Raw genomic sequence first — 56810 nt, 5'->3', positions numbered from 1 at the left:
CACCGGACGAGGTGCGCGCCGAGGGCGTGGCCGAGGAACTGGTCCCGCACAAGACGTTCAAGGGCAACCACCCGACGACGACGATTCTCGCGAGGGAGTTGTCGCCGTCGGTGCTCGGCCAGTTGGTCGCCCTCTACGAGCACAAGGTGTTCGTCCAGGGCGCGGTCTGGAACATCGACTCCTTCGACCAGTGGGGTGTCGAGCTCGGCAAGGTCCTCGCCAAGCGGGTCGAACCCGCGCTGACCGAGGGTGCGCAAGTGCCGGGCCTGGACGAGTCGACGAAGGCGCTCGTCGCGAAGTACCGGGAGCTGCGCGGCCGGTAGGCGCGGACGCGCGTGGGTCACGGGAAGCGGGCGGCGGGAGTCCGCCCGCTTCCCGTAGACTCCCGGGCGATCATGCAGATGAAGGCTCGGGGGAGCGGAAGTTGACTGGTTCGCATGGGAGTTGGACGGGCGGCACGCTGACGGCGAGGTCGTTTCTGAAGCCGAAGCGGGTAGCGGAGGCGGTCTTCCATCCGGCGTGGATCCCGGAGGCGGTCGATCCGGGGGTGGAGCGGCTCAAGCGGGTACGGGTCATCGCCGGGGCGGTCGCGGCGGTCGGTGTCTACACCTTCGTGCAAGGCGGGTTCGCCTTCACGGAAATGCTGCAGAACATGCTGACGGCGTCCGCCGTGCTGCTGTTCATCACGCCGTTGACCGTCGGGGCGATGCTCTTGGTCTGGCGGCGCACCGGGACGGTCCGGCAGCTGCGGGTGCCGCTCGGCAACTCGTTCAAGCTGCTGCTGGCCTTCGTCGGGTCCATCGTCCTGACGGTGCTGATGTGGTGGCTTGCCGCCGGGGTCGGAGGGTTCGCCCTGGTGCTGGGGCTGGTGGCGATCTGGCTGACGGGGTTCGTCGGCTCGGGCGCGGTGAAGGTGTCCGGCAACTTCTTCGGTACGGCCGCGGTGCATCGCTGTCTGCCGCCGTTGCTCGCCACCGTGACGACGTGGCTGATGGCCATTCCGGACCTCGCCACGGGGGATCTGCACGGGCTGAGTCTCGGGATGGGGGTTGTCTTCATCCTGGGGGCGCCGGTGACGGTCACGGGGATCGCCGCGCTGGAGATGTACCGGTTGCGGAGTCGGCACGGGATACGGCTGGGGGCGCATCCGGCGTCGTTGCCGCCGCCGCGGCCCGCGTACACGCCGGGGGCCGGGTACGTGCCGCCGCCGCGGGGCAACCCGTACGGGCCGGGTCCGGCGTACACGTACAACCAGGGCAACCCCTATACGCCGGGGCCGCAGAACCCGTACTACCAAGGGCCACAGAACCCGTACAACCAAGGGCCGCAGAACCCGTACAACCCGCACGGGTTCTGACGGCGCTCGGGTCCCGGGCTCAGGCCACCGCGCTCAGGCCACCGCGCTCAGGGTGTCCGCGAGCCGTCGTCGGGCGGCGCGGCCCGCGGGGAACGCGGCGAGGGCGGCGGCACCCAGGACCGCGGCCAGACCGAACAGTGACAGCAGGAGGGGGGACGGCCCCCGGGCGATACCGGCGCCGATCCCGCTCGACTTCCCCTGGGCGTCGATCAGCCAGTGCGCCAGAGGCAGCCCCAGCGCCGTACCCGCGAGGACCGCTGCCAGCGCGGTGCAGGCGGTGCCCGTGACGGTGACCGCCGTGATCTGCCGCGGGGACAGCCCGATGGCCTTGAGCGCCAGCAGATCCCGCTCGCCCTCGCGCACGGTGCCGCCGATCGCGGTCAGCAGCTCGATGAGCCCGATGAGGGCCAGCACGGCGATCAGCCCGACGACGACGCCGCGCAGTGGCGAGAGGCCGTCGGCCGGGTTGGTCACGGCGTGCACGTCCAGGTGCCCGTGCCCGGCCGCGGTCAGCTCGGCGGCGACCTTGCCCGGGTCGGCGCCGGGGCGCAACTGGAGCTGGTAGAGGGTCGGGCGGAGCTCCGGGTCGTTCTCGCGCAGGGTGTCGAGCGAGGTGGAGATGACGCGGCCGCCGTTCTCCGGCTCGATGCTGCGGCCGACGATGTGCAGGATCTGCGGGCGCGCGCCGACGGTCATCCGCACCCAGTCCCCGACGCGCACGTCCAGCAGGTCGAGCAGCCCCTGACCGGCCACCGCCTCGTCGGGCCCGTGGGCCGGGCGGCCCTCGGCCAGCGTGAACGGGTACGGGTCCTGGTGCGTACCGAGCCCGCGCAGTGCGATCGTCGCCGTCTGGCCCGGAACCAGAGCGGCCACCTCGGCGCCCGGGTGTACGGCGGTGACCTGTGCGTTCCGGGCGAGCAGGGCGCGGGCTGCCGGATCGCCGAGGCTCTCGTCCGGGTGCGCCGTGAGCGCGGCCGCGAGGCCGATCCGCTCGGGTTCGCTGTGGAAGCGGTCGATGGTGGTCCAGGCGCTCAGCGCGACCACGATCAGCAGCAGTGGCAGGGCGAGCCGGGCGACCGTGGCCAGCGAGCGCGGCCGCCGCGGGAACGCCTGGTGCCAGCCCAGCACGAGCGCGGGGGGCAGCCGCAGCCCGAGCGCCCGGCGGGCCACGCCCGACAGGCGGCCGGCCGGCGGTGCCGCGGCCCGCAGCACCGGCACGGGGGGCACCCGGCCCGCCCGCCACGCCGCGATCCCGGTCGTCGCGCCGATGAAGAGCACCGCGGCCACCGGTACCGCCAACAGCGCCGCGGTGTGCCCGGGCAGTCCCTGCCAGACGCCCAAGGCGTCGCCGAGACGGCCGGGGATCCTGCTCCCCAGCGCCTGGGTGAGCGTGGCGGCGGCCAGGGCGCCCAGCGACGCGTACACCACGTGCTGGATCAGGAAGATGCGCACCACCTGGGCGGGCGTGAACCCGATCGCCTTCAGTACCGAGATGTCCCGCAGGTGGCCGCGGATACGGGTGCCGATCGCGCCGTACACGGCGAGCGCGGCGGCGAGGAGCGCGCCGAGGCCGAACAGGCCCAGCACCTGTCCCAGCAGCCGGTTGTCGCCCTGGGCCTCGGCGCGGGCCTGCTGCCAGTTCGACACCTGGGTGACCGCGCCGGAGCCGAGCGCCGTCACCGCGCGCTGCACGGCGTAGTCCGTGTCGCCGGGATCGGTCAGACGCAGACCGATGACCTGGCCCGTACGTCCGTCCGCGCCCCACACCGCGGAGGGCAGCGCCCAGACGACCCCCGACCGCTCACCGGGGCGGTAGCGGGACTCGGCGCTGTCGGCCACGCCCAGGACGGTCAGGGTGCGTGCGGTGCCGGGCACGGTGAGGGTGTCCCCGGGCTCGGCCCACAGCGCACGGGCGAGGCTGTCCTCCAGGACGACTCCGTCGGGCCGGGCGCGGTCGAGCCAGTGACCGGAGACGAGCAGCGGCCGACCGGTGGCGGGCGGCTCTACGGCGCCGCGCAGCTCGACAGAGGCACGGGTGCCGCGTGACTCGACGGTGGCGGACGCGGTGCGGTAAGGGCCCGCCACGGACTCGACGCCGTCCAGCCGCGCGAGCCGCCCGGCGTCGGCGGACGCGCCGGTGTGGATCCACACATGGGCGCCGTGCGACTGAGTGAAGACGCGCTGCCAGGGGTTCGTCGCGTATCCGAAGAGCGCCGCGGCGAGCAGCAGCGAGGCGACGATTCCCGCGGTGGCGAGCACGATGAACAGTGCCTCGCCCCGATGCGTGCGCAGATCGGCATGCGCCCAGCGCAGAGTGGCCCGCACGCCGCTCAGTCCCTCAGTTCCAGCACGCCGGATATCCCGGCGCCGCGTGACGGCGTGCCGTCGAGTTCCGCGTCGTCGGCGATGCGGCCGTCGAAGAAGCTGATCACGCGGTCCGCGGCGCTGGCGAGCCGGGCGTCGTGGGTGACGAGCACGATGGTCTGACCGCGCTGGTGGAAGCGGGACAGCAGCCGCATCACCTCGCGGGTGCCCTTGCTGTCCAGGCTGCCCGCGGGTTCGTCGGCCAGCAGCAGGGAGGGATGGTTGACCAGCGCCCGGGCCAGGGCGACGCGCTGCTGTTCGCCGCCGGACAGCTCACCCGGCATGCTGCGTCCCTTGCCCTCAAGGCCCAGCTCGGACAGCAGCCGCTCGCGCTCGGTGCGCGCCCGCTTGGGGGAGACGCCGGCGAGCAGGGCGGGCAGCTCCACGTTGTCGGCGACCGACAGATTGGAGACCAGGTTGAAGAACTGGAAGACGATGCCGATGCGCCGTCGCCGTTCCACCGCCCAGCGCGCCTCGCTGTACGCGTCCGTGCATTCGGCGTCCAGCCAGACGCTGCCGGAGTCGGGCCGCTGGAGGCCGCCGAGGAGGTGCAGCAGCGTCGACTTGCCGGCGCCGGACGGGCCGGTGACGGCCACGAACTCGCCCTGGCGCACGGCAAGATCCACTCCGCGTACGGCATACGCCGGGGCGCCCTCGCCGTAGTGGGTCTTGACCAGGCCCTCGGCGCGCAGCAAAGGACCGGTGTGGCTCATTCCAGACCCTCCAGTTCCTCCTGGCAGCGCTCCAGCCAGTCAAGATCGGCCTGCAGGTGCAGCATGGCGCCCTCGATCAGCAGCTGGGAGATGCGGTTGTCCCGGTCCTCGGCCGCGGCGAGCTTCGACAGGTTGCGCATGGTGTTCAGATACTGCCGCCGCTGCCGGTTGATCAGGGCGATCTGGTCGGCCAGGCCGGTCGTCGGGGCGAGCGCGAGTTTCATGAAGAACTCGTCCCGTACCCGAGGCTCGTCCGCCGTCTCCTGGTACCAGGCATGCAGCGCTTCGCGCCCGGTGTCGGTGAGGTGGTAGATCTTCTTGTTGGGCCGGCTCGACTGTTCGACTTCCTCGCCCTCGATCAGTCCCGTCTTCTCGAGGCGGCCGAGCGTGACGTAGATCTGGCCGACGTTGGGCTGAGGGTACGCGGAGCCCAGCAGTTGCTCAAGGTCCTGCTTGAGCTCGTACCCGTGGGCCGGGCCTCGCGCCAGCAGGGCCAGGAGGGGCAGCCGCACCCGTGCTCTCCTCCCCGCATCCGTGTCATGTGCCGCGCACCGATGTCAGGCCGTCGCCCGGTCGATGCGGCCGCAGGCCAATGTGTCGCAGGCCCTAGTATCGCCCATACCTAACAGGTATACATGGCCACTGACGCCGGGCGAAGGTGCCCGACGCCGGTGTACAGGGAGGAACCTATGCGGTGGATACGTGCCGCCGGTAGGGGCCTCCTGGTCGCGGCGGTGGTCCTGACCGGTTACGTCGCCTCCGACACCCCGGCCGACGGGGCGCACGGCGCCGGTCGCGGCCCGCTCACCCTGGCGACCGCGGGCGACCTCACCGGCTATCTGGGGCCACTGCTCGAAGGGTGGAACCGTACCCACCCCGGCGAGAAGGTGACCCTCGTCGAGCTCCCGGACTCCGCCGACGAGACGCACGCGCAGATGACGACCGACCTGCGCGGCGGTGGCAGAAGCCGCTTCGACGTCCTCAACATCGACGTCGCCTGGACCTCGGAGTTCGCCGCCGCGGGCTGGATCTCTCCGCTGGACCGCGGCCGCTTCCCGCTCCACAGCTTCCTGCCGCCGGTCGTGGACACGGCGACGTACGACGGAAGGCTGTACGCGGTCCCGTACGTCACCAACGCGGGACTCCTCCTGTACCGCAAGGACGTCCTCGCCAAGGAGGGCGTCGCGCCGCCGCGGACCTGGGCCGAGCTGGAGCGGCAGGCGAGGACCATCGCCCCGAAGTACGGACTCGACGGTTACGCCGGCCAGTTCCTGCCCTACGAGGGTCTCACCGTGAACGCGGCGGAGGCGGTCTACTCGGCGGGCGGCACGATCCTCGGCGACGAGGGCGAGCGCGTCACCGTGAACTCCGAGGCGGCCCGCGAGGGCATCGGGTTCCTCGCCGACGGCGTGCGCGACGGCTGGATTCCGAAGAAGGCGCTGACGTACAAGGAAGAGGAGTCGAAACAGGCCTTCCAGGACGGCCACCTCCTCTTTCTGCGCAACTGGCCCTACGCCTACGTCGGTGCTTCCGGCAAGGGATCGGCGGTCGCCGGGAAGGTCGGCGCGGTCCCCCTGCCCGGACCCGACGGACCGGGCACGAGCGTGCTGGGCGGCTCCAACCTGGCCGTCAACACGCATGCGCGGCACCCCGATTCGGCCGCGCGCCTGATCGCGTACCTCACGACCGAGCGGGCGCAGCGCCAGGTCCTCACCAAGGGTGCGCTGCCGCCCGTACGGGCGGCGCTGTACCAGGACCCGGAGCTGATCCGGGAGTTCCCCTATCTGCCCACGCTGCGCGCCAGCGTCCTCGCGGCCGCCCCACGCCCCAAAAGCCCGCGTTACGACCAGGTCAGCCTGGTCGTGCAGGCCGTGGTCCACGACGCGATGACGGGGCAAGAGACGCCTTCCGTGGCGGTACGGCGGCTGGCGCGCGAGCTGGCGGCCATTTCACCCCGGTAGCACCCCGATAGCACCCCGGCGGTGCCCTGTCGGCATTCTGCTAGTTACTTGTTATGTAACGGGAGCATCCCATCTCCGGGTTTCGTGCCCGAAAAGTCTGCATATAACTTCCCAACTTCCCGGTTGTTGCTGCCTACTCGTTGACACCCGCGCGACACCCCTACTTAACATGCATGCATAACCACAGGCACGCACAGACAGGTCCAACGGGTGACCCTCAACACGCACCGCTGGTGGCGCGACGCAGTGATCTACCAGGTGTACGTCCGCAGCTTCCTGGACAGCACCGGTGACGGCATCGGCGATCTCGCCGGGGTTCGCGCGGGCATGCCGTACCTCAAGAAGCTCGGTGTCGACGGCATCTGGCTGAGCCCCTTCTACCCCTCGCCGCAGCACGACCACGGCTACGACGTCGCCGACTACTGCGACGTGGACCCGCTCTTCGGCGACCTCGCCGAGTTCGACCTGCTGATGACCGACGCCCGCCGCCTCGGCGTCAAGGTGCTCCTGGACATCGTCCCCAACCACTGCTCCAGTGATCACCCGTGGTTCCGGGCCGCGCTCGCGGCGGAGCCGGGCAGCCCGGCCCGCGCCCGCTTCCACTTCGCCGACGGACGCGGCCCGGAGGGCGCCGAGCCGCCCAACAACTGGCACGCCATGTTCGGCGGACCCGCCTGGTCCCGCGTCACCGAGGCGGACGGCAACCCCGGCCAGTGGTACCTGCACATGTTCACGTCCGAGCAGCCCGACCTGAACTGGCGCAACCCCGAGGTCGGCGCGCACTTCGACCACGTGCTGCGGTTCTGGCTCGACCGGGGCGTCGACGGCTTCCGCATCGACGTCGCCGCCGGCCTCTTCAAGCACCCCGACCTGCCGGACTCGCCCGACCCGGAGGCCGACGCCCGCACCCGCGACTCGGTCAACCCGCTCGCCTGGAACCGGCCCGAGGTGCACGACGTGTGGCGCCACTGGCGGTCCGTCTGCGAGGAGTACACCGGGCGCGACGGCCGCGACCGGCTGCTGGTCGGCGAGGTCTCGGTACCGACGGCCCGCGAACACGCCCAGTACGTACGCCCGGACGAGCTCCACCAGGCCTTCTTCTTCGACCTGCTCAGCGCGCCCTGGAACGCCGACGCCTTCCGCAAGGTCATCTCCGAGGCCATGCAGGACATAGCCGGCACCGGATCGACGGTCACCTGGGTCCTCAACAACCACGACCAGGTGCGCACCGTCACCCGCTACGGCGAGCTCGGCACCGAGGGCAGCGGCCTCGGTACGGCCCGTGCCCGCGCCGCCGCACTGCTGATGCTGGCGCTGCCCGGAGCCGCGTACATCTACCAGGGCGAGGAGCTCGGGCTGCCCGAGGTCGTCGACCTGCCCGACGACGTGCTGACGGACCCGATCTTCCGCCGCACGGGAAGCCGCGCCCGCATCCGCGACGGCTGCCGGGTGCCGCTGCCCTGGTCCGGGCACACCTCGCCGTTCGGCTTCACCTCGGGCGCGGAGAGCGCCAAGCCGTGGCTGCCGCAGCCCGCCTACTTCGCCGAGTACGCCACCGACCGCGCGCTCGCCGACACCCGCTCCTTCTGGCACCTCTACCGCGACGGGCTCCAGCTGCGCGCCGGACTCCCGCAGTTGGGCGAGGGCGCGCTGCGCTGGCTTCCGGCGCCGCCCGGCGTCCTCGCCTTCGTCCGCGGCGACGGCCTGGTGTGTGCGGTCAACTTCGACGCGGCCCCGACGCCCGCGCCGGTCTCCGGCACCCCGTTGCTGTCCAGCGGCCCCTGTCCGGCCGGCGTGCTGCCCGGCTCGACGGCCGCCTGGTGGATCAGCGACTGCACGAATCCCTGACCGTCCCCTCCTCTGCTTTCCGTTCCTCGGGTTTCCGTTCCTCTGGTTTCCGTCAATTCCCCTGCCCTGAAAGGGACATCAACGATGATGCGACGACGTACGACCCTGCTCGCGAGCTGCACCGCCCTCGCCCTGGCCCTCGGCGCCACCGCCTGCGGAGGCGGGCCCGTAGCCGCCGGAGGCGGCGGTAAGTCGCTCAGCGGCCAGACGATCACCGTGGCCGGTGTCTGGTCCGGCAGCGAGCAGAAGAACTTCCAGAAGGTCCTGGACGCCTTCACCGCGAAGACGGGCGCCAAGACCCAGTTCGTCTCCACCGGCGACAACGTCTCCACGGTCGTCGGCAGCAAGATCGAGGGCGGCAACGCCCCCGACGTGGTGATGGTCCCGCAGGTCGGCGTCCTCCAGCAGTTCGCGAAGGAGGGCTGGCTCAAGCCGCTCTCCAAGACCACCGAACAGTCCGTCGACACCAACTACGCGAGCGTCTGGAAGAAGTACGGCAGCGTCGGCGACACCTTCTACGGCCTGTACTTCAAGGCCGCCCACAAGTCGACCGTCTGGTACAGCCCCGACGCGTTCGACCAGGCCGGTGTCAAGCCGCCGACCACGTACGACGCCATGCTGAAGGCCGGACACACCGTCTCCGACTCAGGCCTCGCCGCCTTCTCCGTCGCCGGACAGGACGGCTGGACGCTCACCGACTGGTTCGAGAACATCTACCTCTCCCAGGCGGGCCCCGAGAAGTACGACGCCCTGGCCGCCCACCGGCTGAAGTGGACCGACCCGACCGTGGTCAAGGCGCTCACCACCCTCGGCAAGCTCTTCAAGGACAAGCAACTGATGGCCGGCGGCCAGAAGGGGGCCCTGAACACGGACTTCCCCGGCTCCGTCGAGAAGGTCTTCGGACCCAAGCCCGAGGCGGGCATGGTCTACGAGGGCGACTTCGTCGCCGGGGTCGCCAAGGACCAGTTCGGCAAGAAGATCGGCAAGGACGCGAACTTCTTCCCCTTCCCCGCGGTCGACGGCGGCAAGGCGCCGGTGGTCAGCGGCGGCGACGCGGCCGTGGTCCTCAAGGACGGCAAGAACCAGAAGGCCGCCATGACGTTCCTGGAGTACCTGGCGACCCCCGAAGCCGCCGCCGTCTGGGCCGGGGCGGGCGGCTTCCTCTCCCCGAACAAGAAGCTCGACCTCGCCTCCTACAGCGACGACATCACCCGCGAGACCGCCAAGTCCCTGGTCGCCGCCGGGGATTCGGTCCGCTTCGACATGTCCGACCAGGCTCCCGCCGCGTTCGGCGGCACCAAGGGCGCCGGCGAGTGGAAGCTCCTCCAGGACTTCCTCCGTGACCCCTCGGACCCGAAGGCGACCGCGGCCGAACTGGAGAAGGCCGCGGCCAAGGCGTACCAGGGCTGATCACCATGACCGCCACCCTCGTGAAAGAGGCGAGCCCTCCGGCCGTCGGCACGGCCGACCACAGACGGCGCGCCAGGCGCCGCGGCCGGATCATCGCCCTCGTCTTCGTCCTGCCCGCCCTGCTCCTGCTCGGCGCGCTCGTCGTCTACCCCGTGGTCTTCTCCGTGGGGCGCAGCTTCTTCGACGCCTCCGGCAACCGGTTCGTGGGCGGCGACAACTACACCGAGATGTTCCGCGACCCGGCCACGCTCAAGGCCGTACGCAACAGCGCCATCTGGGTCGTCGTCGCGCCGACGCTGCTCACCGGGCTCGGCCTGGTGCTCGCCGTCCTGGTCGAGAAGATCCGCTGGGCCACCGCGTTCAAGCTGCTGCTGTTCATGCCCATGGCGGTCTCCTTCCTGGCCGCCGGCATCATCTTCAGGCTCGCGTACGACGAGGACCCCGACAAGGGTGTCCTGAACGCCGCCGTGGTCGGCGTCCACGACGCGTTCGAGGGAACCTCGTCCTATCCGACCGCCCGCGCCCGCGACGGCCGAGGCCTCACCAAGGGCGCCGACGGTTCGTACCGTACGACCGCCTCCGCCTCGCCCGGCCACACGGTCGGCCTCGGCCTCGTCGGCGTCCTCCCCAAGGACCTGCCGAAGGATGCGAAGCCCGCCTACGCGGCCGCAGGGCAGAAGGCGGCCCGGGACGAGCTGCGCGGTGTCGTCTACCTGGACTTCACACCCGGCGGGGGAGGGAAACAGGGCCAGGTCGACCGCGGGGAGAGCGGACTGCCCGAGATGAAGGTCGAGGCGGCGCGCGACGGAAAGACGGTCGCGAGCACGACCACCGCGGCCGACGGCTCCTTCCGCTTCTTGGGGCTGGACTCCGGCTCGTACACCGTGCGGCTGCCCGCGTCGAACTTCAGCCCGCCGTACGAGGGTGTGTCCTGGCTCGGTCCTGCGCTGGTCACCCCCGCCATCATCGGCGCGTACCTGTGGATCTGGACCGGCTTCGCCATGGTGCTGATCGGCGCCGGACTCGCCGCCCTGCCGCGCGACGCGCTGGAGGCGGCCCGGATGGACGGCGCCAACGAGTGGCAGATCTTCCGCCGGATCACCGTGCCGCTGCTGGCACCCGTGCTCACCGTGGTCTTCGTCACGCTCGTGATCAACGTGATGAAGGTCTTCGACCTCGTCTACATCATCGCGCCCGGACCGGTGCAGGAGGACGCCACCGTGCTCGCCACCCAGATGTGGCTGGTGTCCTTCGGCGGCGGCAACAACCAGGGCCTGGGCAGCGCACTCGGTGTGCTCCTCCTGCTCCTGGTCGTCCCCGCCATGGTCTTCAACGTCCGCCGCTTTAGAAGGAGTCAACGATGAACGCGCTCAGGCGGGGGCTCGGCAACGGCCTGGTGCAGGCGTTCCTGGTGATCGTCGGCCTGGTCTGGGTCACCCCGCTCGCAGGGCTCTTCCTCTCCTCGATGCGCTCGGCGCAGGACACCGCCAAGGGAGGCTGGTGGACGGCGCTGACCAGCCCCGGTCAGCTCTCCTTCGACAACTACTCCGCCCTTCTGGGCAATGCGGGGATGACGCGGGCGTTCTGGAACACCGTGCTGATCTCCGTGCCGGCCACCGTCCTCGTCGTGGTGATCGCGGCGCTCGCCGGATACGCCTTCGCCTGGCTGGAGTTCCCCTTCCGGGACACGATCTTCCTTGTCGTGGTGGCGTTGTTGGTGGTGCCGGTTCAGATCGGGCTGCTGCCGGTCGCCAAACTCTTCGGCGCGCTGGGGCTGTTCGGCACGATTCCCGGTGTCGTGCTCTTCCACGTCTCCTACGGGCTGCCGTTCGCCATCTTCCTGCTGCGCAACTACTTCGCGGAGATGCCGAAGGAGATGCTGGAAGCCGCCCGGATGGACGGTGGCAGCGAGTGGCGCATCTTCACCCGGCTGGTGCTGCCGGTCGGACGTCCGGCCATCGCGAGCCTGGCCATCTTCCAGTTCCTGTGGGTGTGGAACGACATGCTGGTCGCCCTGCTGTTCGCCGACAGTTCCTCGCAGCCGTTGACAGTCGAACTCCAGTCCCAGATACGGCAGTTCGGCAGCAACATCGATGTGCTGGCACCGGGAGCGTTTCTGTCGCTGATCGTCCCGGTGATGGTGTTCTTCGCGTTCCAGCGGCACTTTGTGCAGGGGGTGATGGCCGGGTCGGTGAAGTGACGTGCTTTCTCGCCCCCGCCAAAAGACTCGCGCGGTTCCCCGCGCCCCTCTTCAGGGGCGCGGGGAACCGCGCGAACGGGGTCTGGGGCCAAGCCCCGGGTACGGCTCTCAGGCCGAAGCCGGCGGGTACAGCGAGCGTGGCAGCTGGGAGGCCGCTGCCGCGTCCAGGAGCCACAGGGTGCGGGAGCGGCCGTGGGCGCCGGCCGCCGGGGCCTGCACCTCGCCCGCGCCCGAGAGGGCGATCGCCGCGGCCTGCGCCTTGTCCTCGCCGGCCGCCAGCAACCAGACCTCACGGGCGGAGCGGATCGCGGGCAGGGTGAGCGTGACCCGGGTCGGCGGGGGCTTGGGGGCGCCGTGCACGCCCACCACCGTCCGCTCCGTCTCGCGGACCGCCGGCAGCTCCGGGAAGAGCGAGGCCACGTGGGTGTCCGGGCCCACGCCCAGCATCAGGACGTCGAACGAGGGCACGGAACCGTGGTTCTCGGGGCCCGCCGCCTTCGCGAGCTCGGCCGCGTACGCCTCCGCCGCCGCGTCCACGTCGGCACCGTAGGGACCGTCGGACGCGGGCATCGGATGCACCCGTGCGGGGTCCACCGGCACCGAGTCCAGCAGCGCCGCACGGGCCTGGGTGTCGTTGCGGTCCGGATCGCCCTCGGGCAGGAACCGCTCGTCACCCCACCACAGGTCGATACGGCTCCAGTCGACGGCGTCCCGGGCGGGCGCGTCCGCGAGCGCCGCGAGGAGCCCGTTGCCGTTGCGCCCGCCGGTGAGGACCACCGAGGCGTAGCCGCGCGAGGCCTGCGCGTCCACGACCTTGGTGATCAGCCGGGCCGCGGCGGCCTGGGCCATCAGCTCCTTGTCGCGGTGCACGACGAGCTGCGGAGTGTTCACTTGGCGGCCGCCTTCTTCGCAGGAGCCTTCGCCGGGGCCTTCTTCGCGGGTGCCTTGGCGGCGGGTGCCTTGGCGGCCGCCTTCGCCGTGGCCGGCTCCTCCTCGACGGCGTCGGCCGCCGCCCCGTTCAGCCGGTCCACCCCGTAGCGCAGCGCCGACGCGTAGGTGTCGTCCGGGTCGAGCCGGCGCAGCTCCTCCGCGATCAGCTCCGAGGTGTCGCGGCGCTTGAGCGCCACCGCACGGTCGGGCTGGCCCTCGATGGAGAGGGTCGCCAGGGTGCCGTCGGCGCGGTCCAGCGCGATCGGGCCGCAGCTCGTTTCCATACGGACGGCGGTGAGGCCGGGGCCGGAGGACTTGGACCGCTTGACGGGGACGTCCAGCCGGTCCGCGAGCCACATGGCGAGCAGTTCCACGCTCGGGTTGAACTCCTCGCCCTCCACCTCGACCGCGTTCACGTCACAGATGACCTGGTCGAGGGCGGCGGCCAGCATCGAGCGCCAGGGCGTGATGCGGGTCCAGGAGAGGTCGGTGTCCCCGGGGGTGTAGGCGTCGGCACGCGCGTTGAGCTCGCGTACGGGCGCCTCGGCGGCGTAGGTGTCGGTGACGCGGCGCTGGGCCAGCTTTCCGAGCGGGTCGTTGGCCGGGTCGAGCGGCGCGCTCACCGGCCACCAGACGACGACCGGCGCGTCCGGCAGCAGCAGCGGCAGGACGACCGAGTCGGCGTGGTCGGCGACCTCGCCGTACAGCCGCAGCACGACCGTCTCGCCGGTGCCCGCGTCCGCGCCGACCCGCACCTCGGCGTCGATGCGGGACTTCGTGCGGTCGCGGGGCGAGCGGGAGACGCGCTTGATGACCACGAGGGTGCGCGAGGGGTGCTCGCGGGACGCCTCGTTGGCGGCCTTCAGGGCGTCGTAGGCGTTCTCCTCGTCGGTGACGATGACGAGGGTGAGCACCATGCCCACGGCGGGGGTGCCGATGGCGCGGCGGCCCTGCACCAGCGCCTTGTTGATCTTGCTGGCCGTGGTGTCCGTGAGGTCTATCTTCATGGGCGACGCCAGCTCCGTCCGTCTCGCTCGAGCATTTCGTCGGCCTCGACGGGGCCCCACGTGCCCGAGGGGTACTGCGCGGGCTTGCCGTGCTTGTCCCAGTACTGCTCGATTGGGTCGAGGATCTTCCAGGACAGCTCGACCTCCTCGGTGCGCGGGAAGAGGTTCGAGTCGCCCAGCAGGACGTCCAGGATCAGGCGCTCGTACGCCTCCGGGCTCGACTCCGTGAAGGACTCGCCGTAGGCGAAGTCCATGGAGACGTCCCGGATCTCCATCGAGGTGCCGGGCACCTTGGAGCCGAAGCGGACCGTGACGCCCTCGTCGGGCTGGACGCGGAAGACGATCGCGTTCTGGCCCAGCTCCTCCGTCGCCGTGTGATCGAACGGGGAGTGCGGGGCGCGCTGGAAGACGACCGCGATCTCGGTGACGCGGCGGCCGAGCCGCTTGCCGGTGCGCAGATAGAAGGGGACGCCCGCCCAGCGGCGGTTGTCGACCTCCACCTTGATCGCGGCGTAGGTGTCGGTCTTCGACTTGGGGTCGATACCGTCTTCCTGGAGGTAGCCGACGGCCTTCTCGCCGCCCTGCCAGCCGGCCGCGTACTGCCCGCGGACGGTGTCGCGGCCCAGATCCCGGGGGATTCGGACCGCGCCGAGGACCTTGGTCTTCTCGGCGGCGAGGGCGTCCGCGTCGAAGGAGGCGGGCTCCTCCATGGCGGTCAGGGCCATCAGCTGCAGGAGGTGGTTCTGGATGACGTCCCGGGCGGCGCCGATGCCGTCGTAGTAACCGGCGCGGCCGCCGATGCCGATGTCCTCGGCCATGGTGATCTGGACGTGGTCGACGAAGGACCGGTTCCAGATCGGCTCGAACATCGTGTTGGCGAAGCGGAGCGCCAGGATGTTCTGGACGGTCTCCTTGCCGAGGTAGTGGTCGATGCGGAAGACCTGGTCCGAGGAGAAGACCTCGTGCACGATCGCGTTGAGTTCCTCGGCCGACTTCAGGTCGTGGCCGAAGGGCTTCTCGATGACCGCGCGCCGCCAGGAGCCGTTCGACTGGTCGGCCAGGTGATGCTTCTTCAGCTGCTGGATGACCACCGGGAAGGCGGACGGCGGCACGGAGAGGTAGAAGGCGAAGTTGCCGCCCGTGCCCTGTGCCTTGTCCAGCTCGTCGATCGTGGCGCGCAGCCGCTCGAACGAGTCGTCGTCGTCGAAGGTGCCCTGGACGAAGCGCATCCCCTGGATGAGCTGCTGCCAGACCTCCTCGCGGAACTCCGTACGGGCGTGTTCCTTGACGGCGTCGTGGACTACCTGGGCGAAGTCCTCGTTCTTCCACTCGCGGCGGGCGAAGCCGACGAGCGAGAAGCCCGGCGGCAGCAGCCCGCGGTTGGCGAGGTCGTACACGGCAGGCATCAGCTTTTTACGTGACAAATCGCCCGTGACGCCGAAGATGACCAGGCCCGACGGCCCCGCGATACGCGGGAGCCGTCGGTCTGCGGGGTCACGCAGCGGGTTGCTGCTTGACAAGGTTTCAGCCCTCCGAAGGGGCGAGGCGCTTGAGCTCCGCCTCTGTGGACTTGAGCAGGTCGTTCCAGGACGCCGCGAACTTCTCGACGCCCTCGTCCTCCAGGAGCTGGACCACGTCGTCGTACGAGATCCCGAGCTTCTCGACCGCGTCGAGTTCGGCGCGGGACTGCTCGTACGTACCGGCGATGGTGTTGCCGGTGATGACGCCGTGGTCCTCGGTGGCCTGCAGGGTGGCCTCCGGCATGGTGTTCACCGTGTTCGGCGCCACCAGATCGTCGACGTACAGGGTGTCCTTGTACGCCGGGTCCTTGACGCCGGTCGACGCCCACAGCGGGCGCTGCTTGTTGGCCTGCGCCTTGTCGAGGGCGGCCCAGCGGTCGGAGGAGAAGACCTCCTCGTACGCCTCGTAGGCGAGCCGGGCGTTGGCGAGAGCCGCCTTGCCGCGGGCGGCCTTGGACTCGGGGGTGCCCAGGGCGTCGAGCCGCTTGTCGATCTCGGTGTCCACGCGGGACACGAAGAAGGACGCCACCGAGTGGATCTTGGAGAGGTCCAGGCCCGCGGCCTTCGCCTTCTCCAGACCCGCCAGGTAGGCGTCCATGACCTCGCGGTAGCGCTCCAGCGAGAAGATCAGCGTGACGTTGACGCTGATGCCCCTGCCGATGACCTCGGTGATCGCGGGCAGACCCGCCTTGGTCGCCGGGATCTTGATGAGCGTGTTCGGGCGGTCCACCAGCCAGGCCAGCTGCTTGGCCTCGGCGATGGTCGCCGCGGTGTTGTGGGCCAGGCGCGGGTCGACCTCGATGGAGACCCGGCCGTCCTGGCCCTGCGTCGCGTCGAAGACCGGACGCAGGATGTCGGCGGCGTCACGGACGTCCGCCGTCGTGATCATGCGGATGGCCTCGTCGACGGTGACCTTGCGGGCGGCGAGGTCGGCGAGCTGCTGCTCGTAGCCGTCGCCGCTGCTGATCGCCTTCTGGAAGATCGACGGGTTGGTGGTGACGCCCACGACGTGCTGCTGGTCGATCAGTTCGGCGAGATTGCCGGACGTGATCCGCTTGCGCGACAGGTCGTCCAGCCAGATCGCGACGCCTTCCTCGGAGAGGCGCTTGAGTGCGTCTGTCATGGAAATTGCATCTCCTACGTGTCGTATATCAGCGTCAGCGCTGGGCTGCGGCGATCGATTCCCGGGCGGCATTGGCGACGTTCTCGGCAGTGAAGCCGAATTCACGGAAGAGGACCTTGCCGTCGGCCGAAGCACCGAAGTGCTCCAGCGAAACAATGCGTCCCGCGTCCCCGACGAACCGGTGCCAGGTCAGACCGATACCGGCCTCGATCGAGACGCGCGCCTTCACCGACGGCGGCAGGACGCTGTCCCGGTACCCCTGGTCCTGCTCCTCGAACCACTCCACGCACGGCATGGACACGACCCGCGTCGGGACGCCCGCGGCCTGGAGCTGCTCGCGCGCCTCCACCGCCACGTGCACCTCGGAACCGGTGGCGATGAGGATGACCTCCGGCTCCGCGCTCTGCCCGCCGGGCCCTTCGGCCTCGAAGCGGATGTATCCGCCCTTGACCGTGTTCTCGTCGGCCTCGTACGTCGGCACGCCCTGACGGGTCAGCGCGAGGCCGTGCGGAGCGCCCTTGCCGAAGACCTTCGTGTAGCGCCCCAGGATCTCGCGCCAGGCGATCGCGGTCTCGTTGGCGTCCGCGGGACGCACGACGTTGAGGCCGGGGATGGCACGCAGCGAGGCCAGGTGCTCGACCGGCTGGTGGGTCGGGCCGTCCTCACCGAGACCGATGGAGTCGTGCGTCCACACGTACGTCACCGGCAGGTGCATCAGCGCGGACAGACGCACGGCGTTGCGCATGTAGTCGGAGAACACCAGGAAGGTGCCGCCGTAGACACGGGTGTTGCCGTGCAGCGTGATCCCGTTCATCTCCGCGGCCATGGAGTGCTCGCGGATGCCGAAGTGGATCGTGCGGCCGTACGGGTCGGCCTCCGGCAGCGGGTTGTCGGCCGGCAGGAACGAGGAGTTCGGGTCGATCGTCGTGTTGTTCGAGCCCGCGAGGTCGGCGGAGCCGCCCCACAGCTCGGGGATGACCGCACCGAGAGCCTGCAGCACCTTGCCGGACGCGGCACGGGTGGCGACACCCTTGCCCGCCTCGAACGCCGGGAGCTTCTCCTCCCAGCCGGCCGGCAGCTCGCACGCGGCGATCCGGTCGAACTCGGCGGCACGCTCGGGCTGAGCGGTGCGCCACTCCTGGAAGCCCTTCTCCCACTCGGCCTTCGCCTCACGACCGCGGTCGAGAGCCTGGCGGGTGTGCGCGAGGACCTCGTCCGCGACCTCGAAGGACTTCTCCGGGTCGAAGCCGAGGACGCGCTTGGTGGCCGCGACCTCGTCCTCGCCGAGCGCCGAGCCGTGCGCGGCCTCGGTGTTCTGCGCGTGCGGAGCGGGCCAGGCGATGATCGAGCGCATCGCGATGAACGACGGCTTGTCCGTCACCTTCTTCGCGGCCTCGATGGCGTTGTAGATGGCGTGCGGATCGATGTCGCCGTCCGGCTTCGGAGCGACGCGCTGCACGTGCCAGCCGTACGCCTCGTACCGCTTGACGGTGTCCTCGGAGACCGCCGTCTCGGTGTCGCCCTCGATCGAGATGTGGTTGTCGTCCCACAGCAGGACCAGGTTGCCGAGCTTCTGGTGACCGGCCAGGGAGGACGCCTCGTGCGAGATGCCCTCCTGGAGGCAGCCGTCACCGGCGATCGCGTAGATGAAGTGGTCGAAGGGGGACTCGCCCTGCGCCGTGTCCGGGTCGAACAGACCGCGCTCGTAGCGGGCGGCCATCGCCATGCCCACCGCGTTCGCGACACCCTGCCCGAGCGGGCCGGTCGTCGTCTCCACGCCCGGAGTGTGTCCGTACTCGGGGTGGCCCGGGGTGCGGGAGCCCCACGTCCGGAAGGACTCGAGATCGTCCAGCTCCAGGCCGAACCCGGCCAGGTAGAGCTGGGTGTAGAGGGTCAGGGACGAGTGGCCCGCGGACAGCACGAAGCGGTCACGTCCGGTCCAGTCGGGATCCGCCGGGTCGTGCCGCATCACCTTCTGAAAGAGGGTGTACGCGGCAGGCGCCAGACTCATGGCCGTACCGGGATGGCCGTTTCCGACCTTCTGTACGGCATCGGCGGCCAGGACGCGGGCGGTGTCGACGGCCCGCTGGTCCAACTCGGTCCACTCGAGGTCTGTGGTGGTCGGCTTGGTGCTCACCCTGGGTCAGGGCTCCTCTCCACATGTCACGCATGTCGAATGCCGGTGCACTGGGCGCCCACCGGCCGTTGTCGAGCCTACCCCCGTAGGTACGTGCGTTTTTTCGAGTCATTCCAGACTGCCGGGACTCTCCGGGATCCGCCTCCCGACTGGTCCGTTCCGTGTTCGGCAACTGAATACGGAGCCGCTCGTAAGAGTGCTCAATCGAGCTCCGTCACGCCCGTTGTGCAGGCCCTCTTCCCTCGCTGGTGCGGCCGCTCCCAACACGACCCCACCCCCGCGAAGGCCGAGGTATAGGCAACGTCTACAGTGGCGTGGTACGCGCGAGCCTTTACGGGGAGTTCACACCCGGGGGCTTGCTGGGATGTCTCTGTCAGGGGTGTGCGTGACGGCCGTCGAATCCCGTCCAGCGGGGGTGCTCGGGACGAGCAGCAGCCCAAGCCACCGGCCGTTCGGGGCCCGTGTCAAGGCGTTCGTGGCGCTGACCAAGCCGCGAATCATCGAACTGTTGCTGATCACCACCGTTCCGGTGATGTTCCTGGCGCAGCAGGGTGTACCCGACCTCAAGCTGGTCCTGCTCACCTGTCTCGGCGGTTTTCTGTCGGCGGGCGGCGCCAACGCGCTGAACATGTACATCGACCGCGACATCGACGCTCTGATGGAGCGCACCTCGCAGCGCCCGCTGGTCACCGGCATGGTCAGCCCACGCGAGTGCCTGGCCTTCGGGATCACGCTGGCGGTCGTCTCGACCCTGCTGTTCGGGCTGACCGTCAACTGGCTGTCCGCCTGGCTGTCACTCGGAGCGCTCCTTTTCTACGTCGTCGTTTACACGATGATCCTCAAGCGGCGCACCTCCCAGAACATCGTCTGGGGCGGCATCGCCGGCTGCCTCCCGGTGCTCATCGGCTGGTCGTCCGTCACCAACTCCATGTCGTGGGCGCCGGTCATCCTCTTCCTCGTCATGTTCTTCTGGACGCCGCCGCACTACTGGCCGCTGTCCATGAAGGTGAAGGACGACTACGCGCGCGTGGGCGTGCCGATGCTCCCGGTCGTCGCCTCGAACAAGGTGGTCGCCCGCCAGATCGTCATCTACAGCTGGGTGATGGTCGCGGTCTCGCTGCTGCTCACCCCGCTCGGCTACACGGGCTGGTTCTACACCCTGGTCGCGCTCGGCGCGGGCGGGTTCTGGCTGTGGGAGGCGCACGGTCTGCAGAACCGCGCCAAGGCCGAGGTGACCGGCGGGAAGCTCAAGGAGATGCGGCTGTTCCACTGGTCCATCACCTATGTGTCGCTCCTGTTCGTGGCGGTCGCGGTGGACCCCTTCCTGCGCTAGAGCCTGTCCGGCGGATTCTTCACGGGCGGGGTACGTGGGCTAAGCCACGTACCCCGCCCGTCGCCGTTTGATCTACCCGTCGGTAGCATCCTGGCCATGGCAGACACGCAGCAGGTTGACGAGACCACCGGCGCCGCCCAGGACGTCAAGGCCGAGCGCAAGGCGGCCAAGCTCGCCCAGCGGATCAACGCCTTCGCCAAGGAGCACGGCGGGACCGAGGGGCATGTCGAGTACATCGGACAGCGCGGCGCCCGGATCGTCCTCGTCGGTGCGGACGGTGCCTGGGGGGACGTGGTGGCGCCGACCTACACGATTGCCGAAGAGGCCGTGAAGAAGGCCGGGATCACTGTTCACGAGGCGTTCGACGGTGAGTTCGCGGCGAAGGTCAAGACGGGGCCGTACGAGTGGAAGAGGATGGCGGGGATCCAGCTTGGGGCGCCGAGTAACGGCTGACAGTATCTGTTATCTGTCACCTGATAGTTGATATCCGTCATCTGATATCCGGCGGCCGATATCCGTCAGCTGTTGTACGGCTTGCGCTTCACCAACACCTGACGCCCGCCTCACCCGTTAGGACCTGAAGAACGCAACGGTCCAGTCGCGGGGAGTCCGGATGATCGAAACGCCATCCCTGGTGGACCAGTACTGCCACGGCGTACTGAGGACGGAGCTGGGCCTCGGCACCTTCGAGGCCCACCTCGCCAGAACCGAGGGCCCCCCGGCCCCCGGCACCACCTTCTTCGACACCCAGACCGGCTTCGCGGTACGCCGTTGGTGCCCGCCCCTGCTCGGCCTGGAACCGCACTGTCCGCCCGCCCGCTATCTGGCCAGGCGTCGCGAACTCGGCGTCCTGGAGTCGGGGCGCAGACTCCTGCGCGGCAGCGGCATCACGACGTACCTCGTCGACACGGGGCTGCCCGGGGACCTGACGGGACCGGGCGAGATGGCCTCGACCGGCGCGGCCCACGCCCATGAGATCGTCCGCCTGGAGCTGTTGGCGGAACAGGTCGCGGACACCTCGGGCACCGTCGAGTCCTTCCTCGCCAATCTCGCCGAGTCCGTCCACGGAGCCGCCGCGAACGCCGTCGCCTTCACGTCGGTCGCGGGGGGACGGCACGGTCTGGCGCTCGCGCCCGAGCCGCCGGGACCGGGAGAGGTGCGGGGCGCCGCGGGCCGCTGGCTGGCGGGCCGCCGGGTGGGCGGTGCGCTGAGCGACCCGGTCCTGCTGCGGCACTTACTGTGGATCGCGGTCGCCTCGGGTCTGCCCCTCCAGCTCCACGCGGGCCTGGGCGAACCCGGTCTGCGCATCGACCGCACCGACCCCGTCCTGCTCACCGACTTCGCCCGTGCCACGGCGGGGCTCGGCACGGATCTCGTCCTCCTGCACGGCTACCCGTACCACCGCCACGCGGCGCACCTCGCCGGGGTCTTCCCGCACGTCTATGCGGACCTGGGTGCGGCTCTGGTGCGTACGGGAGCGCGGGCGGCGGCCGTCCTCTCCGAGATCCTGGAGCTGGCCCCCTTCGGCAAGCTCCTGTTCTCCAGCGGGGCACACGGCCTGCCCGAACTGCACGTCGTCGGCGCGCGCCTGTTCCGCGAGGCGCTCGCCCGGGTGCTGGGTGCCTGGGTCGCCGAGGGCGCCTGGTCGCTGGTGGACGCGCAGCGGGTGGCGGGACTGATCGCGGCGGGGAACGCGCGGCGGGTGTACGGGGTGGAGTGAGCCGGTGCCGGATTCCCTGCAACCGGCCTACGCGCGCGTGAGCGCCGATTCCGCGGCCGGCCCCGGCAGTTCCGCCGCGATCCCAGGGCGTTCGCGCAGCGACAGCAGGACCCGCAGGACGCCGATCCAGACCAGGCAGGCGCCGAACATGTGGAGGCCGACCAGGGCCTCGGGGAGGTCCGTGAGGTACTGGACGTAGCCGATGACGCCCTGGCCGAGCAGGATCAGGAACAGGTCGCGGGTGCGGTCGAGCGGGCCCTTGGGGGCGTCGACGGCCTTGAGGACGAACCACAGGGCGAAGGTCAGCGTGACCACGATCCAGGCCAGCACGGCGTGCAGCTTGGTGACGGTCTCCCAGTTGACGGCCATGCGTTCGACCTCGCTGGAGTCGCCCGCGTGCGGACCCGCGCCGGTGACCACCGTGCCCACCGCGATCAGCAGGACGGCGGCGGCGACCAGGCACCACACGAGCTGCTGCACCGCCTTGCCGACCAGCGGGCGCGGCTCGGCGGAGCCCTCGCGCGTGCGCTGCCACATCACCGTGGCCACCGTGATGAGCGCCGTGGAGAGCAGGAAGTGCGCGGCGACCGTGTAGGGGTTGAGGCCGACCAGGACCACGATGCCGCCGAGGATCGCGTTGCTCATGACGATCCAGAACTGTGCCCAGCCGAGCCGGGTGAGGTCGCGCCGCCACGGCTTCTCGGAGCGTGCGGCGATGATCGCCCAGCCGACCGCGGCGCACAGCACGTAGGTCAGCATGCGGTTGGTGAACTCGATGACTCCGTGGTAGCCCATCGCGCTCGTCGTGGTGAGCGAGTCGTCGGTGCACTTGGGCCAGGTCGGGCAGCCGAGGCCCGAACCGGTCAGCCGTACGGCGCCGCCGGTGACCACGATGACCACCGACATGACGAGCGCGGCGAGGGCCGCTCGTTGCACCGTCCGGGAGGTCGGGGTCCAGCGTTCGGCGATGAGGGCGAGCGGGTTGCGCGCGAAGGCTACGGCGTCGGCTCGGGTCACGTTTGGCACGGGCCCCATCGTAGGCGGCCGCTTGTGCACGTCTTCACGAGGCCCCCGCACCTACGCAAATCGCCACCTCAGCCCGGGAGTCACTCCCAGCGGAAGAACCTGCCCGCCACTCCCAGGCCCACGACCGCCCACACGGCCAGGATCCCGAGGTCGCCCCACGGCATGCCCGCCCCGTGCTGGAGTACGTCCCGCAGCCCGTCCGAGAGCGCCGAGATGGGCAGCAGGCCGAGCACGTCCTGGGCGCCCGCCGGGAACTTGTCCATCGGGACGATCACGCCGCCGCCCACGAGGAGCAGCAGGAAGACCAGGTTCGCGGCGGCGAGCGTCGCCTCCGCCTTGAGTGTGCCGGCCATCAGCAGGCCCAGGCCCGAGAAGGCGGCCGTGCCCAGGATCAGCAGGAGCAGGACGGCCAGCGGGTTGCCGTGCGGCGACCAGCCCAGCGAGAAGGCGATCACCGTCAGCAGGACGACCTGGAGGACCTCCGTGACCAGCACGGACGCCGTCTTCGCGGTCATCAGGCCCCAGCGGGGCAGCGGGGAGGCGGCGAGACGCTTCAGGACCCCGTAGCGCCGTTCGAAGCCGGTGGCGATGGCCTGCCCGGTGAAGGCCGTCGACATCACGGCGAGCGCCAGGATGCCGGGGGCCAGGAAGTCGACCGACTTGCCCTTGCCGGTGTCGATGATGTCGACCGAGCTGAAAAGAACCAGCAGGAGTGTCGGGATGATCACCGTGAGGAGGAGTTGCTCTCCGTTGCGGAGCAGCATCTTCGTCTCGAGCGCGGCCTGCGCGCCGATCATCCGGGGCAGCGGGGCCGCCCCCGGCTTCGGGGTGTAGGTACCGGCGGTGGTCACGAACGCAGCTCCTTGCCGGTCAGTTCCAAAAACACGTCTTCCAGGGTGTGGCGTTCGACCGAGATCTTCTCCGGCATCACGCCGTGCTGCGCGCACCAGGAGGTGACCGTCGCCAGCAGCTGGGGATCGATCTTGCCGCCCACCCGGTACGAGCCGGGCGTCAGCTCCGCGGCCGTGCAGTCGGCCGGCAGGGCCTTCAGCAGGGAGCCGACGTCGAGCCCCGGACGGCCGGTGAACCGCAGGGTGTTCTCGGCGCCGCCGCGGCACAGCTCCTCGGGGGAGCCCTGCGCGATGACCCTGCCCGCGTCGATGATCGCGACGTCGTCGGCGAGCTGCTCGGCCTCGTCCATGTAGTGCGTGGTGAGGATGACCGAGACGCCGTCGGCGCGCAGATCGCGGACGAGGTCCCAGGTGGCGCGGCGGGCCTGCGGGTCGAGGCCCGCGGTCGGCTCGTCGAGGAAGACCAGTTCGGGGCGGCCGACCACGGCCATCGCGAGCGCGAGGCGCTGCTGCTGGCCGCCCGAGAGCCGCCGGTAGGTCGTGCGGCCGCAGCTGTCGAGGCCGAGCCGCTCGATGAGCGCGTCCACGTCCAGGGGGTGGGCGTGGAGCTTCGCCACATGGCGGAGCATCTCGTCGGCGCGGGCACCGGAGTAGACCCCGCCGGACTGGAGCATCACGCCGATGCGGGAGTGCAGTTGCCCGGACTGTCTCACCGGGTCGAGGCCCAGGACGCGTACCGTGCCGGAATCCGGCTTCCGGTACCCCTCGCAGGTCTCGACCGTGGTCGTCTTGCCCGCCCCGTTGGGGCCCAGTACGGCGGTGATGCCCGCCTCGGCCACCAGGTCGAGGCCGTCCACCGCGGTCTTGTTGCCGTACCGCTTCACCAGGGCCTGGACCTGGACCACGGGCTCGCTTCGCATGAGGCGCAAGTCTAGGGAGCCGGTCGGGTGATCGGTCGGGCGGGGTTCAGGAGGCGGCCCCGGGCCTGACCCATTCCTCGCGGGGGCGGTGCAGCGCCAGCCAGCGCTCCGCGTACGCCACCGCGTCGGCCACCGGGAACAGGCGTACGTCGGCCGCGCCCACCCGGCCCCGTACGACGGGGCGGTCCCGTTCGAAGTCGGAACCCAGTTCGTCGAAGCGGTCGGAGTCGACGGAGACCTCGGTGACGACCTCCCAGCGGGTCGCCCCCTGCGGGGTGCGCACCGGGCGTCCCACCTCGACGAGCGGGGACGGTATGCGGTATTCGGCCAGGTGGAAGCTGGTGCATGTGTCGTAGCCCGCGCCGAGCAGGAGCACCCGGGCACCGAGGGCCTCCAGGCGGGCCAGTGGGCTGCGCTCACCGAGCCGGCAGTCGGGGGCGTGCCACTCGACGATCTCCGCCGCGCGGGGGCCGAGGGCCGCGAAGGAGGTCTGCGGATGGGCGCTGCGCAGGGCGCCGGGCCAGGTGCGGACGGTCTCGGGGATCACGCCGACCCCGCGGCTGGGTGTCACGAGGGGGTCGTACGCGGGCATCGTCGCCCGAATGGGCGACCACCACTCCTCGGGTACGGGCGGATTGCTCCACAGCGCCGGGTCGGAGAGGTCCCCGGACTGGGTGGGGACCACCAGGGTGCCGTCGGGACCGAGGGCGTCGAGCAGTCCCTGGACGACGGCGACGGCGCCGCCGTTGACCCAGCCGAGGGAGTTCAGGGAGGAGTGCGCGAGGAGCGTTTCTCCGGGCTGGACGCCCAGCTCCAGAAGCTGTGCGGCGAGGGTGTCCCGTGTGACGAGTGGGCCGGTCGGAGGGGGTGTCGGCATGGTTCTGGAGTCTTGCGGAGAGCCGGTCCCGAAGCCAGTGAATTGATCGATCAAAGATCGTTTCCGCAGGTCACCTTAGGTATACCTAAGTGATGCAGCGCACCGCCCGCCTCCGGGGTCGCGGCTTGTCAGGCCCTGAGGAATTACGCAACAATGGCGTTGTGAAAAACGTTGGCGAGGCTCGGGAGACCCCCATGGGGGCCCCTCAGGAGGAACTCGCGACCGGTGAGCGTTCCACGCGCAACCGTGTCGCGCGGTCCATCCTGGACCACGGCCCGTCGACCGTGGCCGACCTCGCGGGTCGGCTGGGCCTGACCCAGGCCGCCGTGCGCCGTCATCTCGACGCGCTGGTAGCCGACGACGTGGTGGAAGCACGGGAGCAGCGGGTCTACGGAGCGCGTACGCGCGGCCGCCCCGCCAAGGTGTTCGCCCTGACCGACTGCGGCCGGGACGCCTTCGACCAGTCCTACGACAAGCTCGCCGCGGACGCGATGCGCTGGATCGCGGCGCGCGAGGGCGGGGACGAGGCGGTCGTCGCCTTCGCCCGCGCCCGGATGGCCGCCCAGGCCGAGGCGTACCGCAAGGCCGTCGAGGCCGTCGCGCCGGAGCAGCGCACCGAAGCGTTGGCCAAGGCCCTGAGTGTGGACGGGTACGCTGCTGCAGCGCGTAGCGCACCGGTCGGCGAGCAGCTCTGCCAGCACCACTGCCCGGTCGCTCATGTCGCCGAGCAGTTCCCGCAGCTGTGCGAGGCGGAGACCGAGATCTTCTCCCAGCTGCTCGGCACCCATGTTCAGCGGCTGGCCACCATCGCCCACGGCGACGGTGTGTGCACCACGTTCATCCCCAAGATTTCCAAGATTTCCGAATCCACCCATAACGCATCTGCAAGTACCGCCGGGAGGAACCCCGCATGACGCTCCCCATCGAGGAGACTGCCCACCCTGAGCTCGAGGGTCTGGGTACGTACGAATACGGCTGGGCCGACTCCGACGTGGCCGGTGCCTCTGCCAAGCGCGGTATCAACGAGGACGTCGTCCGCGACATCTCCGCGAAGAAGAGCGAGCCGGAGTGGATGACCAAGCTCCGCCTCAAGGGCCTGCGCCTCTTCGAGAAGAAGCCCATGCCCAACTGGGGCTCGGACCTGTCCGGGATCGACTTCGACAACATCAAGTACTTCGTGCGCTCCACGGAGAAGCAGGCGGAGTCCTGGGAGGACCTGCCCGAGGACATCAAGAACACGTACGACAAGCTCGGCATCCCCGAGGCGGAGAAGCAGCGCCTCGTCGCCGGTGTCGCGGCCCAGTACGAGTCCGAGGTCGTCTACCACCAGATCCGCGAGGACCTGGAGGAGCAGGGCGTCATCTTCCTCGACACCGACACCGCCCTCAAGGAGCACCCGGAGCTCTTCAAGGAGTACTTCGGCACCGTCATCCCGGTCGGCGACAACAAGTTCGCGTCGCTGAACACCGCCGTGTGGTCCGGTGGCTCCTTCATCTACGTGCCGAAGGGCGTGCACGTCGAGATCCCGCTCCAGGCCTACTTCCGTATCAACACGGAGAACATGGGCCAGTTCGAGCGGACGCTGATCATCGTCGACGAGGACGCCTACGTCCACTACGTCGAGGGTTGTACGGCGCCGATCTACAAGTCGGACTCCCTGCACTCCGCGGTGGTCGAGATCATCGTGAAGAAGGGCGCCCGCTGCCGCTACACGACCATCCAGAACTGGTCGAACAACGTCTACAACCTGGTCACCAAGCGCGCCGTGGCGTACGAGGGCGCGACCATGGAGTGGATCGACGGCAACATCGGCTCCAAGGTCACCATGAAGTACCCGGCCGTCTACCTGATGGGCGAGCACGCCAAGGGCGAGACCCTCTCCATCGCCTTCGCGGGCGAGGGCCAGCACCAGGACGCCGGCTCCAAGATGGTCCACATGGCGCCGAACACGTCGTCGAACATCGTGTCGAAGTCCGTGGCGCGCGGTGGCGGTCGTACGTCCTACCGCGGTCTGGTCGAGATCGGCGAGGGCGCCCACGGCTCGAAGTCGAACGTGCTGTGCGACGCGCTGCTCGTCGACACCATCTCCCGCTCCGACACCTACCCGTACGTCGACGTCCGTGAGGACGACGTGTCCATGGGCCACGAGGCGACCGTCTCCAAGGTCTCCGAGGACCAGCTCTTCTACCTGATGAGCCGCGGTCTGACGGAGTTCGAGGCGATGGCGATGATCGTGCGCGGCTTCGTCGAGCCGATCGCCAAGGAGCTGCCCATGGAGTACGCGCTTGAACTCAACCGGCTGATCGAGCTGCAGATGGAAGGCGCGGTCGGCTAAGACCCGCCGCCCGGAAAACAGCTGGTGGCCCGCCTCTCCCGGCGGGCCCGAGGATCTCAACTGACGCAGGAAAGAGAGCAGACCGACAGCCATGGCTGAGGCTCAGAACATCCCGGTGGGGTCCACCACCGCCGGCCAGATCGCGGTGGCCGCCGAGTCGACCGTCGCCACGCGCATGAGCGCGCCCCCGTCCTTCGACGTGGCGGACTTCCCGGTCCCCCACGGCCGCGAGGAGGAGTGGCGGTTCACCCCGCTGGAGCGCCTGCGCGGGCTGCACGACGGAACCGCGGTCGCGACCGGCGACGGCCTGAAGGTCGACGTGGAGGCGCCCGCGGGCGTCGTCGTGGAGACCGTCGGCCGTGACGACGCGCGCCTCGGCAGGGCGGGCACCCCGGTGGACCGCGTCGCCGCCCAGGCGTACTCCGCGTTCGAGAAGGCCGGCGTGATCACCGTCCCCAAGGAGACGGTGCTCACCGAGCCCATCCGCGTCGCGGTGCACGGAGAGGGCGGCGTCGCCTACGGCCACCAGGTCGTGGAGCTCGGAGCCTTCGCCGAGGCCGTCGTCGTCATCGACCACACCGGTGACGCCGTGCTCGCCGCCAACGTCGACTACATCCTGGGCGACGGCGCCAAGCTCACCGTCGTCTCCGTCCAGGACTGGGACGACAAGGCCGTGCACGTGGGCCAGCACAACGCGCTGATCGGCCGGGACGCCACGTTCAAGTCCTTCGTGGTCACGTTCGGCGGCGACCTCGTGCGCCTGCACCCGCGCGTGGCCTACGCCGGCACCGGCGGTGAGGCCGAGCTGTTCGGTCTCTACTTCACGGACGCGGGCCAGCACCAGGAGCACCGTCTGCTGGTCGACCACAACACCCCGCACTGCAAGTCGAACGTCGCCTACAAGGGCGCGCTCCAGGGCGACGGCGCGCACGCCGTGTGGATCGGTGACGTCCTCATCGAGGCCAAGGCCGAGGGCACGGACACGTACGAGATGAACCGCAACCTGGTTCTGACCGACGGCGCCCGCGTCGACTCCGTGCCGAACCTGGAGATCGAGACCGGCGAGATCGTCGGCGCCGGACACGCCTCCGCGACCGGCCGCTTCGACGACGAGCAGCTCTTCTACCTGATGGCCCGCGGCATCCCCGCCGACGAGGCGCGTCGACTGGTGGTCCGCGGGTTCTTCGCCGAGCTCGTGCAGCAGATCGGTGTCGACGACATCGAGCAGCGCCTTCTCGTGAAGATCGACGAGGAGCTGGAGGCGTCGGTCTGATGACCAGCACCTTCGTACGCGCCTGTGGGCTGAGCGAGCTGGAGGAGGACACCCCGAAGCGGGTGGAACTCGACGGCACGCCGGTCTCGGTCGTGAAGACCGAGGGGGAGGTGTTCGCGATCAACGACATCTGTTCGCACGCGAACGTCTCGCTCTCCGAGGGCGAGGTGGAGGACTGCCAGATCGAGTGCTGGCTGCACGGCTCCGCGTTCGACCTGCGCACCGGCAAGCCGTCCGGCCTTCCCGCGACGCGCCCCGTCCCCGTATACCCCGTAAAGATCGAAGGGGACGACGTGCTCGTCTCCCTCACCCAGGAGTCCTGAGGAACCCATGGCAACGCTTGAAATCCACGACCTGCACGTCACCGTCGAGGCCGACAACGCCACGAAGGAGATCCTCAAGGGCGTCGACCTGACCGTGAAGCAGGGCGAGACGCACGCCATCATGGGCCCGAACGGCTCCGGCAAGTCGACCCTCGCCTACTCCCTCGCGGGCCACCCGAAGTACACGATCACCAGCGGCACCGTCACCCTCGACGGCGAGGACGTCCTGGAGATGTCCGTCGACGAGCGCGCCCGCGCGGGCCTGTTCCTGGCGATGCAGTACCCGGTCGAGATCCCCGGTGTCTCCGTCTCCAACTTCCTGCGCACCTCCGCCACGGCCGTCCGCGGCGAGGCCCCCAAGCTGCGCACCTGGGTGAAGGAGGTCAAGGAGACCATGGAGCGCCTCTCCATGGACCCCGCCTTCGCCGAGCGCAACGTGAACGAGGGCTTCTCCGGCGGTGAGAAGAAGCGCCACGAGATCCTCCAGCTGGAGCTGCTCAAGCCGAAGATCGCGATCCTCGACGAGACCGACTCCGGCCTGGACGTCGACGCCCTGCGCGTCGTCTCCGAGGGTGTCAACCGCGTCCGCGAGACCGGCGAGGTCGGCACCCTGCTGATCACGCACTACACGCGCATCCTGCGCTACATCAAGCCCGACTTCGTCCACGTCTTCTCCGGCGGCCGCATCGTCGAGTCCGGCGGCGCCGAGCTCGCCGACAAGCTGGAGAACGAGGGCTACGAGGCTTACGCGAAGCACGAAGTCGACACGAAGGGTGGCGCATCCGCGTGACACAGCTGCCGGGCCTCCTCGACACCGAGGCGATCCGCAAGGACTTCCCCATCCTGGACCGTCAGGTCCACGACGGCAGGAAGCTCGTGTACCTGGACAACGCGGCGACCTCGCAGAAGCCGCGCCAGGTGCTGGACGCCCTGAGTGAGTACTACGAGCGCTACAACGCCAACGTCCACCGCGGTGTGCATGTGCTCGCCGAGGAGGCCACGGCGCTGTACGAGGGCGCGCGCGACAAGGTCGCCGCGTTCATCAACGCGCCGAGCCGCGACGAGGTGATCTTCACCAAGAACGCCTCCGAGTCGCTCAACCTCGTGGCCAACATGCTCGGCTGGGCCGACGAGCCCTACCGGGTCGACCACGAGACCGAGATCGTCATCACCGAGATGGAGCACCACTCCAACATCGTGCCGTGGCAGCTGCTGGCGCAGCGCACGGGCGCGAAGCTGAAGTGGTTCGGTCTCACCGACGACGGCCGCCTCGACCTGTCGAACATCAACGAGATCATCACCGAGAAGACGAAGATCGTCTCCTTCGTGCTGGTGTCGAACATCCTGGGCACCATCAACCCGGTCGAGGCCATAGTCCGCCGCGCCCAGGAGGTCGGCGCGCTGGTCTGCATCGACGCCTCGCAGGCCGCGCCGCACATGCCGCTGGACGTCCAGGCCCTCCAGGCCGACTTCGTGGCCTTCACCGGCCACAAGATGTGCGGCCCGACGGGCATCGGCGTGCTGTGGGGCCGCCAGGAGCTCCTGGAGGACCTGCCCCCGTTCCTCGGCGGCGGCGAGATGATCGAGACGGTGTCGATGCACTCGTCGACGTACGCCCCGGCGCCGCACAAGTTCGAGGCGGGCACCCCGCCGATCGCGCAGGCGGTCGGCCTCGGCGCGGCGATCGACTACCTGAACGCGATCGGCATGGACAAGATCCTCGCCCATGAGCACGCGCTCACCGAGTACGCGGTGAAGCGGCTCGGCGAGGTCCCCGACCTGCGGATCATCGGCCCGACCACGGCCGAGGACCGCGGCGCCGCGATCTCGTTCACCCTGGGTGACATCCACCCGCACGACGTGGGCCAGGTCCTGGACGAACAGGGCATCGCGGTCCGGGTCGGACACCACTGCGCACGCCCGGTCTGCCTGCGGTACGGAATTCCTGCGACCACGCGAGCGTCGTTCTATCTGTACTCCACGCCGGCCGAGATCGACGCACTGGTGGACGGCCTGGAGCACGTCCGGAACTTCTTCGGCTGAGGGGCTGGCTGAGACGTGAAGCTTGATTCGATGTACCAGGAAGTCATCCTGGACCACTACAAGCACCCCCATGGGCGAGGCTTGCGGGATGGCGATGCCGAGGTGCACCACGTCAACCCGACGTGCGGCGACGAGATCACGCTGCGCGTGAAGTACGAGGGCGAGCAGATCGCGGACATCTCGTACGAGGGGCAGGGCTGCTCCATCAGCCAGGCCTCGGCGTCCGTGCTGAACGAGCTCCTCGTCGGCAAGGACGTGTCCGAGGCGCAGAAGATCCAGGAGACCTTCCTGGAGCTCATGCAGTCCAAGGGCAGGATCGAGCCCGACGACGCGATGGAGGAGGTGCTGGAGGACGCTGTCGCGTTCGCCGGTGTCTCCAAGTACCCGGCCCGGGTCAAGTGCGCTCTCCTGAGTTGGATGGCGTGGAAGGACGCGACGGCCCAGGCTCTGGGCGAGAGCGCCGAGAGGAAGACGGCATGAGCGAGAACGAGACCCTGACGATGAAGCCGGCCTCCGAGGAAGAAGTCCGTGAGGCGCTGTACGACGTCGTCGACCCCGAGCTGGGCATCGACGTCGTCAACCTCGGCCTGATCTACGGTATCCACATCGACGACGCGAACATCGCGACGATCGACATGACCCTGACGTCCGCGGCCTGCCCGCTCACCGACGTCATCGAGGACCAGGCCAAGTCCGCCACGGACGGCATCGTCAACGAGCTGCGCATCAACTGGGTCTGGATGCCGCCGTGGGGCCCGGACAAGATCACGGACGACGGGCGTGAGCAGCTTCGGGCGCTCGGGTTCAACGTCTGAGTCCGCGCACACCTCCGCACACGTCTGTGGCCCCCGGCAGCTCGCCGGGGGCCACAGGTGTTCCTGGGGTCAGGACCAGCCGTTCACCACACGGAACGCCGAGTCCGCGCGGAAGAGCTGACTGTTGTCGTCTCTGTCCAGGCGGAGCTGGAAGTTACGGTGGCGCAGATAGCGGCCCGGGTAGTTGATCGACTCCAGCATGACGGCGCCGGTGTACGGGGACGTCCGGGGACAGAAGGTGGCGTCCTTGCGGAAGAGCTCGGAGCCGTCGTTGCGGTCGGCGCGCAGAGAGAAGTTGCGGTGGCGCAGATAGGCGCCGTCGGCGGTGGTGAAGGAGTAGCAATCGGCGTTGCCGAGCCCCGCCACCACCTTGAAGCTGGCGTCCCGTTTGGTCGAGCCCGAGCTGCCCGAATCCACCGGATCGAGCCGTACGAAGCCGTTGCTCAGATGCCAGTAGCGGTCGGGGTAGTTGACCGACTGGAGCGACTTCCGCGAGGAGACGGGCTCGGACTCGGGAGGCTTGCTGGACGAGGCGGTCTTCGACGGCTCGGTGGTGCCGGCGACGGGCTTGTCGTCGGACCCCTGTTCCGAGGGCCCCGGCGAGGCCGAGTCCGACGCGGTGGAGGCGGAGCCGGAGCGCCGCGGGGAGGACAGGGCGTTCTTGCCCGTTGGGGCCGTGGTGCTGCCGTCGGCCGAGGCGGAGACGCCGGGTATGAACGGGACGTCCGTGTCGGAGGCCGTGTGGTTCGCCCGGTTCTTCGACGCGGCGTCAGTGTTGCTGTCCAGTACGGCGATCGCGGTCGCGGTGGCGATGAGCACCGCCACCGCGAGCCCGCCGGCCATCCACAGCCGTCGGGTTCCGGGCAGCCGACCCTCGTCCGGGAACTCCCCGGACTCCCAGGGCACCGGCGGCTCGACGAAGGGAGGCAGTTCCGCCGGATAGGGAGTGCCTTGGGGGGTGGGGCGCCAGGCGGGTTCTTCCGAAGCGGGCACGGGCTGGTCGGCCCCGGGCTCGGGTTCGGGCTCTGGCGTAGTTTCTGGCATGCGCGTTCCTCCAGCGTCGCCCAAGGCGCACGCGGATTCGTCTACTGGTCTCAGCACAAGAGGGGGCGCAGGCACACGGAACGGCGGTAGCCGTGGAGACCCGGTGCGCGACTGGTGAAACAGTAGTGGACTTGGTGACTTCTGAGCAGCCGTTTCCCCCACTGATCCCGTGGCCCCACGGGGATTCATGGGGGTTCATGGGAATTCATGGGCGTGGTGGCTTCACATTGCATTCTCAGTGTGATCCAAGTCCGGGCTCATCGGGGCGCGACAGCGTGAGGTCGTGTCCGCTTCTGTGCAACCCGCCCCCACACGTCCGGTGTTCGTCCTCGGCTGACCCGGCACCGGCGCACCCACGGCGCGCTGGACACCTCCCGGGCGGGCACCTGGACCACCGGACTGACGTCCGATCACATACGGCTGTGCGAGGCCGTATCGGGCGAACAGCTGACCTCGTACGGGTCACGGGGTGAGCTGTGGCGAGGGGCTCGCGCTCTTTGCGTACGGGCGTACGCATCGATGCGTACACTCGTACACATGGGATACGCACTGCTCGCCGGAGCCATCGCCTCCGAGGTGGCCGCCACGACCGCCATGAAGTACAGCGAGGGCTTCAGCAGGCTCTGGCCCTCGCTGGTGACCGTCCTCGGATACGTCATCGCCTTCGTGCTGCTCGCGCAGTGCCTGAAGACCGTCCAGGTCGGCACGGCCTACGCGATCTGGGCCGGCGCCGGCACCGCCGTCATCGCCGCGATCGGCATGGTGTTCCTCGGCGAGGCGCTCAGCTTCACCAAGGTCGCCGGGATACTGCTGATCATCGGCGGGGTCGTGGTGCTGAACCTCGGCGGGGCCCACTGATGGCGGCGCGCCGCTACGACCCCGAGCGGCGGCAGCGGATCATCGACGCGGCGATCCGGGTCGTGGGCGCCAGGGGACTCGCCGGGCTGAGCCATCGCACCGTCGCCGCCGAGGCCGATGTGCCGCTCGGCTCCACCACGTACCACTTCAAGACCCTCGACGAGCTCATGGTCGCCGCGCTGCGGCAGGCGAACGAGGGCTTCGCCAAGGTGATCGCCGCACGCGGCGCGCTGGAGGACCCCCGGGCCGACCTCGCCGGCGAACTCGCCGGGCTGATGGGCGAGTGGCTCGCGGGCGACCGTACGGGGGTGGAGCTGGAGTACGAGCTGTACCTCGCGGCGCTGCGCCGCCCCGCCCTGCGCCCCGTCGCCGCCGAATGGGTCCAGGACCTCGCCGAGCCCCTCGCCCGCCGCACCGACCCCGTCACCGCGAGGGCACTGGTCGCGCTGGTGGACGGGATCTGTCTGCAGGTGCTGCTGACGGGGGTGTCGTATGACGAGGGGTATGCGCGGGAGGTGTTGGGGCGGGTGATCGGCTGAGGGGGAGGGTTCGGTGCGGGGGATGCGCGAGGGGAGGACGGGGTCCCGCGAGGGGGCGTACGGGGCGCCCGGCACGTGAGATGGCGGGTGTACCGGTTCGCTCGTGCGCCCCGGGCCGCGTTAGGTTTCACCCATGACCGACACGACTGCTACTCGCACCACCGGCGCCGTCGCCGCCGGCCTCGCCACCCTCACGGCCGACGGCACCGTCCTCGACACCTGGTTCCCCGCGCCCGAGCTGTCCGCCGAGCCCGGCCCGGCCGGCACCGAGCGGCTGTCCGCCGAGCGTGCCGTCGAGCTGCTCGGCGAAGGCGCCGCCAAAGCCATCGGGCCCGACGCCCGCCGAGGCGTCGAAGTGGTCGCGGTCCGCACGGTCATCGCCTCGCTGGACGAGAAGCCGATCGACGCGCACGACACCTACCTGCGCCTGCACCTGCTCTCGCACCGCCTCGTGCAGCCGCACGGCCAGAGCCTGGACGGCATCTTCGGTCATCTCGCCAACGTCGCCTGGACCTCGCTCGGCCCGGTCGCCGTGGACGACGTCGAGAAGGTGCGCCTCAACGCCCGCGCCGAGGGCCTGCACCTCCAGGTGACGTCCATCGACAAGTTCCCGCGCATGACGGACTACGTCGCCCCCAAGGGCGTCCGGATCGCCGACGCCGACCGCGTCCGGCTCGGCGCGCACCTCGCCGAGGGCACCACCGTCATGCACGAGGGCTTCGTGAACTTCAACGCGGGCACCCTCGGCACGTCGATGGTCGAGGGCCGCATCTCGGCCGGCGTCGTGGTCGGCGACGGCTCCGACATCGGCGGCGGCGCCTCCACCATGGGCACCCTGTCCGGCGGCGGCAACGTCCGCATCACCATCGGCGCGCGTTGCCTGATCGGCGCCGAGGCGGGCGTCGGTATCGCCCTCGGCGACGAGTGCGTGGTCGAGGCGGGGCTGTACGTCACCGCGGGCACCCGCGTGACCATGCCCGACGGGCAGATCGTCAAGGCCCGTGAGCTGTCCGGGGCGTCGAACATCCTCTTCCGCCGCAACTCGGTGACCGGAACCGTCGAGGCGCGGCCGAACAACGCGGTGTGGGGCGGCCTGAACGAGGTTCTGCACAGCCACAACTGATCATCGGCGGCCGTGACCTGCGGCCGCCTCATCGGTCCATGCTCTGACCTGCTTCTGACCTGCTGCTGAAGTGCTGCTGAGCTGTCGGCAGCTGTCGGCGTCGGTCATCGTCGAGCGCCCTTCCACGGCCCCAGGACGGCCCGGGAGGGCGCTCGTGCGTCGAGGGAGACAGCCGCCTTGTAAGGCGATGTCACCTGTGGATGTCAGCCGGGAACCCGCGTCCTACCTGTCGTCTTCGTCCCGGCCGTCCTCGAAGACGAAGAGCGGTTTCGCGCCATGTGCGGGTGCTTCGGCGAACGAGATGGCTTCAGTGAAGCGTTCGAGCGGGAACGGCTCGCCCTGGGGGATGTTCAGCACCTCATCAGCGACGAGACCGCGAACCTCGGACAGCGCGCGCAGCGCGTCCGCAGGTGAGGCGGTGCCGAACCAGCGGTTCAGCCAGAACCCACGGACTGCTTTGGTCTCGTAGATGACCGAGCGTGCCGACAGCGGGATCGTCAGCGCTGCCGGGTCGGTCTGCCGATGGGTGGAGAGCGCGCCGTAGACCACGACCTCTCCTCCCGGAGCCAATGCCTGGGACACCTGGGCACCCACATGGCCCGCGACACAGTCGATGGCCTTGCGCACGCCGGCCGATCCTGCAATCTCCGCCACACGCTGCAACAAGTCCTCGTCCTCGGTGCAAATGACCTCGTCACCACCAAGCGCCTTGATCTCCTCGACGGCATCGCGCCGCCGCACGACATTGATCGTGCGCATACCCAGATGCCTGGCCAGCTGAATGACGAGCCGGCCGACGGTGGAGCCCGCGGCCGTCTGCAACAACCATTCACCCGGCTGTACGTCGAGTTCGCGAGTCACCAGGAGCAGCGCGGTCAACGGGTTGACGGCGAGCTGACAGGCGCTGGAGTCGCTCAGATGATCGGGGACCGGCAGGACCCTTCGTGCATCGGCGACAAGGTATTCCTGCCAGGTGCCGGCCACAGGCGGCCCGGGTACCGCCGGGACGGCAACGGCCACCACGCGCTCGCCCGTCTTCAGTCCCTCGGTGTCCGGGCCCAGGGCCTCAATGCGGCCCACGCATTCCATGTGACCCCCGACGGTGGGGAACTCGGGGGAGAAACCGTAGCGGCCACGCAGCACGTGCAGATCACTGGCGTGAATCGGAGTCGCCTTCACGCGGATCAACGCCTGACCTGCTTCTGGCGTGGGAACGGGACGGGATTCCAGCCGCAGGACATCGGCCGGCTCGCCAACCTTCCCGGCTACGAGAGCGCGCATGGATTGTGGCATGAGTGACCTTTCATCGAGGTCCGTGATCAGGACCGCTCGCCGCAGCGAACCGATCTGAGGTCAGAGTGGGCGCATGCCCTGCCAAGTCCGCCGCACGCACCGCACCCGAGAGCCCCTGGAGTCCCCGACATCACGCTAAGCGCCACTCACAGGCTCTGCAATCCAGCCTCCGACGGCTCCCGCGGCGGAGTCGCGGATGTCGCAGCCCCCGCGCCCCGACCGGGGCGCGGGGAACCGCTTCATGAGCTCGTGAGGACGACGAGTTGCCGGGTCGCTCGGGTCATCGCGACATAGCGGTCGACCGCTCCTTCGACGCCCTCGCCGAACGCCTGCGGGTCGATGAGGACGACCAGGTCGAACTCGAGCCCCTTCGACAGCTCCGGGGTCAGTGAACGGACGCGGGACGTCGCCCGGAATGTGGGATCGCCGATGACACAGGCGATGCCGTCCGCGTGCGCGGCGAGCCAGGTGTCGAGGACCGAGCTCAGATCCGCGGTGGATCCGTGGACGACGGGAACGCCGCCGCTGCGGATGGAGGTCGGCACATTGGCGTCCGGGAGCACGGCCCGGATGACCGGCTCGGCCTCCGCCATGATTTCTTCCGGCGTCCGGTAGTTGATGCTCAGGGAGGCCGACTCGATCCGGTCGAGCCCGATCCGCTCGAGCCGTTCCCGCCACGACTCCGTGAACCCGTGCCTGGCCTGGGCACGGTCCCCGACGATGGTGAAGCTCCGGGACGGGCAGCGCAGCAGCAGCATCTGCCACTCCGCGTCGGTCAGCTCCTGAGCCTCGTCCACGACGATGTGCGCGAACGGGCCGGCGAGCAGGTCCGGTTCGGTGCCGGGCAGTGCGCTCTCGTCGACCAGGGTGTCCTGGAGGTCCCGTCCGTGCAGCATCCCCACCGCGCCTTCGCTCTCGTCGATCACGACGTTCTGCAGCAGGCTGTCGATGACGTCGGCCCTGCGTGCGCGTTCGGCGGCGACGGCGGCTTCGTTACGACGCTTGCGCCGAGCCGCCTTTGGGTCGCCGAGCCGCTGCCGTGCCGCGTCCAGCAGCGGCAGGTCGGACACCGTCCAGGCCTGGGCGTCCTCGCGCCGCAGCCGCCGGACCTCGTCGGGGCCGAGCCAGGGAGCGCACTTGCGCAGGTAGGCGGGTACCGACCACAGGTCCGAGACCAGGTCGGCCGCTTCGAGCAGCGGCCAGGCGCGGTCGAAGGCCGTGAGCAGCTCCCTGTTCCGCAGCAGCGACGTGCGGAGCAGGTCGGCCGAGACGCCGTCGTCATGCGCCGAGGCGTCGTCGTGCTTGTCCACCAGGATCGTGAGCAGCTCCTCCCAGACCTGGTCGCGCGCCTCGTTGTGCGGAGTACCGGGTTCCGCCGCTTCGAACGCCATGGCCCAGTCGTCGGCGCTCAGCCAGATGTCGGACCAGTGGGTCGTGACCGTCATCCCCTTGGTGGGCGGCTCCTCGTAGAACCTCACGGCTGTCTCGATCGCCTTCACCAGATCAGCGGACGACTTCAGGCGAGCCACGTCCGGGTCGGCCTCGATCGTCGCGGCGGCTCCCTCGGCGACGAGATCCCGCAGGATGCAGGTCTGCACGCCCTCCTCTCCGAGACTGGGCAGGACGTCGGCGACGTAGGCCAGGTAGGGCCGGTGCGGACCGACGAACAGCACGCCGCCCCGGCGGTGACCGAGGCGCGGGTCGGAGTAGAGGAGGTAGGCGGAGCGGTGCAGAGCGACGACCGTCTTGCCCGTACCCGGACCGCCGTCGACGACGAGAGCGCCGCGGGATCCCGCGCGGATGATGGCGTCCTGGTCGGCCTGGATGGTGCCGAGCACGTCGCGCATCCGTGGCGACCGGTCGCCGCCCAGGCTGGCGATGAAGGCGGACTGGTCGTCGAGCGCGGCGTGGCCGGCGAATCCGTCCGAGGTGAACACCTCGTCCCAGTAGTCGCCGATCCGGCCTCGGGCCCAGCGATACCTGCGGCGGCTCGCCAGACCCATCGGGTCGGCGTGGGTGGCTCCGAAGAACGGCTCGGCCGCGGGGGAGCGCCAGTCGAGCAGCAGCCGACGACCCGTACTGTCCGTGAGGCCGAGCCGTCCGACGTACACGGGCTCGGGGTCGTCCGCGCCGACCATGTGTCCGAGGCACAGGTCCAGACCGAAGCGACGCAGTGCGCGCAGGCGAGCGGTCAGCCGGTGGATCTCCACGTCCCGGTCCATCGCCTGCCGGCCCGCACCGCCGGGCGCTCTGCGCTCGGCGTCGAGGAGGTCGGTCAGCTCGGCGATCGACTGTTCGAGGCACTCCGCGATGGCCGCGAAGTGCTCTTCGTCGCCGGCGATCAGCGTCGGGTCGGCCTTGGCGGAGAGGCGGTCGGGAAGGTCGAACGCGCTGGTGGTCAGGGGATTCACGTCGTTGGCTCCGAATGTTCCGAAGGTGAGGTCGCTCGTGACCCTTGCGCGCGGCAAGGCGTCCGGACCGGCGTGTGCGGGTTCATGTGTCCGGGGTCCTGGCCGGACGGGTCCCGTGGGGTTCACGCGGATGTGCGTGGCTCCTCCCGGCTGATCATGCCGAGGAGAAGCCTCGCGGCCTCTGTCGTCCCGTCGGTGCGGATCGTGGCGGCCACAGCGGTCGCCCGTGCGCGGGTCTCGGGGGCCAGGGCCGTACCGAGCGCGGCCGACAGGGACTCGAAGGTCGGAGTCGGACCGCCGTGGGCCGCGCCGATGCCCAGCTCGGCGACCCGGGCTGCCCAGTACGGCTGGTCCACGATCTGGGGTACGACCACCTGGGGCGCGCCGGCCCGGGCGGCCGTCGTCGTCGTGCCCGCGCCGCCGTGGTGCACGACGGCGGCCACCCGGCCGAACAGCGCCTGCTGGTTGACCTCACCGAGGACGAAACAGTCGTCGACATCGTCGATCGGGGCCAGGCCGGCCCAGCCGCGGGCAAGGAGTACGCGGCGGCCCCGCGCGCGGCTCGCTTCAATGGCCACCCGGGCGATGTCCTTCGGGGTGTGCGCGACCATGCTGCCGAAGCCCACGTAGACCGGTGGTGCACCGGCGTCCAGGAACGCCTCCAACCCGGCCGGGAGCGGGCGTTCGTCCGGCAGGATCCACGCCCCCGTCTGCACGAGGTCGAGATCCGTCAGGTCCTGCCACGGGCCCAGGACGGGGTCCGCCGCCAGCCACGGCCGGTCGGTGACCGCGTAGTCACGGACGTTGTCCACCGGTGCCAGGCCGATCACCGCCCGGTGGCTGTTCTCCGCCTCGCCGTACAGCTCGTTCACGCGCTGGGCGTCCTGCTCCCACAGCACCTTGAGGTCGGTCTCCTCCCGGGGGGACGGCCGGCCCGGCCGCGACTGCGGAGGGAAGTGCTGCGAGGGCAGTCCGAACGGATGGAAGCACGCGAACACGTAGCGGATGCCCAGTTTCTCGGCCACCGAGCGTGCGCCGGCCGGCATCAGGCCGGTCGCCAGCAGCGCGTCGCACCCCTCGGCCGCCGCGGTGAGCGTCTCGTACCTCGCGGCGACCAGCTCGGGCGCGAGCCGGAACGCGGCCGCGGCCGACGGCGGCCTCTCGCCGGTCACCACCGAGCGCACCGACGGGCCGAGCGGCACCAGCGGCACGCCGACCCGAGCCAGCAGCGCCACGAATTCCTCGTCCGGTGGCGCGCACACCCGCACCTCCGCGCCGAGTTCCCGCAACCGCACCGCGAGTCCCGCCAGCGGTTCGACGTCCCCTCGCGATCCCCATGTCGACAACAGCACACGCACTTTGCGACTCCCCGTGTCCGCGGATTCCGGCTTCGGCCGGTGATTCTGCGGCACGACGGGGGCCTTGCCGCAAGCCCCCCGGTGCGCTATAAGTTGAGAGTGGCAAGGAGTGGGTAACCTCCTTGCCTTCGTCTTTTTCCGTCCGCTCTGGACGGACAACCTCCTTGAGATTGCTCGAGATTGATCGCGGCCCCGGGGCATAGCGGCGGGCGGGCGCACGCGTCACAAGGGGTACAGGGGCGGGCCGTCAGGCCGCCGGAGCAGACCCTCGGGGAAGACGAAGGTGACGATGGATGCCGAAGCGCAGAAGAGCTTCCGGGAGTTCGTGGCGAATCGGTCGTCCACGCTGTTGAAGACGGCCGTGCTGCTCAGCGGCGGGGACCGGCACGCCGCCGAGGACCTGCTGCAGAACGCCCTGATCAAGGCCGCGGGGCGGTGGCACCGGATCGACGAACCCGAGGCGTACGTACGGCAGGTGCTGTACCGGCAGCAGGTGAGCCGCTGGCGGCTGAAGTGGCCCCGACGGGAGCTGAGCGTCGCCGAGCCGCCCGAGGGCGGGCCGCATGACGCGGACGTCTCGTCCGCCGCGGAGCTGCGGGTCGTGATGCGGGGGGCGCTGGCCCGGCTCACCGCCCGGCAGCGCACCGTGCTCGTCCTGCGCTACTTCGAGGATCTGCCGGAGGCCGACGTGGCCCGGCTCCTCGGCTGCTCCGTCGGGACCGTACGGTCCACCACCCACCGCTCGCTCGCCCGGCTGCGCGCCCTCGCCCCCGAACTGGCCGCACTCGGCCGGGGCGGCGACGAGCGGCCGTCGTCCCGTGACTTCTCGCCGCTGGAGGTGCGCCCGTGAACGTCGACGACTTCGTCCGAGACTCCTTCCACGAGCAGGTCGCGGATGTCGCCCCGCCTCCCGTGGACTTCGCCGACCGGGTACTGGCCGTCCGACGGCGCCGCCGGACCCGTACGATCGCCTCTGTCGCCGTGGCCACCGTCGCCGCGGTCGCCGTCGCCGTCGCGGTGCCCGTGCTGGGCACCGGCAAGGACGACGTGCGCCCGGCGAACGTCCTGAACGAGAACGACATCGTCGCCCACCCCGGCCAGACCCCACCGCGCGATCTGATCGCGGCCGGGGGAGTCGCGCTGGCCGCGTACTACACCACCACGGGAGTCAAGCAGTCGGCCGACCGTCACCTCAACATCCGCACGTACTGGCTCCTCGACGTGCGGACGCACAAGTACAAGAAGACCACGAAGTGGTCCTTTGTCGCGGTCGCCCCCGGCCTGCGGACCGCCGCCGTCCTGGAGCGGGACCTGCCCGCCCGGCGGATCGGCCTGCTCGACCTGCGCACCGGCGAGGTCGAGCGCTGGATTCCGGTCGACCACACGGTCGGCGGGGTCGCATTCTCGCCCGACGGCCGCAAACTCGTCGCGACGACCTACAAGACGAACCCCGACCTGCAGGCCACGGTGACGAACAACCAGGCCACCTACCAGGAGCCGGGCCGGACCGGCTTCTACGTCGTCGACGTCGCGTCCGGCACGGCGTCCTGGAGCAAGGTCCCGTCCGGCGGCGGCTCCGACATCAACGTCCGTCAGGACTTCGGCTTCAGCCGCGACGGCAAACTGGTCTACAGCGGGGTCACCACCGCACCCGGCCAGCGCTTCTACGACTTCCAGGGCAACGAGGTCGCGACGCCCGACAACGAGAGGCACCTGGTCTGGTACGTCGACGCACGGCTGTCCCCGGACGGCAGACTCGCCGCGGGCGACTTCGCGGGCGGGAAGAAGACCACCGCCTCCGAGATCCTGGACTCCGCCACCGGCAAGCGGATCACCACCGTACGCGGGCAGCAACTGCTCGCCTGGATCGACAACAAGCGCCTGATCGCCTGGGACATCACCCCGGGCTCGAACGAGTTCCACAACCGGCTCGTGGTCGTCGCCCTGGGCAGCGACAAGGAGGTACCGCTGAGCGGATTCCGGGGCGGCCAGGACGGCGCCGCCGGGCGCTGGACACCGGTGTTCGCCCGGCGCTGATCAGGCGGCCGCCAACTCCTCGTACGCCGCCAGCAGTCCGTCGGTCACCTCCCGGCCGGCGGGCCGCAGCGGCGGGCGGACCGGACCCGCGGGCAGGCCGAGCCGGCCGAGCAGGGCCTTGGCCGTGACCGTGCCGGGCAGTCCCGACGACATCATCAACTCGATGAGCGGGACGGCGCGTTGTTGCCGACGCGCCGCCTCCGCCGTGTCCCCCGTCTCGAACGCGTCGAGGATCGCGCGGAAGGGGCCGGGGGCCGCGTTCGCCACCGTGCTGATGTACCCGGTCCCGCCGACCGCCCGCAGCGCGAGCACCTGCTCGTCACAGCCCGCGTAGTACGCCAACTCGGTGCGGGCCAGCACCTTCTGGGTGCCGAGGAGGTCGTACGCGCAGTCCTTGACGGCCACGATCCGGGGGTGCTCGGCGAGCCGGATCAGGGTGTCGGGCTCGATACGGGTGCCGGTGCGGCCGGGGATGTCGTACAGCGTGAGCGGCAGTCCGGTGGCGTCGGCGATCTCCCGGAAGTGCGCCTCGACGGCGTCCTGCGGAGGCCTGCTGTAGTACGGCGTCACGACCAACAGGCCGTCCGCGCCCGCCTTTTCGGCCGCCAGGGCCAGTTCGACGGTGTGCCGCGTGTCGGCGGTGCCGACGCCCGCGACGATCGCGGCCCGGTCGCCGACCGCCTCGCGCACGGCGCGCACGAGCGCGGACTTCTCGGCGTCCGTCGTGGTCGGGGACTCGCCCGTGGTGCCGGACAGGACCAGACCGTCGCAGCCCGCGCGGACCAGCCGGTCGGCGAGCCGCCCCGCCCCGTCGAGGTCGAGCGCGCCCGCCTCGGTGAAGGGCGTGACCATCGCGCAGAGCGCACGGCCGAACGGAGGAGTGGAGGAAGAGGCGGAGGGAGGGGCCAAGGGGGCCGAGGTCGTCATGCGAGTAGTCTCGGCAGCTCCACTGTGAAGCTCCACTTAATTCTTCTACGAGGTAAGGGAAAGCATTGCTACCAGGTGGCTGCTTTCGCGAGGCCCTGGTGCCAACCCGGCCCCTCATGGGTCACCATGGCGAGGACGGAAGTCGACGGCAGATCGCGGGAGGCGTCATGAGGCTGGGCAAGGCACTCGCCACCGGAGTCGCGGAAGAGCGGACTCGCGCGGACGAAGACATTCTCCAACTTCCCGAGGAACTCCCCGAGAAAATCGAGGAGCTGGAGACGTCCGTGCCCGAAGAGGTCCCGGTCGCCCGATGAGGCTGCGGCTCCCCGAGGAACGACCGACGGAGCCGCCGACCGGATACAAGATCGCCCACCCGGTGCTGTCCCAGGACGGCACCCGGGCCGGGTTCACCGGCGTCTCGCTGGGCGGCGCGGTGCCGTACGGAGTGCTGGACGAGGCGCGCTGCGTCTACGGGCTGCGGCACCGGGCGCCGCACCGTCGCTGCGACTGCGGCTTCCACTGCGTGCACGACTCGGCCACGGCCGAGGCCATGCTCTGCACCGCCGAGCACCGGGCGGCCGTCCTCCTGGAGGTCTCCGTCCTCGGCGCCTACATCCGCTTCGAACAGGGGTTCCGCTACGCCCGCCAGCGGGTGCGGAGCGCGACGGTCGGTCCCTGCGCCTGCGGCGCGGTGGCCGCCGCGCTCGCGGACGCGGGCTGGGGGCGCCCCGGCTGGCGCGCCCTCGCGGCGGCCTGCGCGGGCTGCGTACGCGGTCGTACGTCCCTGTCGTTGGCGGAGTTCGCGCGGCTGGCCGGTGAGGGGCTGCGGGTCCGCGCCGGGAGCGGGGTCGTGGTCGGGGATCTGCCCGCCGGGCTCGGGGTGTCCGAACTCGTCGCCGAGGCGGCACTGCTGCAGGCCCGGCTGGACTGGTTCCAGACCCAGCTGGCACGTCTCGGCGAGGGCGGGCCGCAGGGCTGAGGCGCGGCGGTCGACGAGTCTTCTTCGCGGCCCTCTCCGACAACTTGACCCGCCTGGACAAAAAAAGTGTTCGGTGAGACGGTGGAGTCATGTTGGACGTGACCGTCATCGAGGATGCCGAGGCAGCCGCCGTCTCGCTCGACCCCATACGGGCCCGGCTGCTGGCCGAGCTCGCCGCCGGGCCCGCGTCGGCCGCCATGCTGGCCGGAAGGGTCGGGTTGCCGCGGCAGAAGGTGAACTACCACCTGAAGGCGCTGGAGCGGCACGGCCTGGTCGAGCTCGCGGGCGAGCGCCGCAAGGGCAATGTCACCGAGCGGCTGATGCGCGCGACGGCGTCGTCGTATGTCATCTCGCCGCTCGCCCTCGCCGCCGTGCAGCCCGACCCGGACCGCTTCCGGGATCAGCTCTCGGCCCGCTGGCTGCTGGCCGTCGGTGCCCGGCTGGTCCGGGACGTGGGGGCGCTGATCACCGGCGCGGCGAAGGCCCGCAAGCGGCTCGCCACCTACGCGCTCGACGGTGAGGTGACCTTCGCCTCCGCCGCCGACCGCGCCGCGTTCATCGAGGAGCTGACGCAAGGGGTCGGCGCGCTCATCCGCAAGTACCACGACGGGAACGCGGAGGGCGGGCGCGACCACCGGATCGTCGTCGCCGTCCACCCGACGCTCAAGCCGGAAGCCACCGCAAAGCCGGAAGCCACCGCAAAGCCGGAAGCCACCGCAAAGCCGGAAGCCACCGCAAAGCCGGAAGCCATCGTCACGCCGGGAATCACCGTCGAGGCGGCGGCCGCCGCGACGCCGGAGACCGCCCTCGCGGTGGCCCCGGCCCTGCCCGACCAGGACTGAACCACAGGAGAACCTCCACCATGTCCAAGGAATTCGAGATCGCCCGCGAGTTCGAGGTCGACGCCACCCCGGAACAGATGTGGGAGGCGATCACCACCGGTACCGGCGGCTGGCTGTGGCCGATGGAGTTCGAGCCGCGCCAGGGCGGGACCGGGCCCTTCGGCTCCACGCTCACCAACTGGGACCCGCCGCACCGCCTCACCAGCCTGGTCGAGGACGTCGAGGGCATCTCCCAGCAGACCCTCAACCAGATCGACGAGACCATCGAGCCGCGTGACGACGGCCGCCGGTCGTGGGTGCGGTACGTGCACAGCGGCATCTTCGTCGAGGACTGGGACAACCAGTACGACGGCGCGAGCAAGCACACGGACTTCTATCTGCACACCCTGCGCGAGTACGTGACGCACTTCGCGGGGCGCCCGGTCGCCTTCGCCACCTTCGACGGGCCCGGCGCGTCCACGGCGTCCGACGCCTTCGCCGCCGTCGGGCGGGCGCTGGGCCTCGCGGACGACACGGCCGAGGGCGCGCGGGTGCGGGCCCGCGGACCCGAGGGGCAGCTCCTCGACGCCGTGGTCGACTACCGCAACCCGTACTTCATCGGGCTGCGCACCGACAACGCCCTCATCCGCTTCTTCGGGCGGAACCACTGGGGCGCCCCGGTCGGCATGAGCGTCCACGACTTCGCGTCCGACGCCGACGCCCAGCACAACGAGACCGCCTGGAAGGGCTGGCTGAACGAGACGTTCGCCGCCTGACCTCGGGCAAGGGAAGAGCCCGGCCCCCCGGACGACGGGGCCGGGCTCTTCCCCTTTCGGGGCTGTGGCCTCATCCGCAGCCCCTACAGGCCTACGGCCGGAACCGCAGTACCTGCGGGTCGTGGTCGCTGATCTGGTCGGAGAACTCCGAGTTGATGTGCACGCTGTCGTAGTCGAAGTCGCAGCCCTGGCGAATCGACGGGCTGACCAGGATCTGGTCCAGGACCTGCTGGTTGCCCTGGTAGTCGTACGTGTAACGCTCGCTCTTGGGCAGCGACTTGATCGCGGACCAGAGCTCGCCGTCACCCTCGAGGATCTTGGTGGTGTCCGAGAACTCGAAGTCGTTCATGTCACCGAGGGCGAGCACATCGGCGTTCTTCTGCGCCTTGAGGATCTCGTTGACGAAGGAGTTCACCGCCGTCGCCTGCAGATGGCGCTGGGTCTCCGAGCTGCGGGCCGGGGGCTGGTACTGCGCGGTCAGCCCCTGGTCGCCGCCCTTGGAGTTGAGGTGGTTGGCGATCACGAAGACCGTCTTGCCACGGAAGACGAACTCGCCGGCCAGCGGCTTGCGGCTGGACGTCCAGGCCGTGTTGGCCGGGTCGATCCGGCCGGGGGAGGCCGTCAGCTGGGCCTTGCCGTGCACCTTGGTGACACCGACGGCGGTCGTCGAGTCGCCGCCCGCGCGGTCCGTGAAGGAGACCCGCTCCGGGTTGAAGAGGAAGACCTGGCGGATGTTGCCGCCGGGCTCGCCGCCGTCCTTGTCGTTGACCGGGTCTATGGAACGCCAGTCGTACTTCGGGCCGCCCGCCGCGACGATCGCGTCGATCAGCTTGTTCACCGTCTGGTCGGCGGCGACCGTGCCGTCGTCCGTGGCGCCGTTGTTGTCCTGGATCTCCTCCAGGGACACGATGTCGGGCGACTGGAGGTTGTTCACGATCGCGGCCGCGTGGGCGGCGAACGTGCCGTCGCCCGGGTCCAGGTTCTGGACGTTGTACGTCGCCACGGCCAGCTCGCCGCGCGACTGCTTGCGGGTCGTCTCGCGCTGCAGGTCGCCCTTCTCCAGGGTGCCCAACTGGCTCGCGACGAGCGTGTAGCCGCCGAACTGGTTGTAGTCGAGCGGGCCCGCGGTGGTGCCGGCGAGCTCGTCGCCGACGTTCGCGACGGGGAAGTCGGCGGTCGCGCCGAGGGACTGGATCTGCAGGCGGCCGGTGTTCTGCGAGGTGTATGCGCCGTAGATCGTGCCGCCGCGGCGGGTGGGGTGCTCGTGCGGCTTCACCGTGACCCACAGCTCGCTGTACCGGTCGGTGGCGGTGACCACGCGGGCGTCGGCGACCTGGACGTTCATGCCCTCGAGGGACTCGTAGTAGTCCAGGGCGTACTTCGTCGGCTCCAGGGTGAGCGCGTTGATCGAGCCGCTCGCGGCCGTGTCACCGGCGGGGCTGTAGGCGGTCGGCACGGAACGGCTGTTGACGACCGTGGGCGCGGGGACCGCGTTGCCGGACGACAGCACCGTGATCGTCGGCTTGGTGATCTCCGTCAGCGACTGGTTGCCGGAGGAGGCGCCGCCGGGCACGTACTCCGAGACGGTGCCCGTGACGGTGACCGAGTCGCCGACGGCGACCTTCGGGGTGGAGCTGGTGAAGACGAAGACGCCCTCACTGGTGGCCGGGTTGTCGTCCGGGGTCGGGTCCTGGATCCAGAAACCCCGGGACGAACCGTAGGTCCGCAGGGCCGTGACGATGCCCGCCACGTCCGTGACCTTCTGGCCCGCGTAGGGGGACGTCCGGGTGGTGCCCTGGATGTCGTGGATGTGGACGGTGTCCGCGTGGGCGGGTGCGGTCAGCACCACGGCGGAGACGGTGGAACAGACCGCGGCTACGGTCAGCGCGCCGATGCGCGCGGTTCTCTTGCTCGGCAAGGGAATCCCTCCGGGGACTTACATGAGCGCCGGGACGAGGGTGGAGCGTGTGGGGGTAGCGCGACCTGTGTGCGGGTCGGTGACGCGCGTAGAAGCTGGTGGGACGGGTGCCCCTTTGAACTTCTACGCGCGTCAATCTCGTGTGTGGGAAGGGGAGTTGTCAAGGATGGGGTGATGTACAACTCCTGACAGGGACATGAACCGGGCGGCATGGGTGGAAATCCGTCTAGGCTGAGCCGTCGACGTGGTTTTCCGGTCTGGCGTCCGGACCCTCGGGTCCGGGGGTGGTCCACGGGGCGCGCGGGATGTCCTGCGGGACGATGTCCTTGTGGGCTCGGTGGGTTTCCTGCCGGGTCGGGTGGATGCGCCGCCGGGCTCGGTGGACGTACCGCCGGGGCGGGCGGATGCGCCGCCGGGTCCTGGTGGGTGTCCTGCCGGGGCTGGGCGATGCGCCCCCGGGCCCTGGTGGGTGTCTCGCCGGATCCGGGGGTGTGTCGCCGGGTCTTGGTGGGTGATCTGCCGGATCCGGGGGTGATCTGCCGGACCCCGGTGGATGTCACGCTTGTTCCGCTCGTCATGCTTGTTCCGCTTGTACTGCTTTTCCTGCTTTTTCTGCTTGTCACGCTTGGTCGGTCCCGCCGGTCGGGTCGCCCGGTTCCGCTCGTTCGGGCCGTTCGATCCCGCTGTTCGGGTCCTGATTGTTCGGAGGAGAACCCAGCCGATGTCAGAGAGCTCCCCCTTGCCGCCGGTGCGGCTGACGTCCGAAGCGGAGCTGGCGCGGGACGCGCTCGCCACACCGCTGCTCTCCCGCGCCGCACGGCTGGCCCGCTGGGCCGGCCCGGACACACGGGTCGGCGCCGGGGGCGAACTCGTCGAGGAACAGCTTCCCGGGGCGGCCGACGCGCTCGGGCTCACCGGCGACGACGCGGCGGCCCTCGCCAGCGAGGCCTGGCGGGTGGCCGTGGACACCGGGCTCGTCGAGATCGTGGACGAGGAGGAGGGCGCGGTCGCCGCGGGCGCGGACCTCGCGCTGCTCACCTCCGGAGCGCCGCAGGACGTCCTCGGGGTGTGGCTCACCGCCCTGGAGACCGTACTGGCCGACGCGAGCGTGCCCGACCTCGACGAGCTCGTCGACGCGATGGACGGCGGCGGGGAGATCGACTTCTCCTCGCTGGACTGGAACCCCGAGGCCGAGGCCGAGTTCCTGGACGGAGTGCTCGGCAATCTGTACCTGCTGAGCGTGAGCGAGGGCGGGGCGGGCGAAGGCCCCGTACCGCTGCCGGCCCTCGCCGCGTCCATGATCGTGCCCGATGGCATGGGGGAGCCCACCAACGACGTACTGGAGCAGGTGTCGGACGCGATGATGCGGCTCGACGACCAGTTCCGGCTGCTCGAACCCGTCGGTCTCGTCGACTTCCAGCCGGTCGACGAGACACTGATGGCGGACACCGACGAGGAGTCCTCGGCCGCCGCCGACGACGACGTGTCGCGGTACGGGATGGTACGGCTGACACCCCTCGGTCTGTACGGGTTGCGGGCGCGGCTGCTGGAGTCCGGCCTCGCCGCCCCCGCGGTGGGCGATCTCGCGGACAAGGGCGCGGACGCGCTGCTGGACGGCACCGCCACCTTCCCGCCGACCGCCGCCCGGGCCGAGACCGAGCAGTGGCTCGCCCGACGTGAACCCCTCGCCGCCGCCCGGGAGTTGCTCGCCGCGGCGCGCGGCGGCGATGCCGGGGCGCCGCTGCGCCGGCTGCACTGTCAGCAGGCGCTCTCGCTCGTCGGTCTGGAGGCCGAGCCCGCGCTGCGCGAGGTCCTCGACGACGCCGAACTGGGCGGACTCTCCCGGGTCTGGCTCTCCGAACACGGCGCCGCCGACGTGCCCCCGCCGTCCGAGGCGATGATCTTCTGGCTCACCATCGACACGATCGCCGCGCAGCTCGCCGCCGAGGGCAACTCCGCCGAGCTGCAGGGACTGGTCGAGGGGCTTGCCCAGCAGCACGGCGGCTTCTTCGCCGCGGCCTGGCGCGTCGACCACCCGGCCACCCCGGACGTCCTGGAGGCGATGGGCCGCCTCCACCCCGACAAGAAGGTCGCCAAGGAGGCCCGCAAGGCCGCGTTCAAGGCACGCTCGCAGCAAGGGGGTTGAGCGGGGCGGGGCCGGTCGCGGGGCGCTTCCCTTGCCCCGGCCCCGAGGGGGCGCTCGTTCCTCGGCCCCGGGAGGGCTTCGCCCATTCCTCGGCCCGGTGGGCTTCGCCGGTTCTCCAGCCCTGGGAGGGGCGCTTCCCCGGCCCCGGTTGGGCTTCGCTCGTTCCGCGGTCCCGAGGGGGCGCTCGTTCCTCGGCTCCGGGAGGGGCTTCGCCCATTCCTCGGCCCGGTGGGCTTCGGCCGATCTCCAGCCCCGGGAGGGGCGCTTCCCCGGCCCCGATGGGGCTTCGCCCGTTCCCCGGACCCGAGGGAGGCGCCCGTTCCTCGGCCCCGGGAGCGGAGCTCGTTCCTCGGCTCCGGTGGGCTTCGCCCGATCCCCAGCCCCGAGAGGGGCGCTTCGCCCGTTCTCCGGCCTCGGGGGCGCCCGATCCTCAGCCCCGAGCGGGCACTCGTCCCAGCCTCGGGAGGGGCGCCCGTTCCCGGCCCGGGGGCTTCCCCCGGCCCTCGGCCCCCGTCCTCGGGAGGGGCGCTCGTTCCCGGTCCCGGAGGGTTCCGCCCGTTCCCCTGTCCGGAGGACTTTTGGTGCCTGTGGCCGAGTCCTTACGGATTCATGGAACCGAGTGCGGTGAAGTCGCCCGGTGTTCAACCGCCGTTCAGGCGTGGGCGGGACGGTGTGGCCGCAACGCCCTCGGCCACCCTCCACGGTCATCCTCCACCGTCACGGGAGACACCCATGTCGCTCACCCGCAGGGACTTCGCCGGTCGATCCGCGCTGACCGGCGCCGGTATCGTCCTGGCCGGCAGTGTCGGCGCCCTCGCCACCGCCCCGAACGCCCTGGCGTCCACCGACACCGAGAGCGTGGGGGAGGACGGCAAGCCGACGGACCGGCACGGCGGAGTCGGCTACGGACCGCTGGTCCCGGACCCGAAGGGCCTGCTCGCGCTGCCCGCCGGATTCTCCTACCGCGTCATCACCTACAGCGGCCGAACCAAGCTGGACTCGGGTGAGTTCACGCCGTCCAACCACGACGGCACCTCCACCTTCGACGGGCCGCGCGGCGCTACCCTCCTCGTCAACAACCACGAGCTCAAGGGCCCCCGCGCCGCTTGGAAGTACCCCGTGCCGCTCACCGAGGGCCTGGTCTACGACCCCGCCGCGTCCGGCGGCTGCACGGTCGTCGAGGTGCGCCACGACAAGGTCGCCGAGTGGGTCGGCGTCGCGGGCACCTCCACCAACTGCGCAGGCGGCAACACCCCTTGGGGCACCTGGCTCACCTGCGAGGAGACCGAGGACAAGGCCGGCCAGAACGGCATGACCAAGGACCACGGCTACGTCTTCGAGGTCGACCCCGTCGACCGCCGCCGCAACCGGAACCCCAAGCCGATCAAGGCACTCGGCCGGTACGCCCACGAGGCCGTCGTCGTCGACCCCAAGCGCGGCCGCCTCTACCTCACCGAGGACGCCTCGGGCCCCAACGGCCTCCTCTACCGCTGGACGCCTCCGCAGGGCTTCGAACACGGCCACGGACAGCTCGCCACCCTCGCCGACGACGCCGGCGTCCTCCAGGCCTTCAAGTGCTTCGACTCCGGCGGCCGGTTCATCGACGACCTCTCCCGCGCCACCAAGATCGGCACGGTGTACGGCGTGGACTGGGTCGACGTCCCGGACCGTGACGCGAAGACCGTCTCGGTCCGCAAGCAGTTCACCGACGGCCAGGTCACCCGCGCCCGCAAGCTCGAAGGCATGTGGTGGGGCGACGGCGGCACGTACATCGTCTCCTCGTACGCCCGCGAGGAAAGCCCCGTCCAGCACGACGGCGCCGTCTGGTTCTACGACCCCAAGCACCGCACCCTGACCCTCAAGGTCCTGCTCGGTGTGAACCCCGACCCGTCCAAGGACGGCACCTTCGACGGCCCCGACAACATCACCGTCTCCCCCTACGGCGGCCTCGTCATCGCCGAGGACGGCGAGGGAGTCCAGCACCTCTTCGGCGCCACCGACAGCGGCCGTACCTACCCGATCGCCCGCAACGAACTGAACATCGGGACCGAAGCCGAGCCGGCCTACAGCGAGTTCACCGGCGTCACCTTCTCACCCGACGGCAGGACCCTCTTCGCCAACATCCAGGAACCGGGCATCATGCTCGCCATCACCGGCCCCTGGAAGCGCCAGAAGCGCGGGTAGTTAATTCAATGGCTCGAACCGCGGCCGCCCTCCTAAAGTGGTGCACGTCCAGGTGCGAAGGCAGGACCTACTTCCACTGATAATGGGGCGGCCGCGGGTTCGAGTCCCGCCACCGGTACAACGCGCCGGTGTAGCTCAGGGGTTAGAGCACCTACGTCGGTTCCGCCGGCCTTGAACTCTGGACACCACAATTTCATGCACCTCCCGGTGCGCAGGCTGCGGCTACTTCTCTCTCAAAGAATCCACGCCGCCGCCGAATTGATCTCGGGAGGCGCAGCTCATGGTGGGTGCCCGGTGCGCAGGCAGCGGATACTTCGGGACACGGTATGTTGCGGGTTCGAATCCCGTCATCGACTCCGGGTCGATGTGGCGGAAATGGCAGACGCGCCGGGTGAACAGGAACCGTCGCCGACTCCTGATCTCGGACACCCTCCATTTGCTGTGCCTCCCTCCGACATACTCATGAATTCGGGGGAATTCACCATGGCACGCTTCAACGCCCGTGCGGCGAAGGCACAGCCGACCTCTCGCGTGACATCCACCGGCCGCGTGCTGCGCACCCACCAGGGCGGCCGCGGCCAGGAGCGCGACGCACGCTCCGAGCTCTTCCTGCTGGCCATCGCCAATTTCGTCTCGCAGAACACCTTCTACGAGACCGGCGAGGCCCGCGACGACCGGTTCGCCGCGCTCGTGCGCGAGCTCGCCGTCGCCGACCCCTCGTGGACGGCCGCCCTGCTCGGCTGGCTGCGCGGCGAGGGCAACCTGCGGACGGCCTCGCTCGTGGGCGCCGCCGAGTACGTGAAGGCACGCCTCGACGCGGGCGCCACCGAGGGCCCGGCCAACCGCCAGGTCATCGCCTCCGTGCTGCGCCGCCCGGACGAGCCCGGCGAGCTGCTCGCCTACTGGACCTCCCGGTACGGCCGCAACGTGCCCAAGCCCGTCAAGCGGGGCATCGCCGACGCCGTACGCCGGCTCTACGGCGAGAAGTCGCTGCTGAAGTACGACACGGCGGCCAAGGGCTACCGCTTCGGCGACATCCTCAACCTGGTGCACGCGGCGCCCGATCCGGCGAAGCCGTGGCAGGGCGAGCTGTTCCAGTACGCCCTCGACCGGCGGCACCACCCGGACACGGCCGTGGTTCCAAGGTCGCTGTCCGTCGTGGCGGCCCATCGCGACCTGATGGCGCTGCGGCCCGCCAAGCGGCGCAAGGTCGTGACCGGTGCGCACGGCGCGCGGCGCCTGGCGGACGCGGGGATGACGTGGGAGGCACTGGCCGGCTGGCTGCAGGGCCCGATGGACAAGGCGGCCTGGGAGGCCGTCATCCCGTCCATGGGCGCGATGGCGCTCGTACGCAACCTGCGGAACTTCGACGAGGCGGGAGTGAGCGACGAGGTGGCGGCTCAGGTCGCCGCCAGGATCAGCGACCCGGCGGAGGTGGCGCGCTCGCGGCAGTTCCCCTTCCGCTACCTCGCCGCGTACCAGCACGCGCCCTCGCTGCGCTGGTCGTACCCGCTGGAGCAGGCGCTCGGCCACTCGCTGGCGAACGTGCCCGCGCTGCCCGGACGCACGCTCGTGCTGGTCGACCGGTCCGGCTCGATGTTCTACTCGCGGCTGTCGGAGCGCTCGGAGCTCAACCGGGCCGACGCGGCGGCGATCTTCGGCACGGCGCTCGCGCTGCGGGCGGCGGACGCGGATCTCGTCGAGTTCGGCACCAGCAGCAACCGGGTCAAGTTCACGAAGAGCGAGTCGGTGCTGAAGGTGCTGGAGCGCTTCGGCGACCTCGGCGGCACCAACACGAGCGAGGCGGTGCGCGCGCACTACGGGAAGCACGACCGGGTGCTCATCGTCACCGACGAGCAGGCCACCTACAGCCACTACGGCGACCCGACCGAGCAGGTCCCGGCGCACGTCCCGGTCTACACCTGGAACCTGGCCGGCTACCGGGCGGGCCACGGCCCCTCCGGGAAGGCGAACCGACACACGTTCGGGGGGCTCTCGGACGCGGCTTTCCGGATGGTTCCTCTGCTGGAGTCGGCGCGGGACGCCGACTGGCCGTGGGCCGGATAGCCGATCGTGCGTGAGTGCGGCCCGTACTTCGGTGCGGGCCGCACTCTTGTGCGCAGCGGGAACTGATATCTAACATTTCAGTTCATGAAGGCGATACGACCCGTGCGCCGGACCCTGCTGAGGGACCGCGCGTACGAAGCGATTCGGGACGCCATCGTGGCCGGTGAGCTCGCACCGGGCGCGGTGGTGCGCGACGCCGGGCTCGCCGAGCTGCTCGGGCTGTCGCGGGCGCCGGTGCGCGAGGCCTTCTCCCGGCTGGTCGACGAGGGGCTGCTGGAGTCCAAGCCGCAGAGCTACACGCGGGTGACCCCCCTGGTGGCCGCTGATGTACGGGACGCGGCGGCCGTGGTCGGCGCCATGCACGAGCTGGCCGCGCGCACGGCGGTGCCCCGGCTCGAAGCGCCGCACATCGAGGTGATGCGCGAGGCCAACGTGCGCTTCGCGGACGCTGTTCGCGCCGGTGACGTGGACGCCGCCCTGATGGCCGACGACGAGCTGCACGACGTACTGGTGCGGGTGAGCGGCAATCGTGCCGCCGCCGCCACCGTCGCCCGCTACACCCCGCTGATCCGCCGTCTGGAACGGCGCCGCTTCGGTGAGGGCGGCAACTGCCGTTCGGCGGGCCTGCACGACGAGCTGATCGACGCCTGTGCCGAACGGGACGTGGCCGCCGCCGTCCGCGTCACCGCGGAGATCTGGGGCGCGCTCGAAGACCTGGCCGATGTCGAACCCTGATGCGGGAGGACCCATGTCCCTTTCCTCGTACGAGCGTTACCCCCTGCTCTTCGGGCCCTCGCCCGTGCATCCGCTGGAGCGTCTGACCGAGCACCTCGGCGGTGCCTCCCTGTGGGCCAAGCGGGAGGACTGCAACTCCGGTGTCGCGTACGGCGGGAACAAGACCCGCAAGCTGGAGTACCTCGTCGCCGACGCGCTCGCCCAGGGCTGCGACACCCTCGTCTCGATCGGTGGCGTGCAGTCCAACCACACCCGCCAGGTCGCGGCCGTCGCCGCCCGAGCCGGGCTCAAGTGCGTGCTCGTGCAGGAGAGTTGGGTGGAGTGGCCCGACTCCGTGTACGACAAGGTCGGAAACATCCTCATCAGCCGCCTCGCCGGGGCCGACGTACGGCTCGTGCGGGCCGGGTTCGGGATCGGCTTCAAGGAGAGCTGGGAGCAGGCGCTGCGGGAGGTCGAGGAGGGCGGCGGCAAGCCGTACGCCATTCCGGCGGGGGCGTCGGACCATCCGCTGGGGGGCCTGGGGTTCGCCGGGTGGGCCTATGAAGTGGCCGAGCAGGAAGCGGAGTTGGGCGTCTTCTTCGACACCGTCGTGGTGTGCTCGGTGACCGGGTCGACCCAGGCGGGCATGGTCGCCGGGTTCGCGGCCCTGGAGGAGGCGGGCGGGCGGCCGCGGCGCGTCCTTGGGATCGACGCGTCGGCGGCGCCCGCCCGCACCCGGGAGCAGATCGCGCGGATCGCACACGGCACCGGGCAGCTCATCGGCGTAAGGAAGGAGTTGACGGAGTCGGACGTCGAGCTGGACGAGCGGTACCACGCGGGCACGTACGGGATTCCGGACGAGGCCACGCTGGAGGCGATGCGGCTCGCGGCGCGCACCGAGGGGATGGTCACTGACCCCGTCTACGAGGGCAAGTCGATGGCCGGGATGGTGGATCTGGTGGCGCGCGGGGAGATCGGGCGGGAGTCCACCGTGCTCTACGCCCACCTGGGCGGACAGCCCGCGTTGAACGCGTACAGCGCGTTGTTCTAGGTGCTGGGTTTCTTCAGGCGGTCGGTTCCTTCAGGTGGTGGTTTCCTCAGGCGGTGTGCTTCGGCTTCGTACCGGTGATTGCGAACGCCGACACCAGCAGGGCGGTCAGCGCGATCAGCGAGCCGATGCCGAACGCGCGGGCCGCACCCTCGGTGAGGATGTCGGACGGGGAGCCGTGCGCGCGCCGGGCCGCCGTGCCGAAGACCGTGACCAGGATGGAGAGGCCGAGGGTGCCGCCGAGCCACTGCAGGGTCTGCAGCAGGCCGGAGGCGGCGCCCGCCTCCCGTGGTTCGATGCCCGCGAGGATCGTCGCGTTGAGCGGCATGAAGCTCAGGCCGACGCCCACGCCCATCAGCACCAGCGGGCCGAACAGGCCGGTGAGGTAGCCGTCGTCGGGTCGCAGCCGCCACAGCCACGCGGCCGCGACGACGAGCAGGGCCATGCCGGTGAGCAGCACCGGCTTGGCGCCGAGCCGCGC

General features: G+C 70.3%; 51 protein-coding genes (2 of these 51 only partly in view). 32 read left to right on the top strand and 19 right to left on the bottom strand.

Features of this window, described 5'->3' with window-relative positions; genetic code table 11:
* Together pgi and ACFZDJ_RS00965 are read left to right on the top strand one after the other, a co-directional pair.
* Positions 1–323, top strand: the 3' end of a protein-coding gene (gene pgi, locus ACFZDJ_RS00970; protein WP_168508066.1) for a glucose-6-phosphate isomerase. The gene continues 1330 nt to the left of window position 1, outside the view; only the last 323 of its 1653 coding nucleotides appear in the window; its start codon lies off the left edge, out of view; its stop codon occupies positions 321–323.
* A gap of 101 nt (positions 324–424) precedes the next feature.
* The gene (locus tag ACFZDJ_RS00965) at positions 425–1357 is read left to right on the top strand and encodes a hypothetical protein (protein ID WP_391055190.1); all 933 of its coding nucleotides are present in this window, start codon (positions 425–427) and stop codon (positions 1355–1357) included.
* Between the two features lie 33 nt (positions 1358–1390).
* On the opposite strand, the gene ACFZDJ_RS00960 is transcribed toward ACFZDJ_RS00965, so the two are convergent.
* Genes ACFZDJ_RS00960 through ACFZDJ_RS00950 form a run of 3 tightly spaced genes read right to left on the bottom strand, consistent with a single transcriptional unit; the run spans position 1391 to position 4946 of the window.
* Complete coding sequence (locus ACFZDJ_RS00960; RefSeq protein ID WP_391055188.1) at positions 1391–3682, bottom strand: FtsX-like permease family protein; 2292 nt, start codon at positions 3680–3682, stop codon at positions 1391–1393.
* A gap of 5 nt (positions 3683–3687) precedes the next feature.
* Positions 3688–4434 (bottom strand): ABC transporter ATP-binding protein, encoded by a 747-nt coding sequence (locus ACFZDJ_RS00955; RefSeq protein WP_384906017.1) that lies wholly within the window; start codon positions 4432–4434, stop codon positions 3688–3690.
* Positions 4431–4946: a PadR family transcriptional regulator gene (locus ACFZDJ_RS00950; RefSeq protein WP_384906018.1), complete on the bottom strand. Its 516-nt coding sequence runs from the start codon at positions 4944–4946 to the stop codon at positions 4431–4433. Before ACFZDJ_RS00950 ends, ACFZDJ_RS00955 begins: the two co-directional genes overlap by 4 nt.
* A gap of 177 nt (positions 4947–5123) precedes the next feature.
* Here ACFZDJ_RS00950 and ACFZDJ_RS00945 point away from each other — a divergent pair, with 177 nt between their 5' ends.
* The 5 genes from ACFZDJ_RS00945 (at position 5124) to ACFZDJ_RS00925 (ending at position 11853) form a co-directional block, all read left to right on the top strand.
* Positions 5124–6395, top strand: coding sequence for an extracellular solute-binding protein (locus ACFZDJ_RS00945; protein ID WP_391055185.1), 1272 nt, complete (start codon positions 5124–5126; stop codon positions 6393–6395).
* 210 nt (positions 6396–6605) lie between these two features.
* A complete protein-coding gene (locus ACFZDJ_RS00940) occupies positions 6606–8243 on the top strand; it encodes an alpha-amylase family glycosyl hydrolase (protein ID WP_391055183.1) in 1638 nt (545 codons plus the stop codon).
* An 84-nt stretch (positions 8244–8327) separates the two neighbouring features.
* Positions 8328–9653, top strand: coding sequence for an extracellular solute-binding protein (locus ACFZDJ_RS00935; protein WP_391055180.1), 1326 nt, complete (start codon positions 8328–8330; stop codon positions 9651–9653).
* A gap of 5 nt (positions 9654–9658) precedes the next feature.
* Positions 9659–11017, top strand: a complete 1359-nt coding sequence (locus ACFZDJ_RS00930; protein WP_384906021.1) for an ABC transporter permease subunit — start codon at positions 9659–9661, stop codon at positions 11015–11017.
* A complete protein-coding gene (locus tag ACFZDJ_RS00925) occupies positions 11014–11853 on the top strand; it encodes a carbohydrate ABC transporter permease (protein ID WP_385375599.1) in 840 nt (279 codons plus the stop codon). The genes ACFZDJ_RS00930 and ACFZDJ_RS00925 overlap by 4 nt, the downstream gene beginning before the upstream one ends.
* Positions 11854–11961: 108 nt before the next feature.
* Here the strand turns inward: ACFZDJ_RS00925 and pgl are convergent, their stop codons facing one another.
* The 5 genes from pgl to tkt are packed head-to-tail and all read right to left on the bottom strand — an operon-like array spanning position 11962 to position 18570.
* The gene (gene pgl / locus ACFZDJ_RS00920) at positions 11962–12744 is read right to left on the bottom strand and encodes a 6-phosphogluconolactonase (protein ID WP_390928362.1); all 783 of its coding nucleotides are present in this window, start codon (positions 12742–12744) and stop codon (positions 11962–11964) included.
* Positions 12741–13790: a glucose-6-phosphate dehydrogenase assembly protein OpcA gene (gene opcA, locus ACFZDJ_RS00915; RefSeq protein WP_391055177.1), complete on the bottom strand. Its 1050-nt coding sequence runs from the start codon at positions 13788–13790 to the stop codon at positions 12741–12743. The genes pgl and opcA overlap by 4 nt, the downstream gene beginning before the upstream one ends.
* A complete protein-coding gene (zwf, locus tag ACFZDJ_RS00910; protein ID WP_329534673.1) occupies positions 13787–15310 on the bottom strand; it encodes a glucose-6-phosphate dehydrogenase in 1524 nt (507 codons plus the stop codon). Before zwf ends, opcA begins: the two co-directional genes overlap by 4 nt.
* Positions 15311–15314: 4 nt before the next feature.
* A complete protein-coding gene (tal, locus tag ACFZDJ_RS00905; RefSeq protein WP_391055175.1) occupies positions 15315–16433 on the bottom strand; it encodes a transaldolase in 1119 nt (372 codons plus the stop codon).
* Between the two features lie 34 nt (positions 16434–16467).
* Positions 16468–18570, bottom strand: coding sequence for a transketolase (gene tkt / locus ACFZDJ_RS00900; RefSeq protein ID WP_391055173.1), 2103 nt, complete (start codon positions 18568–18570; stop codon positions 16468–16470).
* Between the two features lie 379 nt (positions 18571–18949).
* Here tkt and ACFZDJ_RS00895 point away from each other — a divergent pair, with 379 nt between their 5' ends.
* The 3 genes from ACFZDJ_RS00895 (at position 18950) to ACFZDJ_RS00885 (ending at position 21623) form a co-directional block, all read left to right on the top strand.
* Positions 18950–19903: a heme o synthase gene (locus ACFZDJ_RS00895; protein ID WP_168500946.1), complete on the top strand. Its 954-nt coding sequence runs from the start codon at positions 18950–18952 to the stop codon at positions 19901–19903.
* A gap of 96 nt (positions 19904–19999) precedes the next feature.
* The gene (locus ACFZDJ_RS00890; protein WP_384906028.1) at positions 20000–20356 is read left to right on the top strand and encodes a hypothetical protein; all 357 of its coding nucleotides are present in this window, start codon (positions 20000–20002) and stop codon (positions 20354–20356) included.
* A gap of 160 nt (positions 20357–20516) precedes the next feature.
* On the top strand, positions 20517–21623 hold the full coding sequence (locus tag ACFZDJ_RS00885) for an amidohydrolase family protein (RefSeq protein ID WP_168508055.1): 1107 nt from the start codon (positions 20517–20519) through the stop codon (positions 21621–21623).
* 27 nt (positions 21624–21650) lie between these two features.
* On the opposite strand, the gene ACFZDJ_RS00880 is transcribed toward ACFZDJ_RS00885, so the two are convergent.
* The 4 genes from ACFZDJ_RS00880 to ACFZDJ_RS00865 all read right to left on the bottom strand — a co-directional run bounded on the left by ACFZDJ_RS00880 (position 21651) and on the right by ACFZDJ_RS00865 (position 25297).
* Complete coding sequence (locus ACFZDJ_RS00880; RefSeq protein ID WP_391055170.1) at positions 21651–22658, bottom strand: COX15/CtaA family protein; 1008 nt, start codon at positions 22656–22658, stop codon at positions 21651–21653.
* A 71-nt stretch (positions 22659–22729) separates the two neighbouring features.
* The gene (locus ACFZDJ_RS00875; RefSeq protein ID WP_248297683.1) at positions 22730–23446 is read right to left on the bottom strand and encodes an ABC transporter permease; all 717 of its coding nucleotides are present in this window, start codon (positions 23444–23446) and stop codon (positions 22730–22732) included.
* Between the two features lie 50 nt (positions 23447–23496).
* Positions 23497–24420, bottom strand: a complete 924-nt coding sequence (locus tag ACFZDJ_RS00870) for an ABC transporter ATP-binding protein (protein WP_384906031.1) — start codon at positions 24418–24420, stop codon at positions 23497–23499.
* A gap of 46 nt (positions 24421–24466) precedes the next feature.
* Positions 24467–25297, bottom strand: a complete 831-nt coding sequence (locus ACFZDJ_RS00865) for an AAC(3) family N-acetyltransferase (protein WP_391055167.1) — start codon at positions 25295–25297, stop codon at positions 24467–24469.
* A 161-nt stretch (positions 25298–25458) separates the two neighbouring features.
* Between ACFZDJ_RS00865 and ACFZDJ_RS00860 the strand changes: the two genes are divergently transcribed.
* The 8 genes from ACFZDJ_RS00860 (at position 25459) to ACFZDJ_RS00825 (ending at position 32086) form a co-directional block, all read left to right on the top strand.
* Positions 25459–26211, top strand: a complete 753-nt coding sequence (locus ACFZDJ_RS00860; protein ID WP_390928378.1) for an ArsR family transcriptional regulator — start codon at positions 25459–25461, stop codon at positions 26209–26211.
* Complete coding sequence (gene sufB / locus ACFZDJ_RS00855) at positions 26208–27632, top strand: Fe-S cluster assembly protein SufB (protein ID WP_054235898.1); 1425 nt, start codon at positions 26208–26210, stop codon at positions 27630–27632. Before ACFZDJ_RS00860 ends, sufB begins: the two co-directional genes overlap by 4 nt.
* 91 nt (positions 27633–27723) lie before the next feature.
* Positions 27724–28905, top strand: coding sequence for a Fe-S cluster assembly protein SufD (gene sufD / locus ACFZDJ_RS00850; protein ID WP_390928380.1), 1182 nt, complete (start codon positions 27724–27726; stop codon positions 28903–28905).
* Complete coding sequence (locus ACFZDJ_RS00845; protein ID WP_101405822.1) at positions 28905–29228, top strand: bifunctional 3-phenylpropionate/cinnamic acid dioxygenase ferredoxin subunit; 324 nt, start codon at positions 28905–28907, stop codon at positions 29226–29228. Before sufD ends, ACFZDJ_RS00845 begins: the two co-directional genes overlap by 1 nt.
* Positions 29229–29235: 7 nt before the next feature.
* Positions 29236–30018 (top strand): Fe-S cluster assembly ATPase SufC, encoded by a 783-nt coding sequence (gene sufC / locus ACFZDJ_RS00840; protein WP_075026223.1) that lies wholly within the window; start codon positions 29236–29238, stop codon positions 30016–30018.
* Complete coding sequence (locus ACFZDJ_RS00835) at positions 30015–31271, top strand: cysteine desulfurase (protein ID WP_168508041.1); 1257 nt, start codon at positions 30015–30017, stop codon at positions 31269–31271. The genes sufC and ACFZDJ_RS00835 overlap by 4 nt, the downstream gene beginning before the upstream one ends.
* Before the next feature lie 15 nt (positions 31272–31286).
* Positions 31287–31751 (top strand): Fe-S cluster assembly sulfur transfer protein SufU, encoded by a 465-nt coding sequence (sufU, locus tag ACFZDJ_RS00830; RefSeq protein ID WP_097226268.1) that lies wholly within the window; start codon positions 31287–31289, stop codon positions 31749–31751.
* On the top strand, positions 31748–32086 hold the full coding sequence (locus ACFZDJ_RS00825) for a metal-sulfur cluster assembly factor (protein ID WP_054235892.1): 339 nt from the start codon (positions 31748–31750) through the stop codon (positions 32084–32086). Before sufU ends, ACFZDJ_RS00825 begins: the two co-directional genes overlap by 4 nt.
* 69 nt (positions 32087–32155) lie before the next feature.
* On the opposite strand, the gene ACFZDJ_RS00820 is transcribed toward ACFZDJ_RS00825, so the two are convergent.
* Positions 32156–33130 carry an AbfB domain-containing protein gene (locus tag ACFZDJ_RS00820; RefSeq protein ID WP_391055163.1) on the bottom strand — a complete coding sequence of 325 codons (975 nt, stop codon included), beginning with the start codon at positions 33128–33130 and terminating at the stop codon, positions 32156–32158.
* A gap of 519 nt (positions 33131–33649) precedes the next feature.
* Here ACFZDJ_RS00820 and ACFZDJ_RS00815 point away from each other — a divergent pair.
* The 3 genes from ACFZDJ_RS00815 to dapD all read left to right on the top strand — a co-directional run bounded on the left by ACFZDJ_RS00815 (position 33650) and on the right by dapD (position 35650).
* On the top strand, positions 33650–33988 hold the full coding sequence (locus tag ACFZDJ_RS00815) for a multidrug efflux SMR transporter (protein ID WP_144315310.1): 339 nt from the start codon (positions 33650–33652) through the stop codon (positions 33986–33988).
* Entirely contained in the window at positions 33988–34527 is a 540-nt protein-coding gene (locus tag ACFZDJ_RS00810) for a TetR/AcrR family transcriptional regulator (protein WP_384906037.1), read from the top strand. The genes ACFZDJ_RS00815 and ACFZDJ_RS00810 overlap by 1 nt, the downstream gene beginning before the upstream one ends.
* A gap of 133 nt (positions 34528–34660) precedes the next feature.
* On the top strand, positions 34661–35650 hold the full coding sequence (dapD, locus tag ACFZDJ_RS00805; RefSeq protein WP_391055159.1) for a 2,3,4,5-tetrahydropyridine-2,6-dicarboxylate N-succinyltransferase: 990 nt from the start codon (positions 34661–34663) through the stop codon (positions 35648–35650).
* Between the two features lie 222 nt (positions 35651–35872).
* On the opposite strand, the gene ACFZDJ_RS00800 is transcribed toward dapD, so the two are convergent.
* The 3 genes from ACFZDJ_RS00800 to ACFZDJ_RS00790 form a co-directional block, all read right to left on the bottom strand.
* Positions 35873–36931 carry a zinc-binding dehydrogenase gene (locus ACFZDJ_RS00800; RefSeq protein WP_391055157.1) on the bottom strand — a complete coding sequence of 353 codons (1059 nt, stop codon included), beginning with the start codon at positions 36929–36931 and terminating at the stop codon, positions 35873–35875.
* Positions 36932–37182: 251 nt separating this feature from the next.
* Entirely contained in the window at positions 37183–39354 is a 2172-nt protein-coding gene (helR, locus tag ACFZDJ_RS00795) for an RNA polymerase recycling motor ATPase HelR (protein ID WP_391055156.1), read from the bottom strand.
* Between the two features lie 122 nt (positions 39355–39476).
* Complete coding sequence (locus ACFZDJ_RS00790; RefSeq protein WP_391055153.1) at positions 39477–40712, bottom strand: nucleotide disphospho-sugar-binding domain-containing protein; 1236 nt, start codon at positions 40710–40712, stop codon at positions 39477–39479.
* A gap of 289 nt (positions 40713–41001) precedes the next feature.
* Here ACFZDJ_RS00790 and ACFZDJ_RS00785 point away from each other — a divergent pair, with 289 nt between their 5' ends.
* Complete coding sequence (locus ACFZDJ_RS00785; RefSeq protein WP_390928394.1) at positions 41002–41562, top strand: SigE family RNA polymerase sigma factor; 561 nt, start codon at positions 41002–41004, stop codon at positions 41560–41562.
* Positions 41559–42749 (top strand): WD40 repeat domain-containing protein, encoded by a 1191-nt coding sequence (locus tag ACFZDJ_RS00780; RefSeq protein WP_391055151.1) that lies wholly within the window; start codon positions 41559–41561, stop codon positions 42747–42749. The genes ACFZDJ_RS00785 and ACFZDJ_RS00780 overlap by 4 nt, the downstream gene beginning before the upstream one ends.
* On the opposite strand, the gene dapA is transcribed toward ACFZDJ_RS00780, so the two are convergent.
* On the bottom strand, positions 42750–43676 hold the full coding sequence (gene dapA / locus ACFZDJ_RS00775) for a 4-hydroxy-tetrahydrodipicolinate synthase (protein ID WP_391055148.1): 927 nt from the start codon (positions 43674–43676) through the stop codon (positions 42750–42752). It abuts the gene before it with no gap.
* A 167-nt stretch (positions 43677–43843) separates the two neighbouring features.
* On the opposite strand from dapA, the gene ACFZDJ_RS00770 reads away from it, so the two are divergent.
* From ACFZDJ_RS00770 to ACFZDJ_RS00755, 4 genes are all read left to right on the top strand, one after another.
* Positions 43844–43990, top strand: a complete 147-nt coding sequence (locus tag ACFZDJ_RS00770; protein WP_384906045.1) for a hypothetical protein — start codon at positions 43844–43846, stop codon at positions 43988–43990.
* Positions 43987–44655: a hypothetical protein gene (locus tag ACFZDJ_RS00765; RefSeq protein WP_391055145.1), complete on the top strand. Its 669-nt coding sequence runs from the start codon at positions 43987–43989 to the stop codon at positions 44653–44655. The genes ACFZDJ_RS00770 and ACFZDJ_RS00765 overlap by 4 nt, the downstream gene beginning before the upstream one ends.
* Before the next feature lie 89 nt (positions 44656–44744).
* Positions 44745–45497, top strand: coding sequence for a helix-turn-helix domain-containing protein (locus ACFZDJ_RS00760; RefSeq protein ID WP_391055143.1), 753 nt, complete (start codon positions 44745–44747; stop codon positions 45495–45497).
* Positions 45498–45517: 20 nt separating this feature from the next.
* The gene (locus tag ACFZDJ_RS00755) at positions 45518–46252 is read left to right on the top strand and encodes an SRPBCC domain-containing protein (protein WP_390928405.1); all 735 of its coding nucleotides are present in this window, start codon (positions 45518–45520) and stop codon (positions 46250–46252) included.
* Positions 46253–46343: 91 nt separating this feature from the next.
* Here the strand turns inward: ACFZDJ_RS00755 and ACFZDJ_RS00750 are convergent, their stop codons facing one another.
* On the bottom strand, positions 46344–48170 hold the full coding sequence (locus tag ACFZDJ_RS00750; protein ID WP_390928407.1) for an endonuclease/exonuclease/phosphatase family protein: 1827 nt from the start codon (positions 48168–48170) through the stop codon (positions 46344–46346).
* A 721-nt stretch (positions 48171–48891) separates the two neighbouring features.
* Here ACFZDJ_RS00750 and ACFZDJ_RS00745 point away from each other — a divergent pair.
* The 5 genes from ACFZDJ_RS00745 (at position 48892) to ACFZDJ_RS00725 (ending at position 56332) form a co-directional block, all read left to right on the top strand.
* On the top strand, positions 48892–50316 hold the full coding sequence (locus ACFZDJ_RS00745) for a hypothetical protein (protein ID WP_390928408.1): 1425 nt from the start codon (positions 48892–48894) through the stop codon (positions 50314–50316).
* A 732-nt stretch (positions 50317–51048) separates the two neighbouring features.
* A complete protein-coding gene (locus tag ACFZDJ_RS00740; RefSeq protein ID WP_390928410.1) occupies positions 51049–52500 on the top strand; it encodes an alkaline phosphatase PhoX in 1452 nt (483 codons plus the stop codon).
* A 483-nt stretch (positions 52501–52983) separates the two neighbouring features.
* Positions 52984–54567, top strand: coding sequence for a TROVE domain-containing protein (locus ACFZDJ_RS00735; RefSeq protein ID WP_391055140.1), 1584 nt, complete (start codon positions 52984–52986; stop codon positions 54565–54567).
* An 84-nt stretch (positions 54568–54651) separates the two neighbouring features.
* Positions 54652–55302, top strand: coding sequence for an FCD domain-containing protein (locus tag ACFZDJ_RS00730; RefSeq protein WP_391055138.1), 651 nt, complete (start codon positions 54652–54654; stop codon positions 55300–55302).
* 13 nt (positions 55303–55315) lie between these two features.
* Positions 55316–56332: a 1-aminocyclopropane-1-carboxylate deaminase gene (locus ACFZDJ_RS00725; protein ID WP_391055136.1), complete on the top strand. Its 1017-nt coding sequence runs from the start codon at positions 55316–55318 to the stop codon at positions 56330–56332.
* Between the two features lie 46 nt (positions 56333–56378).
* Here the strand turns inward: ACFZDJ_RS00725 and ACFZDJ_RS00720 are convergent, their stop codons facing one another.
* Positions 56379–56810 carry the final stretch of an MFS transporter gene (locus tag ACFZDJ_RS00720; RefSeq protein ID WP_391055133.1) on the bottom strand. Its footprint extends 1020 nt past the window's final position, so 432 of the gene's 1452 nt are visible here — the last part of the coding sequence; the start codon falls outside the window, past its right edge; it ends in the stop codon at positions 56379–56381.

The sequence above is a fragment of the Streptomyces sp. NPDC007896 genome (assembly GCF_042959425.1).
Taxonomy (GTDB): Bacteria; Actinomycetota; Actinomycetes; order Streptomycetales; family Streptomycetaceae; genus Streptomyces.
This window is presented reverse-complemented; position numbering and strand designations above follow the sequence as displayed.

Excerpts from the sequence above, each read along its gene's own strand:
- sufB (WP_054235898.1), top strand. The coding sequence starts at position 26,208 with ATGACGCTCCCCATCGAGGAGACTGCCCACCCTGAGCTCGAGGGTCTG.
- ACFZDJ_RS00825 (WP_054235892.1), top strand. The coding sequence starts at position 31,748 with ATGAGCGAGAACGAGACCCTGACGATGAAGCCGGCCTCCGAGGAAGAA.
- ACFZDJ_RS00735 (WP_391055140.1), top strand. The coding sequence starts at position 52,984 with ATGGCACGCTTCAACGCCCGTGCGGCGAAGGCACAGCCGACCTCTCGC.
- ACFZDJ_RS00880 (WP_391055170.1), bottom strand. The coding sequence starts at position 22,658 with ATGGGGCCCGTGCCAAACGTGACCCGAGCCGACGCCGTAGCCTTCGCG.
- sufC (WP_075026223.1), top strand. The coding sequence starts at position 29,236 with ATGGCAACGCTTGAAATCCACGACCTGCACGTCACCGTCGAGGCCGAC.
- ACFZDJ_RS00875 (WP_248297683.1), bottom strand. The coding sequence starts at position 23,446 with ATGATCGGCGCGCAGGCCGCGCTCGAGACGAAGATGCTGCTCCGCAAC.
- ACFZDJ_RS00845 (WP_101405822.1), top strand. The coding sequence starts at position 28,905 with ATGACCAGCACCTTCGTACGCGCCTGTGGGCTGAGCGAGCTGGAGGAG.
- ACFZDJ_RS00725 (WP_391055136.1), top strand. The coding sequence starts at position 55,316 with ATGTCCCTTTCCTCGTACGAGCGTTACCCCCTGCTCTTCGGGCCCTCG.
- ACFZDJ_RS00755 (WP_390928405.1), top strand. The coding sequence starts at position 45,518 with ATGTCCAAGGAATTCGAGATCGCCCGCGAGTTCGAGGTCGACGCCACC.
- ACFZDJ_RS00820 (WP_391055163.1), bottom strand. The coding sequence starts at position 33,130 with ATGCCAGAAACTACGCCAGAGCCCGAACCCGAGCCCGGGGCCGACCAG.
- ACFZDJ_RS00925 (WP_385375599.1), top strand. The coding sequence starts at position 11,014 with ATGAACGCGCTCAGGCGGGGGCTCGGCAACGGCCTGGTGCAGGCGTTC.
- ACFZDJ_RS00740 (WP_390928410.1), top strand. The coding sequence starts at position 51,049 with ATGTCGCTCACCCGCAGGGACTTCGCCGGTCGATCCGCGCTGACCGGC.
- dapA (WP_391055148.1), bottom strand. The coding sequence starts at position 43,676 with ATGACGACCTCGGCCCCCTTGGCCCCTCCCTCCGCCTCTTCCTCCACT.
- ACFZDJ_RS00890 (WP_384906028.1), top strand. The coding sequence starts at position 20,000 with ATGGCAGACACGCAGCAGGTTGACGAGACCACCGGCGCCGCCCAGGAC.
- ACFZDJ_RS00870 (WP_384906031.1), bottom strand. The coding sequence starts at position 24,420 with ATGCGAAGCGAGCCCGTGGTCCAGGTCCAGGCCCTGGTGAAGCGGTAC.
- ACFZDJ_RS00765 (WP_391055145.1), top strand. The coding sequence starts at position 43,987 with ATGAGGCTGCGGCTCCCCGAGGAACGACCGACGGAGCCGCCGACCGGA.
- tal (WP_391055175.1), bottom strand. The coding sequence starts at position 16,433 with ATGACAGACGCACTCAAGCGCCTCTCCGAGGAAGGCGTCGCGATCTGG.
- ACFZDJ_RS00800 (WP_391055157.1), bottom strand. The coding sequence starts at position 36,931 with ATGCGCGCTCTCGTAGCCGGGAAGGTTGGCGAGCCGGCCGATGTCCTG.
- ACFZDJ_RS00745 (WP_390928408.1), top strand. The coding sequence starts at position 48,892 with ATGTCAGAGAGCTCCCCCTTGCCGCCGGTGCGGCTGACGTCCGAAGCG.
- dapD (WP_391055159.1), top strand. The coding sequence starts at position 34,661 with ATGACCGACACGACTGCTACTCGCACCACCGGCGCCGTCGCCGCCGGC.
- ACFZDJ_RS00730 (WP_391055138.1), top strand. The coding sequence starts at position 54,652 with ATGAAGGCGATACGACCCGTGCGCCGGACCCTGCTGAGGGACCGCGCG.
- ACFZDJ_RS00770 (WP_384906045.1), top strand. The coding sequence starts at position 43,844 with ATGAGGCTGGGCAAGGCACTCGCCACCGGAGTCGCGGAAGAGCGGACT.
- ACFZDJ_RS00930 (WP_384906021.1), top strand. The coding sequence starts at position 9,659 with ATGACCGCCACCCTCGTGAAAGAGGCGAGCCCTCCGGCCGTCGGCACG.
- opcA (WP_391055177.1), bottom strand. The coding sequence starts at position 13,790 with ATGAAGATAGACCTCACGGACACCACGGCCAGCAAGATCAACAAGGCG.
- ACFZDJ_RS00865 (WP_391055167.1), bottom strand. The coding sequence starts at position 25,297 with ATGCCGACACCCCCTCCGACCGGCCCACTCGTCACACGGGACACCCTC.
- sufD (WP_390928380.1), top strand. The coding sequence starts at position 27,724 with ATGGCTGAGGCTCAGAACATCCCGGTGGGGTCCACCACCGCCGGCCAG.
- ACFZDJ_RS00885 (WP_168508055.1), top strand. The coding sequence starts at position 20,517 with ATGATCGAAACGCCATCCCTGGTGGACCAGTACTGCCACGGCGTACTG.
- ACFZDJ_RS00935 (WP_391055180.1), top strand. The coding sequence starts at position 8,328 with ATGATGCGACGACGTACGACCCTGCTCGCGAGCTGCACCGCCCTCGCC.
- ACFZDJ_RS00785 (WP_390928394.1), top strand. The coding sequence starts at position 41,002 with ATGGATGCCGAAGCGCAGAAGAGCTTCCGGGAGTTCGTGGCGAATCGG.
- ACFZDJ_RS00945 (WP_391055185.1), top strand. The coding sequence starts at position 5,124 with ATGCGGTGGATACGTGCCGCCGGTAGGGGCCTCCTGGTCGCGGCGGTG.
- ACFZDJ_RS00815 (WP_144315310.1), top strand. The coding sequence starts at position 33,650 with ATGCGTACACTCGTACACATGGGATACGCACTGCTCGCCGGAGCCATC.
- ACFZDJ_RS00810 (WP_384906037.1), top strand. The coding sequence starts at position 33,988 with ATGGCGGCGCGCCGCTACGACCCCGAGCGGCGGCAGCGGATCATCGAC.
- ACFZDJ_RS00955 (WP_384906017.1), bottom strand. The coding sequence starts at position 4,434 with ATGAGCCACACCGGTCCTTTGCTGCGCGCCGAGGGCCTGGTCAAGACC.
- ACFZDJ_RS00760 (WP_391055143.1), top strand. The coding sequence starts at position 44,745 with ATGTTGGACGTGACCGTCATCGAGGATGCCGAGGCAGCCGCCGTCTCG.